At 60.5% G+C, this 56,447-nt stretch carries 54 protein-coding genes and 4 pseudogenes (1 of these 58 only partly in view); 36 read left to right on the top strand and 22 right to left on the bottom strand.

Features of this window, described 5'->3' with window-relative positions:
- Together QQL24_RS16250 and QQL24_RS16245 are read right to left on the bottom strand one after the other, a co-directional pair.
- Positions 1-944 carry the 5' portion of a peptide ABC transporter substrate-binding protein gene (locus tag QQL24_RS16250; protein ID WP_284313337.1) on the bottom strand. Its footprint begins 721 nt before the window's first position, so 944 of the gene's 1,665 nt are visible here — the first part of the coding sequence; the start codon lies at positions 942-944; its stop codon lies beyond the left edge, outside the window.
- A 24-nt stretch (positions 945-968) separates the two neighbouring features.
- Positions 969-2,645 carry an ABC transporter ATP-binding protein gene (locus tag QQL24_RS16245; RefSeq protein ID WP_284313336.1) on the bottom strand — a complete coding sequence of 559 codons (1,677 nt, stop codon included), beginning with the start codon at positions 2,643-2,645 and terminating at the stop codon, positions 969-971.
- A 932-nt stretch (positions 2,646-3,577) separates the two neighbouring features.
- Here QQL24_RS16245 and QQL24_RS16240 point away from each other — a divergent pair.
- The 3 genes from QQL24_RS16240 to QQL24_RS16230 all read left to right on the top strand — a co-directional run bounded on the left by QQL24_RS16240 (position 3,578) and on the right by QQL24_RS16230 (position 5,610).
- Positions 3,578-4,549 (top strand): ornithine cyclodeaminase family protein, encoded by a 972-nt coding sequence (locus tag QQL24_RS16240; RefSeq protein ID WP_284313335.1) that lies wholly within the window; start codon positions 3,578-3,580, stop codon positions 4,547-4,549.
- 151 nt (positions 4,550-4,700) lie between these two features.
- Positions 4,701-5,120, top strand: coding sequence for an isocitrate/isopropylmalate family dehydrogenase (locus tag QQL24_RS16235; protein ID WP_284313334.1), 420 nt, complete (start codon positions 4,701-4,703; stop codon positions 5,118-5,120).
- Positions 5,121-5,133: 13 nt separating this feature from the next.
- The gene (locus tag QQL24_RS16230) at positions 5,134-5,610 is read left to right on the top strand and encodes an Lrp/AsnC family transcriptional regulator (protein WP_284313333.1); all 477 of its coding nucleotides are present in this window, start codon (positions 5,134-5,136) and stop codon (positions 5,608-5,610) included.
- Positions 5,611-5,768: 158 nt separating this feature from the next.
- On the opposite strand, the gene QQL24_RS16225 is transcribed toward QQL24_RS16230, so the two are convergent.
- On the bottom strand, positions 5,769-7,145 hold the full coding sequence (locus QQL24_RS16225; RefSeq protein ID WP_284313332.1) for an aspartate aminotransferase family protein: 1,377 nt from the start codon (positions 7,143-7,145) through the stop codon (positions 5,769-5,771).
- A gap of 13 nt (positions 7,146-7,158) precedes the next feature.
- Positions 7,159-8,001 carry a GNAT family N-acetyltransferase gene (locus QQL24_RS16220; RefSeq protein WP_284313331.1) on the bottom strand — a complete coding sequence of 281 codons (843 nt, stop codon included), beginning with the start codon at positions 7,999-8,001 and terminating at the stop codon, positions 7,159-7,161.
- 313 nt (positions 8,002-8,314) lie between these two features.
- On the opposite strand from QQL24_RS16220, the gene QQL24_RS16215 reads away from it, so the two are divergent.
- Complete coding sequence (locus tag QQL24_RS16215; protein ID WP_284313330.1) at positions 8,315-9,004, top strand: haloacid dehalogenase type II; 690 nt, start codon at positions 8,315-8,317, stop codon at positions 9,002-9,004.
- Between the two features lie 139 nt (positions 9,005-9,143).
- Here QQL24_RS16215 and QQL24_RS16210 read toward each other — a convergent pair whose 3' ends face one another.
- The 4 genes from QQL24_RS16210 to QQL24_RS16195 form a co-directional block, all read right to left on the bottom strand.
- Positions 9,144-10,616 carry an NAD-dependent succinate-semialdehyde dehydrogenase gene (locus QQL24_RS16210; RefSeq protein WP_284313329.1) on the bottom strand — a complete coding sequence of 491 codons (1,473 nt, stop codon included), beginning with the start codon at positions 10,614-10,616 and terminating at the stop codon, positions 9,144-9,146.
- Between the two features lie 193 nt (positions 10,617-10,809).
- On the bottom strand, positions 10,810-11,166 hold the full coding sequence (locus QQL24_RS16205) for a cupin domain-containing protein (RefSeq protein ID WP_284313328.1): 357 nt from the start codon (positions 11,164-11,166) through the stop codon (positions 10,810-10,812).
- 12 nt (positions 11,167-11,178) lie between these two features.
- Positions 11,179-12,102 (bottom strand): 2-hydroxyacid dehydrogenase, encoded by a 924-nt coding sequence (locus QQL24_RS16200; RefSeq protein WP_284313327.1) that lies wholly within the window; start codon positions 12,100-12,102, stop codon positions 11,179-11,181.
- Between the two features lie 15 nt (positions 12,103-12,117).
- On the bottom strand, positions 12,118-12,336 hold the full coding sequence (locus QQL24_RS16195; protein ID WP_284313326.1) for a hypothetical protein: 219 nt from the start codon (positions 12,334-12,336) through the stop codon (positions 12,118-12,120).
- Between the two features lie 244 nt (positions 12,337-12,580).
- Between QQL24_RS16195 and QQL24_RS16190 the strand changes: the two genes are divergently transcribed.
- The 3 genes and pseudogenes from QQL24_RS16190 to QQL24_RS16180 all read left to right on the top strand — a co-directional run.
- The gene (locus QQL24_RS16190; protein WP_284313348.1) at positions 12,581-13,459 is read left to right on the top strand and encodes a GNAT family N-acetyltransferase; all 879 of its coding nucleotides are present in this window, start codon (positions 12,581-12,583) and stop codon (positions 13,457-13,459) included.
- Positions 13,460-13,735: 276 nt separating this feature from the next.
- Positions 13,736-14,914, top strand: coding sequence for a M20 aminoacylase family protein (locus tag QQL24_RS16185; protein ID WP_284313325.1), 1,179 nt, complete (start codon positions 13,736-13,738; stop codon positions 14,912-14,914).
- A gap of 58 nt (positions 14,915-14,972) precedes the next feature.
- Positions 14,973-15,224, top strand: a pseudogene (locus tag QQL24_RS16180) (IS6 family transposase); the annotation flags it as partial.
- A 206-nt stretch (positions 15,225-15,430) separates the two neighbouring features.
- On the opposite strand, the gene QQL24_RS16175 reads toward QQL24_RS16180, so the two are convergent.
- The 3 genes from QQL24_RS16175 to QQL24_RS16165 form a co-directional block, all read right to left on the bottom strand.
- Positions 15,431-15,667 carry a hypothetical protein gene (locus QQL24_RS16175; RefSeq protein WP_284313324.1) on the bottom strand — a complete coding sequence of 79 codons (237 nt, stop codon included), beginning with the start codon at positions 15,665-15,667 and terminating at the stop codon, positions 15,431-15,433.
- A gap of 120 nt (positions 15,668-15,787) precedes the next feature.
- Positions 15,788-16,120: a hypothetical protein gene (locus tag QQL24_RS16170; RefSeq protein WP_284313323.1), complete on the bottom strand. Its 333-nt coding sequence runs from the start codon at positions 16,118-16,120 to the stop codon at positions 15,788-15,790.
- A 56-nt stretch (positions 16,121-16,176) separates the two neighbouring features.
- A complete protein-coding gene (locus tag QQL24_RS16165; protein ID WP_284313322.1) occupies positions 16,177-16,434 on the bottom strand; it encodes a hypothetical protein in 258 nt (85 codons plus the stop codon).
- Between the two features lie 208 nt (positions 16,435-16,642).
- Here QQL24_RS16165 and QQL24_RS16160 point away from each other — a divergent pair, with 208 nt between their 5' ends.
- The gene (locus tag QQL24_RS16160; protein WP_284313321.1) at positions 16,643-17,032 is read left to right on the top strand and encodes a hypothetical protein; all 390 of its coding nucleotides are present in this window, start codon (positions 16,643-16,645) and stop codon (positions 17,030-17,032) included.
- Between the two features lie 70 nt (positions 17,033-17,102).
- Here QQL24_RS16160 and scpB read toward each other — a convergent pair whose 3' ends face one another.
- Both scpB and QQL24_RS16150 read right to left on the bottom strand, forming a co-directional pair.
- Positions 17,103-17,810 (bottom strand): SMC-Scp complex subunit ScpB, encoded by a 708-nt coding sequence (scpB, locus tag QQL24_RS16155; protein ID WP_284313320.1) that lies wholly within the window; start codon positions 17,808-17,810, stop codon positions 17,103-17,105.
- Positions 17,811-17,912: 102 nt separating this feature from the next.
- Positions 17,913-18,863 carry a DUF1403 family protein gene (locus tag QQL24_RS16150; protein ID WP_284313319.1) on the bottom strand — a complete coding sequence of 317 codons (951 nt, stop codon included), beginning with the start codon at positions 18,861-18,863 and terminating at the stop codon, positions 17,913-17,915.
- Between the two features lie 234 nt (positions 18,864-19,097).
- On the opposite strand from QQL24_RS16150, the gene QQL24_RS16145 reads away from it, so the two are divergent.
- The 3 genes from QQL24_RS16145 to QQL24_RS16135 all read left to right on the top strand — a co-directional run bounded on the left by QQL24_RS16145 (position 19,098) and on the right by QQL24_RS16135 (position 20,895).
- Positions 19,098-19,352 carry a type II toxin-antitoxin system Phd/YefM family antitoxin gene (locus tag QQL24_RS16145; protein ID WP_284313318.1) on the top strand — a complete coding sequence of 85 codons (255 nt, stop codon included), beginning with the start codon at positions 19,098-19,100 and terminating at the stop codon, positions 19,350-19,352.
- A complete protein-coding gene (locus tag QQL24_RS16140) occupies positions 19,352-19,753 on the top strand; it encodes a type II toxin-antitoxin system VapC family toxin (protein WP_284313317.1) in 402 nt (133 codons plus the stop codon). The genes QQL24_RS16145 and QQL24_RS16140 overlap by 1 nt, the downstream gene beginning before the upstream one ends.
- 77 nt (positions 19,754-19,830) lie before the next feature.
- Entirely contained in the window at positions 19,831-20,895 is a 1,065-nt protein-coding gene (locus QQL24_RS16135; RefSeq protein ID WP_284313347.1) for a tyrosine-type recombinase/integrase, read from the top strand.
- A 220-nt stretch (positions 20,896-21,115) separates the two neighbouring features.
- On the opposite strand, the gene QQL24_RS16130 is transcribed toward QQL24_RS16135, so the two are convergent.
- Entirely contained in the window at positions 21,116-22,279 is a 1,164-nt protein-coding gene (locus QQL24_RS16130; RefSeq protein WP_284313316.1) for an aminotransferase class V-fold PLP-dependent enzyme, read from the bottom strand.
- A gap of 278 nt (positions 22,280-22,557) precedes the next feature.
- Positions 22,558-22,863 carry a WGR domain-containing protein gene (locus tag QQL24_RS16125; protein WP_284313315.1) on the bottom strand — a complete coding sequence of 102 codons (306 nt, stop codon included), beginning with the start codon at positions 22,861-22,863 and terminating at the stop codon, positions 22,558-22,560.
- A gap of 395 nt (positions 22,864-23,258) precedes the next feature.
- Between QQL24_RS16125 and repA the strand changes: the two genes are divergently transcribed.
- From repA to repC, 3 genes are all read left to right on the top strand, one after another.
- The gene (gene repA, locus QQL24_RS16120) at positions 23,259-24,467 is read left to right on the top strand and encodes a plasmid partitioning protein RepA (protein WP_284313314.1); all 1,209 of its coding nucleotides are present in this window, start codon (positions 23,259-23,261) and stop codon (positions 24,465-24,467) included.
- Positions 24,464-25,489: a plasmid partitioning protein RepB gene (gene repB, locus QQL24_RS16115; protein ID WP_284313313.1), complete on the top strand. Its 1,026-nt coding sequence runs from the start codon at positions 24,464-24,466 to the stop codon at positions 25,487-25,489. The genes repA and repB overlap by 4 nt, the downstream gene beginning before the upstream one ends.
- Before the next feature lie 207 nt (positions 25,490-25,696).
- Entirely contained in the window at positions 25,697-27,010 is a 1,314-nt protein-coding gene (repC, locus tag QQL24_RS16110; RefSeq protein ID WP_284313312.1) for a plasmid replication protein RepC, read from the top strand.
- Positions 27,011-27,171: 161 nt separating this feature from the next.
- Here repC and QQL24_RS16105 read toward each other — a convergent pair whose 3' ends face one another.
- Positions 27,172-27,891, bottom strand: coding sequence for a haloacid dehalogenase type II (locus QQL24_RS16105; RefSeq protein ID WP_284313311.1), 720 nt, complete (start codon positions 27,889-27,891; stop codon positions 27,172-27,174).
- 911 nt (positions 27,892-28,802) lie between these two features.
- Positions 28,803-29,833 (bottom strand): annotated as a pseudogene (locus tag QQL24_RS16100) (hydroxyacid dehydrogenase).
- A gap of 138 nt (positions 29,834-29,971) precedes the next feature.
- Here QQL24_RS16100 and QQL24_RS16095 point away from each other — a divergent pair.
- The 10 genes and pseudogenes from QQL24_RS16095 (at position 29,972) to QQL24_RS16050 (ending at position 39,328) form a co-directional block, all read left to right on the top strand.
- Positions 29,972-31,042 carry a LacI family DNA-binding transcriptional regulator gene (locus QQL24_RS16095; RefSeq protein WP_284313310.1) on the top strand — a complete coding sequence of 357 codons (1,071 nt, stop codon included), beginning with the start codon at positions 29,972-29,974 and terminating at the stop codon, positions 31,040-31,042.
- On the top strand, positions 31,039-31,383 hold the full coding sequence (locus QQL24_RS16090) for a hypothetical protein (protein ID WP_284313309.1): 345 nt from the start codon (positions 31,039-31,041) through the stop codon (positions 31,381-31,383). Before QQL24_RS16095 ends, QQL24_RS16090 begins: the two co-directional genes overlap by 4 nt.
- A 129-nt stretch (positions 31,384-31,512) precedes the next feature.
- Entirely contained in the window at positions 31,513-31,710 is a 198-nt protein-coding gene (locus QQL24_RS16085; protein WP_284313308.1) for a hypothetical protein, read from the top strand.
- A gap of 24 nt (positions 31,711-31,734) precedes the next feature.
- Positions 31,735-32,499: pseudogene (locus QQL24_RS16080) on the top strand (substrate-binding domain-containing protein); the annotation flags it as partial.
- A 110-nt stretch (positions 32,500-32,609) separates the two neighbouring features.
- Entirely contained in the window at positions 32,610-33,602 is a 993-nt protein-coding gene (locus tag QQL24_RS16075) for an ABC transporter permease (protein WP_284313307.1), read from the top strand.
- The gene (locus QQL24_RS16070; RefSeq protein ID WP_284313306.1) at positions 33,599-34,375 is read left to right on the top strand and encodes an ATP-binding cassette domain-containing protein; all 777 of its coding nucleotides are present in this window, start codon (positions 33,599-33,601) and stop codon (positions 34,373-34,375) included. Before QQL24_RS16075 ends, QQL24_RS16070 begins: the two co-directional genes overlap by 4 nt.
- Positions 34,376-35,477: 1,102 nt before the next feature.
- Complete coding sequence (locus tag QQL24_RS16065) at positions 35,478-36,074, top strand: hypothetical protein (RefSeq protein WP_284313305.1); 597 nt, start codon at positions 35,478-35,480, stop codon at positions 36,072-36,074.
- Between the two features lie 1,048 nt (positions 36,075-37,122).
- Complete coding sequence (locus QQL24_RS16060; RefSeq protein ID WP_284313304.1) at positions 37,123-37,857, top strand: hypothetical protein; 735 nt, start codon at positions 37,123-37,125, stop codon at positions 37,855-37,857.
- Positions 37,858-38,127: 270 nt separating this feature from the next.
- Positions 38,128-38,472, top strand: a complete 345-nt coding sequence (locus tag QQL24_RS16055) for a hypothetical protein (RefSeq protein ID WP_284313303.1) — start codon at positions 38,128-38,130, stop codon at positions 38,470-38,472.
- Positions 38,473-38,710: 238 nt separating this feature from the next.
- Positions 38,711-39,328, top strand: coding sequence for an IS6 family transposase (locus tag QQL24_RS16050; RefSeq protein WP_431310694.1), 618 nt, complete (start codon positions 38,711-38,713; stop codon positions 39,326-39,328).
- A gap of 152 nt (positions 39,329-39,480) precedes the next feature.
- Here QQL24_RS16050 and QQL24_RS16045 read toward each other — a convergent pair whose 3' ends face one another.
- Genes QQL24_RS16045 through QQL24_RS16025 form a run of 5 tightly spaced genes read right to left on the bottom strand, consistent with a single transcriptional unit; the run spans position 39,481 to position 43,952 of the window.
- On the bottom strand, positions 39,481-40,491 hold the full coding sequence (locus QQL24_RS16045) for a LacI family DNA-binding transcriptional regulator (protein ID WP_284313301.1): 1,011 nt from the start codon (positions 40,489-40,491) through the stop codon (positions 39,481-39,483).
- Positions 40,492-40,529: 38 nt separating this feature from the next.
- Positions 40,530-41,381 (bottom strand): ABC transporter permease, encoded by an 852-nt coding sequence (locus QQL24_RS16040; protein WP_284313300.1) that lies wholly within the window; start codon positions 41,379-41,381, stop codon positions 40,530-40,532.
- Positions 41,382-41,387: 6 nt separating this feature from the next.
- Positions 41,388-42,182 carry an ABC transporter ATP-binding protein gene (locus tag QQL24_RS16035; protein ID WP_284313299.1) on the bottom strand — a complete coding sequence of 265 codons (795 nt, stop codon included), beginning with the start codon at positions 42,180-42,182 and terminating at the stop codon, positions 41,388-41,390.
- Between the two features lie 31 nt (positions 42,183-42,213).
- Positions 42,214-42,948 (bottom strand): M24 family metallopeptidase, encoded by a 735-nt coding sequence (locus QQL24_RS16030; RefSeq protein ID WP_284313298.1) that lies wholly within the window; start codon positions 42,946-42,948, stop codon positions 42,214-42,216.
- Positions 42,948-43,952 carry an ABC transporter substrate-binding protein gene (locus tag QQL24_RS16025; protein ID WP_284313297.1) on the bottom strand — a complete coding sequence of 335 codons (1,005 nt, stop codon included), beginning with the start codon at positions 43,950-43,952 and terminating at the stop codon, positions 42,948-42,950. Before QQL24_RS16025 ends, QQL24_RS16030 begins: the two co-directional genes overlap by 1 nt.
- Before the next feature lie 219 nt (positions 43,953-44,171).
- Between QQL24_RS16025 and QQL24_RS16020 the strand changes: the two genes are divergently transcribed.
- The 12 genes and pseudogenes from QQL24_RS16020 to QQL24_RS36665 form a co-directional block, all read left to right on the top strand.
- On the top strand, positions 44,172-44,945 hold the full coding sequence (locus QQL24_RS16020) for a glutamine amidotransferase (RefSeq protein WP_284313295.1): 774 nt from the start codon (positions 44,172-44,174) through the stop codon (positions 44,943-44,945).
- Between the two features lie 33 nt (positions 44,946-44,978).
- Positions 44,979-45,854 carry a nitrilase family protein gene (locus QQL24_RS16015; protein WP_284313294.1) on the top strand — a complete coding sequence of 292 codons (876 nt, stop codon included), beginning with the start codon at positions 44,979-44,981 and terminating at the stop codon, positions 45,852-45,854.
- Between the two features lie 4 nt (positions 45,855-45,858).
- The gene (locus QQL24_RS16010; protein WP_284313293.1) at positions 45,859-46,647 is read left to right on the top strand and encodes an ATP-binding cassette domain-containing protein; all 789 of its coding nucleotides are present in this window, start codon (positions 45,859-45,861) and stop codon (positions 46,645-46,647) included.
- A gap of 32 nt (positions 46,648-46,679) precedes the next feature.
- Complete coding sequence (locus QQL24_RS16005; RefSeq protein ID WP_284313292.1) at positions 46,680-47,666, top strand: autoinducer 2 ABC transporter substrate-binding protein; 987 nt, start codon at positions 46,680-46,682, stop codon at positions 47,664-47,666.
- Between the two features lie 10 nt (positions 47,667-47,676).
- The gene (locus QQL24_RS16000; protein ID WP_284313291.1) at positions 47,677-48,675 is read left to right on the top strand and encodes an ABC transporter permease; all 999 of its coding nucleotides are present in this window, start codon (positions 47,677-47,679) and stop codon (positions 48,673-48,675) included.
- The gene (locus QQL24_RS15995) at positions 48,672-49,625 is read left to right on the top strand and encodes an ABC transporter permease (RefSeq protein WP_284313289.1); all 954 of its coding nucleotides are present in this window, start codon (positions 48,672-48,674) and stop codon (positions 49,623-49,625) included. The genes QQL24_RS16000 and QQL24_RS15995 overlap by 4 nt, the downstream gene beginning before the upstream one ends.
- A gap of 2 nt (positions 49,626-49,627) precedes the next feature.
- Positions 49,628-50,944, top strand: coding sequence for a M20 family metallopeptidase (locus QQL24_RS15990; RefSeq protein WP_284313287.1), 1,317 nt, complete (start codon positions 49,628-49,630; stop codon positions 50,942-50,944).
- A gap of 169 nt (positions 50,945-51,113) precedes the next feature.
- Positions 51,114-51,263 (top strand): transposase family protein, encoded by a 150-nt coding sequence (locus QQL24_RS36800; RefSeq protein WP_488803362.1) that lies wholly within the window; start codon positions 51,114-51,116, stop codon positions 51,261-51,263.
- A gap of 454 nt (positions 51,264-51,717) precedes the next feature.
- Positions 51,718-52,431: a hypothetical protein gene (locus QQL24_RS15985; protein WP_284313285.1), complete on the top strand. Its 714-nt coding sequence runs from the start codon at positions 51,718-51,720 to the stop codon at positions 52,429-52,431.
- A complete protein-coding gene (locus QQL24_RS15980; protein WP_284313283.1) occupies positions 52,431-53,105 on the top strand; it encodes an RES family NAD+ phosphorylase in 675 nt (224 codons plus the stop codon). The genes QQL24_RS15985 and QQL24_RS15980 overlap by 1 nt, the downstream gene beginning before the upstream one ends.
- Positions 53,106-54,152: 1,047 nt before the next feature.
- Positions 54,153-55,373 (top strand): hypothetical protein, encoded by a 1,221-nt coding sequence (locus tag QQL24_RS15975; protein WP_284313281.1) that lies wholly within the window; start codon positions 54,153-54,155, stop codon positions 55,371-55,373.
- Positions 55,374-55,673: 300 nt separating this feature from the next.
- Positions 55,674-55,838, top strand: a pseudogene (locus QQL24_RS36665) (IS91 family transposase); the annotation flags it as partial.
- Positions 55,839-56,447: the final 609 nt, after the last annotated feature.

The raw sequence follows: 56,447 nt of genomic DNA, 5'->3' as shown, positions 1-56,447 counted from the left end.
TGGCGCACGGCCAGTTCCTTGAACTGTGGACGTTCGAGGTTGAGATAGATCGACTCGAGCGCCGAACCGGGCTCCAACGTCACCACTCGGCCCGGTACAGTGCGGGCCTCCTCATAGTGGTCCGCGGTCAAATAGCCTTGGTCGACCAAGTCCACGTCCCCGCTCTTGAACTGGGTATAGAGCACCGTCATGTCGGGGATGTATTTGAAGACCAATTGCTCGATGTAGGGGCCTTCTCCCACATAGTCGGGGTTGGCGGCGAGCGAGATATGGTCGCCGGCGACGCGTTCTACCCACTTGAATGCGCCAGTGCCAACGGGCGCTTGGTTGAACGCGGCTGTGTTGGGATCGGCCTCTTTTTCCAGGATGTGCTTGGGCACAATGAAGGTTTCAGCGAGGAAGGACAGATAGGGTGCGAAAGCTTTCTCCATCCGCCAAGCGATCTCGGTGGGAGAAACCACGGTGATGTCGCGGACGAGCGAATGGCCGCTAGTGCGCCAGGCGCGGAACTTCGGGTTGGTGATCAGTTCGAGGGTGAACTTCACGTCTTCGGCCGTGAAGGGTCGGCCGTCGTGCCACCGGACGTCGTCGCGCAGGCGAATGCGCCAATGGAGTCCGTCTTCGGAAATGCCGCCGTTTTTTTGGCTGGGTACTTCGGCTGCAAGATTGGGTTGCAAGACGCCCTTGGGATCCATGCGAACCAGCGCGTCGAAAAGCGAGAAGTGCACCGCATCATCGACTTCGATATGCGCCATCAGCGGATTGAATACGGTGGGCTCTTGTGAAAGACCGACAATGACGCGCCCGCTGGGGCTGGCTGAAGCCTTGGCAAAGGCAGGTTTGCCGAACAGATTGGGGGCAAGCAGGCCGGCAGCCCCGCCCACTGCCATCATGCGCAGCGCGTCCCGTCGCGAGTACCTCGAAGTCGTGGAGCAATCGCTCATGGTAGTTCCTCCCTTTTCTCGTTATCAGCTGTTGCGCTCGCCACATCCCGAAACTGAGCTCTCGCGCCGTGGCTGCTCCCCCGGAATCGCCGCTACCAGCTGGCGCGTGTAGGCTGACTGGGGATCCAGGAAGATCTGTGAAGGCGGCCCTCGCTCGACAATCCGGCCTTTCTGCATCACCGCAATTTCGTCGCAGATCTGACTGGCCACGCGTAGATCATGTGTGATGAAGATCAGCGACACGCCCGTCTCCCGCTGGATCTGGTCCAACAACTTTAGGATTTGAGCCTGGATCGATACGTCGAGCGCCGACACCGCTTCATCGGCAATCAGCAGCTTCGGTTTGAACATCAGCGCGCGAGCGATGCCGATGCGCTGGCGCTGTCCGCCGGAAAATTCGTGCGGATAGCGGCCAAAGGCACCGGCATCCAGACCGACATGAGCTAGCAGCGCCCGCGCCTCCTCGCGCGCCTGGGCATAGCTCATGCCGTGCGCGACTGGGCCGACCGTCATGATGTGACCGACTGTCGAACGGGGATTGAGCGATGCGAAGGGATCCTGGAAGATCATCTGGATCTGTGGTCGCACCCGGCGGAACCCCGCTTCGGAAAGGCCGGCAATGTCGCGCCCTTCGAACAAGATCGCGCCGCCGTCGTTTTCCAAGAGCTTGATTAGAAGCCGGCCAAGAGATGACTTTCCGGAGCCGCTTTCGCCCACAATGCCAAGTGTGCGCCCCGCTGGCAGATCGAACGAAACCCCATTTACAGCGGGCACGATCCGTTGCGTGCCAAGCAGCGCGGTCCCACTCCGATAAGTCTTCACGAGCCCTTCGACCTTCAGGATCGGCGCGCTGGCGTCGGATACCACGGGATTTCGATCCTGCCCGGTGAGATGGGGTACGGCCGCAATGAGACGCCGGGTATAGGGATGGCTGGGTGACTTAAGGACATGCTGCGCGCTGCCTTGCTCGACGATGCGGCCTTTCTCCATCACCACCACTGTGTCAGCGATTTCGGCCACAACACCAAAATCGTGGGTGATGAACAGCACGCTCATGCCCTTGCGGCGCTGAATGTCGCGGATCAGTCGAAGGATCTGGGCCTGTGTGGTCACGTCGAGCGCGGTTGTCGGCTCGTCCGCGATCAGGATCGTCGGCTCGAGCGCCAGGGCCATGGCGATCATCACGCGCTGCCGCTGTCCGCCTGAAAGCCGGAATGGATACTGATGGTACATGACCTGTGGATCGGGCAATCCCACTTCCGTCAGCAATTCCAGGGTGCGGCTTCGGCGGGTATTCCGCGTGCCGACCCCGTGCGCAGCCATAGTCTCATCGATTTGCTCGCCGACGGTCATGAGAGGATTGAGGGCCGAGAGCGGGTCTTGAAAGATCATCGATACGACCCGACCACGCAAGCTGCGCAGCTTTTCGGGTGGCAACCCGATGATGTTCATTCCATTCAGATGTATTGAACCAGACGCGACCCGGATAACTCTAGGCAAGAGACCCATAATTGCGTTGGCCGTGATCGACTTACCTGAACCGGATTCGCCGATAGTGCAGAGGATTTGGCCGCGCATCAGATCGAAGGAGATTCTCTCCACCGCATGAGCCCGTTCCATACCTTCCGGCAGACTCACGGTCAGATCGCGCACAGAAAGCGCTACGTCGTCGGAGGCTACGGCCTTCATGCTAGCGGCCATCGAGATGTCCTCCCTTTTCAACGCATCATCCTCGCTACGGTGTGTCCGCTCGTGTCTCGTGGGCGTTGCGCCTCTTGGTCTCGGTCAGTTTGACTGTTTCAGCCCTATAAAGTCGCCGAAACTTGGTATGCCGGCAGCAGGAACATCTGAATCGGCGATCGAAAACGGGATTTCCCGCTGCGCCCATCGCGCTCGATTATCCCACATCGCGCACAGAGCTGCAGGCCCAGTGAACTCGACAGTTGGGAAACCGGAGGATAGGGCCGTCACCGTTTTCGCCAGGGTCTCAGCAGTCGAGCGGCTGCAGGCTGCTCATGTCAGGCTCCAGGAAACGCTCGCAAAAAGCCACCGAAGCCTCCGACAGCTGCCCGCCGGCCGCCCTGCTGAGCGTTGAAAAGTCGCCGGCAGAGTCCGGCTTGTCGACGTTTCCGCGTTTGACGAGGACTCCAGACCTCATGCCCTTGAGACTGTCGGCCTCTGCACGAGCACTACGCCAACCAGACAGCCCGTCGGAGCGAAGAGTTCTCATCTGCTCAACGGAGACGTGCATCAATGCCGCGGACGCGGTATCGCAGCCGAAGGCAACCGCCGTGACCTTTCCGGCGAGATCGGAAACTGGTGTCCGCGGAGGAGCACCGATCCACCATCAGAGAGGGAACGCTGAACCGGATTGGTGACGATGCGAGTAAAAAGCGAATTCCATCGCTGACTGCTTCTCTGAAGCAGATGCGAACGCACGGAGTGTATGCTGATCTCCGCCCCCGTAGCACGGCACAGGCAATCTTTTTTCAAAACAATTGGCTGCCATCGGGTCTGAAAACCACAGGATATCCTGTTCCGACACAAACTCCGCGACACGCCTCTGCGAGCCCCCGGCTAGGATCCAGCTGGGTTCAAGATCGATTAGATTCGCCCGACAAAGGAGTGCCACGTTGCCGAACGATGCTCAGCTTGTTCTGCTCGACTCGGGCAATGTCGAACAACTTCTGCAGTCCGACGAGGTATTTGACGCTGTAAAACGCGCCTTCTTGCTGCACGCCCGAGGCGGGGGACGCATCTTTCCGGTCATCCGAGAGCAGCTTCCGACAGGCGGCGTATTTGGCATCAAGTCGGGGGACGTTCCAACGACAGGTCTGCTCGGTTTCAAGGCGGCGGGCTTCTGGCCGGGTAACCGCCCGGCCGGAAAGAAGCCCCATCAGGCAACGATCCTACTGTTCAATTCCTCTACCGGTAGGCCGCTGTGCGTCATTGATGGCAACGCAATAACCGCGGTTCGTACAGGCGCCGCGGGAGCTGTGGGCCTGACGCTACTTGCACGGCCGGACAGCGCATCCCTTTGCATATTTGGCACGGGCACACAGGCCCGGATTCAGCTCAGTATGGCCTTGCACTATATGCCGAGCATTCAACGGGTTCACTACCTCACACGGACCGGGCGGCCCGACCGTGCGTTCGAAACGGCCTTCGGGCATTTGTGCGAACTCAGGCACGCACATGAGGTCGATGCAGCGGTCAGCGATAGCGACGTTGTCGTGACGGCCACGCCAGGCGGTGGGCCCTTGTTTCCGCTCGCAGCGGTCCGACCCGGGACTCACATCAACTGCGTCGGCACAGATACCAAAGGCAAGCAAGAGCTTCCCGAAGGGCTCCTTCGCCGGACAAGGCTCTTTGCAGACGACTGCGACCAATCGCGTTCGATCGGTGAGTGTCAATGGGATGCGCAGTGCCCGATGATTGCAATCGGTGACATCTTGACGAACAAGGTCGCGTTCACCCGCCGGCCCGATGACATCACTGTGTTCGACATGACCGGGTTGGCACTTCAAGACCTGACGGTCGCGGAAATGCTTTGGCAGCAGGCCAAGGCCAAAGGCCATGGGACGACGGTGGCGTGGCCGTGGTAAGCCAAGGTCGGCGTTCGTCGATCATCCATAACATCCTCATTTTTGAGGCAGAAAAGGCTTCTATCCCCAGGAGGACCCAGCGGTCATTACTCAAACCAAGGCGCAGAGGCGCAGCAGGGTGATGTGGAATGGGACTAGATCGCGGGATAAGATGCTGGCCGATGCTTTGTCGGTGCGCATAAAGTTGAAGCCTGAGTGCCTCGACACGACTGTCGCGGCCAACTTTCCCGCCGATATCTTGTCCGATCTTGCAGGCGCGCCTGGAGCGGTCCTCGCTTTGGCCCCGACGGCGAATATCGATCCCGAGCAGCTATATCCTGTAACAATCGAGCCCATCCACGGATCGGCGTTCGATATTGCGGGTAAGGGAATCTCCAACACTGTTGCCACCTTCTGGGCTATCGTCCAAACCTTCGAACATCGCGGCGACCGCGAGGCAGCTGATCGATTGTTGGAGTCAGTGCAAACCGCGACAACGAGTGGAGCGATGATACGGGACCTAGGCGGAACAGTCGCTTCAAGGGAGATCACGAACGCGGTCCACGAGGCAATCCGCGAAGCGGCACGTTGAACGAGGCTCACTGATGAAGCTCGACAAGATCGACATCAAAATCCTGTCCGAATTGCAGAAGAACGGGAGAATCCCCAACGTCGAGCTCGCGGAGTTGGTCAACCTCTCGCCAACCCCTTGCCTTATGCGCATCAAAAGGTTGCAGGCGGAAGGCTACATCACCGGATATTCTGCCCAAGTCGACGTATCTAAGCTTGGGCAGACCTTGACAGTATTTACCGAAATCACGCTCAAAAACCATCATCAAAACGATTTCGCGCGGTTCCTGCAGACAGTCGCGAAAATTGATTCTGTCGTCGAATGCCATCTCGTTTCGGGTGGCTACGATTATCTGGTGAAATTTATCACGCCGGGTATCTCCGAATATCAGACGATTATGGAACGGCTTATTGAATTGGAAATCGGGATCGACAAATATTTCAGTTTTGTCGTTCTGAAGTCCCCCATCGTGAAGTCGTACCTGGCCCTCGACGACTTCGTGCACAAGTGATGAAGTCGGTTTCACGACTCACAACGGGACCTTGCGCTGAATAGTAGCCTGGTTACCAGCAGCTTCGTATTAGAGCGATGGACGACATTTTGTGTTGGCAAAAAAGCCGCTCCTAGCAACTCGTAAACCCTTCAAGCTCTGCGTCTGCTTTCGCAACCTCATTCTCTCATCACGTTTCGAACGTCCTTATCATCGAGCGTCTGGTCCAGCGTTCTCCGTGTGCGTTCGATGATCCCGTCAATTTCTTCGTCCGTGCAGCAGAGCGGCGGCGCATAGCCCAGTACGCCGTTGGCGAAGGCGCGGATGACCAGGCCGTTGTTCCAGGCACGGTCGAAAATCCGCCGCGCGAGGTCGGCTTCCGGCGGCAAGGGCGTCTTGCGTGCCTTGTCTGTGACCAACTCGACTGCGGCCAGCATTCCGCGACCGCGAACATCGCCGACCAGTGGATGGTCGGCGAGCGACCGAAGGCCCGCCATCAGGCGTTTCCCAGCGCGTCGCCCGTTGTCGAGCAGACCGTCTTCGTAAAGGCGCAGACATTCGAGCCCGACCGCGGCGCTCACAGGATGAGCAGAATAAGTATAGCCGTGGCCGACGTCAGCCTTGCCTGCACCATCCGCGATCGTATTGTAAACATTGTCAGACATGAAAACGGCGCCCAGCGGCACATAGCCCGACGTCAGCCCCTTTGCCGTGGTCATCAAGTCCGGCGTGACGTCATCCTCTTCACACGCGAAAAGCGGCCCAGTGCGACCGAAGCCGGTGATGACCTCGTCGGCAACGAACAGAATGTCGTGCTCCTTGCAAACGGCGTGCATCGCTGTCAGCCATCCCACCGGCGGGACAAGGACACCCCCCGACCCCTGGATCGGCTCGGCATAGAATGCGGCAACGCGCTCCGCACCCAGTTCGGCGATCTTTGCCCGTAACGCCCCGACCGACGCGTCGATAATCGCCTGCGAGTTGGAGCCGACCGGATTGCGGTAGACATAATGCGAAGGGATCTTGTGCTGCCAGTGAAATGGTGCGCCGAAGCCTGCATGGAAGACCGGGATCGCGGTCAGACCGGATCCCGCCGTCGACGACCCGTGGTAGCCATACTCGACTGAGATGAACTGGTCCTTCTGCGGCGTACCCTTGGAATGGTAATAATAGCGAATGAACCGAATAGTGCTGTCGACGGCATCAGAGCCGCCGAGCGTGAAGTAGATGTGGTTCAGGTCGCCCGGCGACAGTTCGGCCAACTTGGCGGCAAGACGTATTGCCGGCTCGGAGCCCAAGCCGAAATAACCTGTCGCGTAGGGCAGCTCACGCAACTGCTTGGTGGCTGCGTCGACGATGCTTTCCTGCCCGTACCCGACATTGACGCACCACAGACCTGCAAATCCGTCGAGGAGATGATGCCCGGTAGCATCCGTCACTGTCGCGCCCCTCGCGGACTTCAGCACGCGTACACCCATCCTTTCATGGCTGCGATAAGATGAGACGGGATGAACCAGGTGCGCCCGATCGAGCTCGATCAACGAGTTGCTAAACATTGTATCCTCCGATTCAACCTAATGCCTGAGCGGCAAGCGCAAATGTCCGGTATTGCGCGACACCGGCTGGTTTTACAGTGCCGAGAGAGCGCCGCATCGCGGTGCCGCTGTCGACGGAAGCGAGCCCGCGCATGCCGAGCCAATCAGCGAGATTTGCGGAACTGTGCGTGTCGATGCGGACAAACCTGCCCTGATTTTTGGAAAGCAAGTAGTCGATCAGAGCTTTTGCTTCGGCGGTGTGGCTCGCGACAACCGGGCCAATCACCAATCCGCGGCCAAATTCGCGGATTGCCGCAAACGCCCGTGCCTTGCCTGTTTGACGGATGACGGCGAATTTTGCCAGCTGCTGCAAATATTGCATCAGCAGAGAGCGATCATGGCCATACGCCGCGCGATCGAGTTCCGCGAAACGTTCGAAGTCGCAGTCGTTACCCCACACTACATGACCGGGCGTATTGACCGGCAACACATCGCCCTGATGTTGGATGACGCTACCGACAGCGACAAACCCTAGCTTCTCGTAAAGGGACAGCCCTTCCGGCGTCGCTACCAAACGGCAGTTGCGCTCACCTGCCTGGGCAAGTGCTTCCTCCAACAGTCTGCGGCCAAGCCCGCGTCCGCGTATCGAAGCGTCGACGATAACTGTGTTGATGGTGGCGCCATCCTGGCCGTAGGGCGTCATCAAGGTGGTCGCGACGACCCGCCCGTTGTCAACAGCGACGATGCCGTGGCTGAGTGACTGCATAAATTCCCAGTCTTCGCGGCGGTGCGGCCAGCCCACTTGCCGCGACAATTCAACAGCACCGCTCAGATGCTGCGGCGTCATCGTTTCGAGCGTGATCTGGTGTGCGGTCATGGGCTTTTCCGGGTCGCGTCTTCGGGATCCCAAGATAAGCCGTCGAAGACAGACGTTCTTCCTAACCGGCACCGTCGCGCTAGGCTTTTTCACTTTCGTTTGCCTATTGGGCCACATCTTATGCCGTGCGGCCCAACGAACGAAATGCTCGCACAATCTCGAAAGGAAGCTTGGCGGAGCGTCTCCTCCATAGTCACGGTGCCATACGACATTTTCTGCTAACAGCCGCAGCGAATGCGGCGACTAGTGCTCCTGGGTCCTTCTTATGATGCATGAGGCACAAGCAGACAGTGCCGATAAGAGGATGGATCCCATGGGCCAATTCAGACCGAAATACATCACCTTCGACTGCTACGGCACGCTGACCAATTTCGACATGGCCGGCGCAGCGCGGCGTGTCTATGCATCGCAATTGTCGCCATCTGCGATGGCGCAATTTGTCAAGGACTTCGCGGCATTTCGCCTGGATGAAGTCCTCGGCGCCTGGAAGCCATACGCCGACGTGGTGCATAATTCGGTGGAGCGGACGTGCAAGCGCAATGGTGTCGCGTTCCGGCCGGAGGATGCCCAGCGCATCTATGAGGAAGTCCCCACATGGGGACCGCACTCGGATGTGCCCAACGGCTTGGCCAAGGTCGCCAAGGAAATCCCGCTGGTGATTCTATCGAACGCGATGAAAAGCCAGATCAATTTCAATGTCGAAAAACTCGGCGCTCCCTTCCACATGGTCATCACGGCCGAGGAGACCGGCGCCTACAAGCCGCAGATGAAGGGCTTCGAATATATGCTGGACAAACTCGGTTGTGGGCCGGAAGACATCATGCACGTTTCGTCCTCGTTCCGCTACGACCTGATGACGGCCTACGATCTGGGCATCAAAAGCAAGGTCTGGGTAAACCGCGGCCACGAGCCCAGAAACCCTTTCTACGAGTATACCGAAGTTGACGACGTCGGCGGACTGGCTGCCGCGGTCGGCTTGGAACCCTTTCGAAAAAGCGCATGAGTGCGCCTCTCGCGGAATCGAGCTTTTTGAACCTTCGGCAGAATCAATGGACAATGAAGAAAGGGGCGGTTCAGTCGCCCCTTTTCCGTGTTTCAGATCACTCGTCCGCTGGCAGATTATTTTGCTTCGCGGCTGCCTTCTAATCGAGGCCGCCGACATGCAATGCCTTGGTTTCGAGATATTCTTCGATCCCCAGCTGTGATCCTTCACGCCCCAAACCCGACTGCTTTACACCGCCGAACGGCGCAACCTCGGTCGAGACCATGCCGGTGTTGAGGCCGATCATGCCGAATTCCAGCGCCTCGGCAACCCGCCACGACCGCTTGAGGTTCTCGGTATAGAAATAGGCTGCGAGGCCGAACGGTGTGCCGTTCGCGATCGCGATCGCCTCCTCCTCTGCTTCAAAGCGGAAGAGAGGAGCCACCGGCCCGAAAGTCTCTTCCGACGCTAGAAGCATTTCAGTGGTTGCATCGCCTAGCACGATGGGGCGGGCATATTGCCGGCCGTTTGGCACCAGGTCGCTCTGTGCGATGATTTTTGCACCTTTCTCCAGCGCGTCCGCGACGTGCCGCTCGATCTTTTCAATGGCCGCGCCGTTGATCATCGGGCCGATGGCAACGCCCTCCTCCGTGCCGGCGCCGACCTTCATCTGAGCAACTCGACTGGCCAGTTTGGCCGCAAATGCGTCGTAAATGCCGGTTTGCAAAAGTATGCGGTTGGAACAGACGCAGGTTTGGCCGCCATTGCGAAACTTCGACGCAATCGCCCCGTCGATCGCCAAGTCGATATTCGCATCGTCGAAGACGATGAAGGGGGCATTGCCGCCAAGCTCGAGACTAAGCCTTTTGATGCTGTCAGCAGCCCCCTTCATCAGAAGCGCACCGACCCGGGTCGACCCGGTGAAGGAGATCTTGCGCACCGTCTCATTGGCCATCAACTCCTTGCCGATGTCTGCCGGCATACCGGTTACAATGTTGATGACCCCCGCCGGAATGCCTGCCCGCTCCGCCAGTACGCCAAGCGCCAATGCCGAAAAAGGCGTGAATTCCGATGGCTTGATGACAACCGTGCAACCAGCCGCCAGTGCGGGTGCCACCTTGCGTGTAATCATTGCATTGGGGAAGTTCCACGGCGTGATGATGGCGCAGACGCCGACGGCCTCCTTCAGCACCAGGATGCGGCGGTCGGACGTGGGCGAGGGAATGGTCGAGCCGCCGATCCTGCGCGCCTCTTCCGCGAACCATTTGACAAAGGATGCCCCGTAACGGATTTCTCCGAGCGCTTCGGCAAGCGGCTTCCCCTGCTCCAGCGTCAGCAAGAGCGCTAGGTCCCGTTCGTGTTGCCGGATGAGATCGTGCCAGCGCTCCAGAAGAGCCGCTCGGTCGGCATGCGTCTTCTTCTTCCAGCTCTTGAACGCCTCGGCTGCAGCCTCGATGGCGGCCCTAGTCTCATCGCGCCCCATATTCGGAACTGTGCCCAGAACCCCAAGCTTGGCGGGGTTGATGACATCAACCACCGTCTTCGATTTCGCACCCAGCCAATCGCCGCCAAGCAGTGCCTGCTGGCGAAACAGGTCCGCGTCCTCCAAGATGATTTCCGTTATTGCATTCATTGTCTTTCCTCCGCCGCTCACTGCGATGGCCCAAGCAAGCTTCACTTGATTTCCGAGTCAGTAGCAGTATGAACGCCGCGTTTTGCTCCGAGTATGGGCCTTCTGACGGAGATGAATCGCGTCTGGCAGAGCTTTGAAAGTCAATTGTTCTGAAATGAGGTGCACCTGTTGCGGCGCACCTCAGGCATTGTACTCAGTCGTAGACGCTGACGTAGATTTTCCGCACCGTCTCGATCGTGCGCCACACGCCGACAAAGCCGGGCTTCATCACGAAACTGTCGCCCGCGCGATAGGTCTTGGTCTCGCCGCCCTTCTCCTCGATTTCGACCAGGCCGGAGAGGATGTGGCAAAATTCAAAGGTTGTGCCCTTAATGGAATGCGTCACGCCGGGCGTCGCTTCCCAGACTCCGGTTAGCACCTTCTCTCCCTTCGAAGCATCTTGTGCCCAGGTCTTGAAGGAGGGATTGCCGGAGATCAGACGCTCAGGGGCCGGCGTCGAGGCTTTGGGCGTGAAGTCGGGATCTGTGGCGAGGGTGACCAAAAGTGACATGTTTGGTTCCTGTTAATAGCCGAGTGTCCGATCGACGAGGCCGATCAGATTTTTGCCGGCGCGGTGACGCCGAATGTTTTCGATGACCGATTGTGCCGCCGTGTGCGGTTGGGTCACCGAGGCGATATGCGGCGTAATCATCACCTTGGGATGCGACCAAAGCGGGTGATCTTCCGGAAGGGGTTCGGGATCGGTGACGTCGAGCATCGCTGCAGCAAGGCCGCCGCTGTCGAGGGCTTCGATCAGCGCCGTCTGATCAAGCTGGGGACCGCGGCCCACATGCAATAGCCGCGCACCAGCCGGCAGTGACGAGAAGAGCTTCGCGTTGAGAATTCCGCATGTCTCGTCGGTCAATGGTAGAAGGCAGACCAGAATGTCCGTCTGCATCAGAAAATCGGCAAGCTGATGGTCGCCATGAAAGCAAGCAACACCGCCGATGTCTTTTCTGCTCCGGCTCCATCCAGACAGGGGAAAACGGAACGGCTTGAGAGGCTCAATCGCGGCCTGCGCCAGCGTGCCAAGGCCGAGAAAGCCAACCCGGCGCTGGGTGGCCTGCGGAGTGGGAAGTTCGTGCCACCTGTGGCCCTTCTGCTGCTCTCGATATGCCAGCATATCCCGGTGGAGCGCCAGTACGCCGAGGACGACATATTCCTGCATCATGCCGATGATGCCGTCCTCGACCATGCGCACCAGCTTCACATGGTCGGGCACGCTGCCCGACCTAAACTGATCCACACCGGCGCCGATGGAAAACAGCACATCAAGATTGCGGTAACGCAACAGGTCATCAGGTGCCGCCCACGTCAGCAGATAACGAACCTTATCCGGCTCCACGCTTTCGCTGGAATGCCTGAATTCCAAGTCCGGGAGCTCCCGCGCGAAGATCTCTCGAAAGATCGCGCCGCGGGCTGCGTCGGAGTTGAAGAGAAACGTCATACAGGTCCTCCCCAGTCACGTGGCAAGGAACGCCCCGAAGTTCTCAATTATTCTTTCGCGGACCCTGAGTGCGCCGATCGGGATGGACCGGTCACCTTTGAGACTCGGACGGGCCGTCACACTAACTTCAGGCGCTTGGAAGGGCTGACATATCCAGTCCAAAATAGCGTGGTTGGACGCGTCGGCGACGGCCGGAAAGGCGATCCGCTTCGCGAGGATTTCTTCGACATGCATGGGCGCCACTCTGCCTGCGCAATTCGACCGTGCCAGGACGGTAATCTCGGGCCATAGTTTTCCCTGCCGAATGTCCCGCAGCTTTAGCCGAAGATTTCGAATAACTGCCTCGAACTAGCGAAACATGCTGGGATAGGCGTGCGAAGCTGGCAAAAGAGGCTCCCAGCGGTCCCTTGCGTCAGCGGAACAAAGGTGCACTCTGCGAGCAGAAATGGGCATTTGATGAAGAAGCGGATTGGCTGAAATGCAAAGATCAGTGCGCTTGAAGTCATTCGAATTGGTAGCGCGGGATATTGCTGAAGTTGATGTGGACCGGCTTCAAGCGCTTGTTGTCTCGGTTGGCTGGCCGCATCGGCGCAAGGATTTGGATTTCCTGCGCCGGGCCGGCCATGGGATCGCCGCCGTCGACGGCATTGGGCGCGTTTTCGGAAGCGCAATGTGGTTCCAATATGGGGACGATTGGGCAACCATCGGCCTAGTGATCACAACGCCTCGCACACAATCTCTAGGAGGCGGCCGATGGCTCATGAATCAGGTTCTCGAGCGATGCGGCCATCGCAATTTGACGCTGAATTCTACTCATGCCGCCTTTAATCTTTATGTCTCGCTCGGCTTCACAAAAGAAGCGGTCGTCTATCAGCGCCAGGGAGAAGCCTCACTCAGACTTCCGACATTGCCAGCCTTGGAGGGTGAACTAAGTGAGCTGCCGAGCGACAGGCTCGAGGAGATAACGAGGCTGGATTCCCGCGCATTCGGGGCCAACCGTGAGAGGCTGCTGCGACTGCTTTCAGAAGACGCTTCCGTCTGGGTGCTGAAACGCGGCAGCGAAATCGTCGGTTACTCGATGAAACGCGAGTTTGGCAATGGCCATGTGATAGGCCCCATCGTAGCAAAAAGCGATGGTGATGCTCTCCATCTTGCTGCGGTGCATCTGAAGGATTTGGCGGGACAATTCGTCCGCGTTGATACGCGAGAAGAAACAGGGGCATTTGCCGAGTTTCTTCGAGAAAGCGGTCTCGGCGTGTACGAGACCGTTACGACGATGTCCAAGGGACGCCATTTCCTGAACCGCACCAACAACGAGCCGTGGATCTATGGACTGGCGAGTCACGCGCTGGGCTGAATGTCGCGCGGTCGATGAGAGAAGCCAAGCAAGTGCTGATCGCCGTCGGCGCCTCGCGCAAGGTCGCGCCGCCCTTCTTTCGCCGGCGGCTGGTCGCCGTCGGCTCCTTCATCATCGCCACCGAGCCTCTCGACGCTGTGCTGGCAGCCCGGATGGTACCGACGCACCGCTGGGGGACGACGACCAACAATATCGGATTATTTTCGCCTCACCGCCGACGACCGCATGGTCCTGTTGCCGCTTCCAGGAATGACGTCACTGAACGGATCTTCTGCCATGTCTCCCCTCGCGCACGATATCGACGATCTCCTGCCAGCGCTGACCGAACTGCGCCACCACCTCCACCGCCATCCCGAACTTGGCCGCGCCGAGTTTCGCACCTCGGCCCTGATCGCGGAGGAGTTGCGCGCACTCGGCCTTGATGTTGCGACAGGCGTGGGCGGCACCGGTGTTGTCGGCATTCTGAAGAACGGCGTCTCGGACCGGGCGATCGGACTACGCGCCGATATGGATGCCCTACCGATCCAGGAAGCGACCGGCGCCCCCTATTCCAGCTTGACGCCCGGTATTTTCCATGGCTGCGGCCATGACGGACACATGACCATGCTGCTCGGTGCCGCCCGGCACCTTGCTCGCACTCGGCGCTTCGACGGCACCGTCGTCTTCATCTTCCAGCCGGCCGAAGAAGGCCTCGCCGGCGCCCGCGCCATGCTGGAAGATGGCTTGTTCGAGCGTTTCCCCGTCGACGAGGTCTATGCGCTGCATAATTGGCCGGATCTGCCGGCCGGTGAGGTCGAAACCCGCGCCGGCCCGATCATGGCGGCGGCGGACCGCGTCGATATCGAAGTGACTGGCCGCGGTGGCCACGCCGCTCAGCCCCAGGCGACACCCGATGCCATTCTGGCGGCGAGCGAGCTGGTCGGCCAGCTCAATACCATCATCGCCCGCCGCATCGCCCCGACAGAGAGCGCCGTCCTCTCGGTGACGCGCATCGAAGGCGGCCATACCCACAATGTGCTGCCGGCGCGCGTCAACCTCACCGGCACGGTGCGCAGCTTCGATGCGGCCGTGCAGGACCGGATCGAGGCATCGATCCGCAAAGTTGCAGCCGGCGTGGCGCTTGGCTCGGAGACTGCCATCGACGTAAGCTATGACCGCTACTATCCCGCGACGATCAACAATGCCGCCGCGGCCCATTATGCGCTTGCCGCCGCAAGGCAGGTTGCGACGGCGATTCGCGCCGCGCCGCAGCCCTCCTTCGCCTCCGAGGATTTTGCCTTCATGCTGCAGAGGAGGCCCGGCGCCTATATCTGGCTCGGCCAGCGTCGCGGCGACGAGGAAGCCCCCCTCCACCATCCCTTCTATGATTTCAACGATGCGGTGATCGGCCTGGGCGTGGCGCTGCATACGGCACTTGCGGAAAACCGGCTCTCGGCCCCGAGGATCCACGCATGAGTGCGCAATTCGTCGTGGGGCAATGTCACAGGAATGACGACCTGAGCTATAAGAGGTGATGCAAGCAGTTTCGTACGCCCGCCATCAGTTTCCACCGGATGTGATCCGCCACGCCGTTTGGCTGTATGTGCGGTTCACATTTAGTTTGCGGGAGGTTGAGGAGTTGCTGGCAGAGCGAGGCATTGATGTAAGCTATGAAAGCATCCGTCGATGGGTTCTTAAATTTGGGCCGTTATTTGCAACAGGACTCGGGCGGCGGCGACCCAGGCCTGATGATTGTTGGCACCTCGACGAGATGGTGGTGCGGGTCGGCTAAATGGTTTCTCTTTGAATTGGCTATCCTCTGCATAATCTGGGCTAAAGATCGGACAGTAGGGCGTGTCGATTGCTAGACTGGTTATGCAGTAAGCCATAATGTCACCTAATTCGAATTGTGAGAGGTTTCGTAGGTCAGGCGAAAGGTGGCACCTTTCGAATGGTGACCTGTTTCCGCGTGCTGGAATACCTGAGACTTCTTTAAGGTCCTTCTGCGTTTCGACGATCAACAACTGCTTGCAGCTTCTCGAAATCCGAAGGCGACATGGTCAGGCCCTCGACCTTGTCGCTGCCGATTTCCTTGATGGTCTCCCGCAATTTGTCCGCGGGGACGACGCGCACCTCACCATCTTTCAGGATAATGGCAATGGTTCCGGACGGGATCAGCGCGTTGTGCGCGATGCCCAGCCCATTCAGCAGGATCAGATCTTTGCTCATGGGCGCATCCCTGCCGCGGATGGCGCGATCTTAGGCTTCGATCCTTAATTTGGTGCGACCTCGATGCAGGCGCAGCCAGCGGCATGACGAGGTGTCTGTGCGACATCGAGCCGTCGCCGGCTACTGGCCCCAGAAACGCCACCATGCCTTGGGCCTCGGCTCAATCGGAGTATCTGGAGGCAGCGGCGAGGCCATTGGCGCTTGGCTGCCGCTGGCGATATTGCTTCGAAGGCAGTCCATGAGGTAGTCCTCGGCGCTGGCAGCAACCTCGGTAAACCACGGTGGCAGCGCGCCGCCGGGCTCGATCCCAGCCAGAAAGCTCACCAGCGACTGCGCGCGCGATCGAAGTTCATCCTCCTGGAGCGGCGCCAGGGCCAGGTCGCTTTTTTGAAGCCCGACCAGGATGTCCTTGGTGGCGCTGAGGCGCAGGTTGAATTCTTCCACGCTGGTCATCGCCCCTCCAACACGCCACTCTCGCTCGTTCGCCGAAGGCGCCCTCCCGCACCGTATCAGCGCAGATACCGCAGCCGCCTCTTCCAGCGCTCGCCGGGGCTCCAACTCCAGTTCTGCCGTCCCTGAAGCTGGGCTTCAGCCGCCGGCGAGGCGGGACCCGCCTGAGTGAGCTTCGCTTCGGCGAACTTCACTTCGGGGACCTTGAGAGGCGGATTGTGCTGCGGCCACGCCGGTGCGCTAGGCGCGGCCAGCTTCCCAGCTGTCGGAACTTTCGACTTCACGACCTTGTTCACCAGCGCAGGCTCAGTTCGCACCTTCCCTGCGTGGGGGTTGCGCGGCCTGGCTGGAACCGCCTCCTCGACGGACGGGAGCTGTGTCGGGGAAGGATTGGGCGCCGGCTCAGCGTCCGACGCCTCCATCGTTACGGCCGCTTGAGCAGCCGTCCAGAACACGCTCTCCGCCACCGGGGAAGTTGGGACTTTCTCCCCGTGTGGCTCCCGCAGCTTGGCGGGAACCACCCCATTGAGCAACAGAAGCTTTGTCGCGGACGGATTTGCACCCGGCTCATGCACCGGTGCGGGTGGTGGAGCAGTCGCCCGTAAGACCTTCTCCGCCACCGACTCAGCCTCCGGCCCCTTTACCGATGGTCCCGGCGGGACGACGGCCCGAAACGCACTCTCAGCCGTCATCTTCGTCTCGGGTGCCGCGCTGGAGCTCGTCGTCAGAGTGGCAAACATCTGCTCAGCCAACTGGCGGGCGTGGGACGGCGGAATTGGGGCAGAGGCCGGCTGGGCTTCAATCAACACGGGCGGCTCGCTGCTGATCGGCTTTGCAACGGAGGTAGTGGAACGCGAGCGCTTCACCTCGACGGTGAACGGCTTCAGAGGGGGCTTCATGGCGATGCGCTTATGACTGGGGAATAACCGTCCTATATGACATTCCCAACTTCAAGACCATTGGCAAAACGATAGATCGGGACCGTTCAGTCCTTGGAAGCACCGCCATACACCGAGAAAGGCTCTTCCGCCTCTTCTCCAGTATCGCTTTCCTCCTCCCTTTCGCCTGGAACGGCCGGCAGATCCTCGGCCAGCAGCCGCGCCTTGCTCAGCAAGCCGGCATCCTCCAGCACCTCGAGGTCCGGCAGGTCGCGCAGGGTCTGGAACCCAAAATGCTCGAGGAACCCTGGCGTGGTCACATAGGTATAGGGCGCCCCCGTCTGCGGGCTGCGCGGACCGGCCCCGACAAAGCCATCGCTGCGCAGAGCGGCGATCAGGTCCCGCGAAACCTCCCGCCCGAACATTTTGGACAACTCGCCGCGCGTCACGGGCTGGAAATAGCCGATCGCCAGCAAAACAGTGGCTTCCAGCGGCGTCAGCTCCGGCCGTGGCGGCTCGGTCAGCTCGCTGGCGCGAATGACGCCGGCGAAGGCGGGCCGGGTGCGGTGCTGCCAGCCGCCGGCGACGGCGACGAGATCATAGGGCCGGTCGACCAGTTCGGCCCGGATGTCGTCAATGAGCAGATCGAGATTGGCACCCTCTCCCACCAGCTTGGCGAGGTCCGCGCGGCTCACCGGCTGGGGCGAGGCAAAGATCAACGCCTCGACCCGGCCCATCCATTGCCGCCAGCGCACGGCCGTCGGCAGGTCGGCAAGCTCGCGGTCAAGCACGGGTGGAGATCTTGGCTTGGCCATGGCTAGCGCGTCCTACCGCCAAATGGAATGACCAGGCGTCGCAACATGCCTTTCAACCCAATCGTACCTTCCTGAACCCACCCCATCCGACCGCCTTTTGCTTCAGAGACCATAGACCCGGAAGCTCGGACGGCCGCTGAGCTCGCGCACGGCGCCGAGTTCGACCAGCCGATCGAACAGACGGCGTAGCGCCCGATCGGTCATCTGGCCAGGCGCCGAAGCCGGCGTCAGGGCGTCATCGGCCAGCAGCCCTGCCACGATCGGCCCTGCCCCCTTGGCGCGCAGTTTCGGCACCGCCCTTTGCAGGCTCGCCACCCGCCGCTCGAGATCGATGGCCCGATCGACCGCCGTGGCGGCGGCCAGGGCATAGGCGGTCGCCAGGGCCGCCGGCCAACCGCCCTCCCCCGGCCGCGGCCGCCGGCGCGGCTCACCGACGCGCAGCAGCGGGTTGGCGATCTCGGTCATCAACAGCGGCACCGGAACCGGCCAGCCCAGTTTCGCCGCCAGCAGGAGATCGGCCAGAACGAGGGACAAAGGGTCCGCCTCAGGGAAGGCGCGGCTCACCGCTTCACCGAGTGCCACCACCGCGGCAAGGGGCTTTCCCGCGCTCTCAGCGTGGGCGTCGAGCAGGGCGACCAGTTCCCCTGCCCTGCGCTTCAGATCGCGGCCAAGGGCGCGGGCGGCCTCCTCGATCGCCCGCAGCGGCCAGCCGGTCGAGCGCGTCGCCAGCTGGCGCCAGAGGCGCAGGATCGGCTCGGCGGGACCGATCGCCTCGCCACCGGAGCGGAAGCACCAGGCATCGCGCAAGGCGGCCTCATCCTCACGCCGGCCGAGCAGGCGGGCCGTGGCGGCGGCGGCCGACAGCGCCAGGCGCTGGCGCCAGACCCCGGCAAACACGGGCTCGGCCCGCACGATGGCATCAAGAGCGGCCAGGGCGGCACCAGCGGCGAAGGTGGCGTCCGTCGCGCTTTGAGGCGCCGCCTTAACCCTAGCCCAGGCCGGCACGGGACGCAGGAGGGCGGTTGGTGGTAGAGTGGTTTTGGGCTCGCGCATGGCGGAACATGCTAAACTGGCGCGGCGCTTACGGCCAGCAAAAAGGCCCCAAACCGCCCCAGGTGTCGGTGCAAAACTATGTCCGATAATCTTGCATTATCGGACATTATGCTCTTTATATATGGAGGCTCGACGGGCACCGCCGCAAATGCCCTCCAGCGCTGGCAAAGGGGCCGTTGACCCGTCGAAATCTGCCATTATATAGCTAGACAGTCTAGCTAGGAGCGTGCAGTCATGACATGGCAGTTGCAGGACGCCAAGAACCAGTTCTCCCGCGTGGTCCAGAAGGCACGGACCGAAGGGCCGCAGATCGTGACCCTGCGCGGAGAACGCGCCGCCGTGGTGCTGTCGGCTGCCGATTACGATGTGCTGCGTGCCGGGCGGCCGAGCCTGGTCGACGATCTGCTCGCCGGGCCCGCCTGGGATGACGAGGTCGCCGAGGCGATCGCCAGGCGCGCGAAAATGCCGAGCCGCGACGTGGCCCTCTAATGTACCTCGTCGACACCAATGTCATCTCCGAGGCCCGACGCGGCTCGGTCCCAGCCGTATCGTGGTTGCGCTCGGTCGATCCCGTCGGCATTTACCTCAGCACGCTCACGCTCGGCGAGATCATGCGCGGGATCGCCCTCAAGCAGAAATCCGATCCCAAGACAGCAGGCCACCTCGCCGCGTGGCTTCGCAAGATCCGCCACGACCACGCTGACCGCATCCTGCCGGTGACCGACCAGATCTCCGTCGAATGGGGGCGGGTTGCCGCAATCCGGCCGCGCGGCGACGTCGACGGGTTGATCGCCGCGACAGCAATCGTTCACGACCTGATTCTCGTCACCCGCAATGTAGCCGACTTTGCGGATACCGGCGCGTCGGTTATCAATCCGTGGGAGGCATAGAGGTGAGGGAGAGCAATCCTCAACGTCTCGAGGATATCGATCGTGAGGAAACAACCTCGCACACCAACCTTCCGGCTCTGGTCGGCACTTCTGCGGCGAAGAGCCCCGACGCCGTAGCTTTCCAGCCCCTGGAAGAGCCCTCCCCTCCCCTGCCCGCCCATCTCGAGGCCCTCGCTGGCCGAGCCCGCGACTATGCCGACGCCGCGAGCTCGGCGAACACGCGCAAGGCCTATGCGAGCGACTGGCGGCATTTCTCCAGTTGGTGCCGGCGGCAGGACTTCGAAGTCGCCGTGCCTTCGCCTCAAACAGTGGGCCTCTACATCACCGCCTGCGCCTCGGGCACTGCGATGGGGGCTGACCACCACGCTAACTCCGTCGCCACGATCGAGCGCCGGCTCTCGGCCGTCGCCTGGAATTACGCGCAGCGCGGCACGCCGCTCGATCGCAAGGATCGGCACATCGCCACCGTGCTGGCCGGGATCCGGAATACCCATGCCGCTCCTCCCCGACAGAAGGAAGCGGTCCTGCCGGAAGACATCATCGCCATGCTGGAGACGCTCGAGCGCGGCACGCTGCGCGGCCTGCGCGATCGCGCCATGCTGCTGGTCGGTTTCGCCGGCGGTCTGCGGCGCTCAGAGATCGTTGGCCTCGATGTCGGCCGCAACCAGACCGAAGACGGCGGTGGCTGGATCGAGATCCTCGACAATGGCATGGTCGTGTCCCTGCGTGGCAAGACCGGTTGGCGCGAGCTCGAGATCGGCCGCGGTTCGTCCGACGCCACCTGCCCTGTCGCCGCCCTGCAGGCCTGGCTGACCTTGGCTCGGGTCGGCCGCGGCCCGCTGTTCCGGCGCGTGACCGGCAAGGGCAAGGAGGTCGGCCCTGATCGTTTAGCCGACAAACATGTGGTTCGTCTGGTGAAGCGGGCGGCCCTGGCGGCTGGCGTGCGGGCCGACCTTCCCGAGGGCGAGCGCTTGGCTAAGTTTGCAGGGCATTCGCTGCGCGCAGGCCTCGCCTCTTCGGCCGAGGTGGACGAGCGCTACGTGCAAAAGCAGTTGGGCCATGCCTCGGCGGAAATGACCCGGCGCTATCAGCGGCGGCGCGACCGGTTTCGGGTAAACCTGACCAAGGCGGCCGGCTTATAGCCTAGCTCTGACTTGAAAACCGCGGCGCCATCCCTACATCTGCTTGAGTGGTTTCGCCTACGATCGCTCCCCTCCCCGCGACTCGGACCGAACCATTGAAAGGCGCTCCCCGAAAGGGTCGAGCGCCTTTCGTTTTGTCGAGCTTCTCGCCGGAGGCCGCGTTGGCTCCCAGTCGATGGTTCAAGGCGAACGCAGCTTTGCGGGCTTTGGCATTCCGCCGCTACCGCACGTTTGCGCTGCCCAAGACCTCATCCAAAGCCCGTTCAAGGTTGCCCACTGTGCGGTCAATGTCAGCGAGCTTGTCGAGGCCGAAAAGCCCAACACGAAAGGTCTGGAAGTCAGCAGGTTCGTCGCACATGAGGGGAACGCCGGCCGCTGCCTGCACGCCGACGGCAATAAACTTGGCCCCGGACTTGATGGCGGGATCGTCGGTGTAGCAAACGACGACACCAGGTGCGCCGAATCCCTGCGCGGCAACACTTGCAAAGCCGCGTTGGGCGAAGAGTTTGCGCACGCGAGTGCCGAGTTCGAGCTGCGCCGCCTTCACCTTCTCGAAACCTCTCGCCTCGGTTTCCAGCATGGCGCCGTGGAACCCGCGCAGGGCATCGGTTGGCAGGGTGGCATGGTAGGCATGACCGCCCTTCTCATACGCCTCCATAATTTCAAGCCACTTCTTCAGGTCACAGGCGAAGGAGGAGCTGATGCTCGCCTTCACATCAGCCTTCGCAGCTTCGCTCAGCATAACGAGGCCGCTGCAGGGAGAGGCGCTCCACCCTTTCTGCGGCGCCGAGATCAGCACGTCAACGCCGACTTCTTTCATGTCGACCCAAACACAGCCCGAGGCGATGCAGTCGAGTACAAACAGCGCCCCTACCCTGTGAGCGGCGTCAGCAATGGCCTTCATGTACCCCTCTGGCAGCATGATGCCGGAGGCGGTCTCCACATGCGGCGCGAATACGAGATTCGGACGCTCTGCCTCGATCACGGCCACGGCCTCGTCGATCGGCACCGGCTCGAATGGCTGCTGGCGCGCATCCGACCCTGATTGGGTCTGACGCGCCTTCAACACAATGCTCTCGGCAGGGATGGCCGCCATGTCAAAAATCTGTGTCCAGCGATAGGAGAACCAGCCGTTGCGGATTACCAGCACCTTCTTGCCGTGAGCGAGTTGGCGCGCCACCGCCTCCATGGCGTAGGTGCCGCCACCGGGCACCAATGCGACGCCGGCGCCTTCTTCCGCGTTGTAAACCCGGCGCAGCGTTTGCGAGATGTCACGCATGACGCCCTGGAAGACCAGCGACATATGATTGAGTGCGCGATCGGTAAAGACGACTGAATATTCGAGCAGACCTTCGGGATCCACGTTCGGTAGTAAGGCAGTCATCATCAATTTCCTTGTGGCGCGACTTGCATCCTATTGCCGAGACACTACAGCCAGGCATGCTCGAATTGCCAGTTTTCTGACTTCTGCCAAGCTCAACGGGGGCTCCTTTGGCATTCCAATCTCCGCCCGACTAGGCCTTCTTAATTGAATGTATCCAGAGCCGGCCGTGACGCGGCGTAGTCCCCAATTTGTTGATGAGAGATTGTCAATTTGCCACGGTTGGCCATCAACTTTGGCCGCGATGGGTCAATCGGGTCGCCGGTACGGATGGAGCCGGTCTACGGTCGCACAGAGTACTTACGCCGCTTCTTCCTGGCGAGCCACCTGTCCAGCGCCTCTGCTGCGAGCTGCGTTGTCCCGTGCAGTTCGATAAGCCGACGGCCCCTGCTCCCGATCCGGCCCCACTCCCGAACCAGGCTTGCATCGCCGAACAATGAGGGTTCGACGGAGAGGACGTAATAGCGAGCAATGTTGCAGGCCTCCTCGCGTCGTTCGAGCACGAGGAAACTCAGGTTCTCTTCGAGGGTTGCGGTAGCGTCCATTTTGGCAATATCGCGCCGCTGGCCGTCGCGCGTCCAACGCATTTCGTGAATCGATCGGGCGAGACTGATTCAAGAAATTGATTAGTCCAGGCAGTTACTGTCCCCCCGATGACGCTGGTGGTTGATGGCTGGATCTGAAAGCGGATAGGACGCTGAATGGCGATCCTCCCTTGGAGCCTCCTCATTTGGAAATTCGTTTGTCGGATTGTCCAATCGCGAGTTTCGAACGGGCGGTCGATGCGCGTCTAGCCTCCATTATTGGGCCTCGCGCCACGGTTGAGTTTGCAGTTGCCAATTGGCAACTGGAGAAAATCCAAGCCGAATCTGAGTGAAATTGGTAAGTACGCGTTAACCCTTTAGCGCTTGCCAGAATCTTAAGAATCGGCGCTTATATCTACGCTTCAAGGGCATAACTTTCTTGAAAAGCGTAGGAACGGATGGCTACCGGAGATAAAGCACGATTGGAGCGGGCCAAGCCCAAGGTGACTGACGTCATTGCCGGCGATGGGAATTCTTTATCTCATGAGTTGCTGGCGCTTCGTCAGTCTCTCTTCCCGCCGATTTCGCAGAAATCCCTGCGGACCTTCTCTTCCGGTGAAGCGGCCAAGCTGATTGGCGTCGCCGACGGCTATTTGCGGCAGTTGTCGCTAGGAGGGAAAGGCCCACAGCCCGACACCGGCATCGGTGGTCGGCGCTCCTATACGCTTGAGCAGATCAACGAACTTCGCCGATTGTTGGATGAAGGCGGCAAAGGCAAACGCTATCTGCCGAAGCGCGGAATAGGAGAGCACTGCCAGGTCTTGGCGACTGTGAATTTCAAGGGGGGGTCCGGCAAGACGACAACATCCGCGCATCTCGCGCAGTACCTTGCGTTGCGCGGTTATCGCGTTCTTGCTGTTGACCTTGATCCGCAGGCCTCCCTGACAGCTCTGCACGGCTATCAGCCGGAGTTCGATATTGAGGCCAATTCGACCCTCTATGGCGCCATCCGTTACGACGCAGAGAGGCGACCGACCGAGGAGGTCGTGCGCAAGACCTATTTTCCTGGTCTTGACCTTATCCCCGGCAATCTTGAGCTCATGGAATTCGAGCATGACACACCGCGCGCCCTGGCTGATGCAGCTGGCGAGGCGTTCTTTGGCCGAATTGCTACGGCGCTTGGTGCTGTCGCTGATCGCTACGACATAATCGTCTTGGATTGCCCTCCCCAGCTTGGCTTTTTGACATTGGGCGCCCTGTGTGCGGCCACCGCTATGCTTGTGACCGTGCATCCCCAAATGCTCGACGTGATGTCGATGTGTCAGTTTCTCCTAATGGCTGCTGATCTTCTCTCAGTGGTTCAAGGAGCGGGTGGTGAACTTGATTACGATTTCCTGCGTTACGTCGTGACTCGTTATGAGCCATCAGACGGGCCTCAGACGCAGATGCTGGCTTTCATGCGCTCGCTGTTTCGCGAGCGGGTATTGACCAACACGATGTTGAAATCGACTGCGATCTCCGATGCAGGGCTGACCAAGCAGACTCTTTACGAGATCGGGCGGGAGAACTTCACGCGATCAACCTATGACCGGGCAATCGAGTCGCTCGATGCCGTAAATGGCGAGATCGAGACCCTGATCGAGCACGCTTGGGGGCGTACATCATGAGCCGTAAGGGGATGCTGCAGACTTTACTCGCTGGGCGAGATCGTGAGTTGCCAATTGGCAACTCCTCCGAAGAGGAGGGGCAGGGGCTAGCAGTGCCGAATGCCAGGCTGGATGTGGCTGTTCCCGTTCGGGCGGGGGCGGTGGGCGCCATGGGTCGGGCCCTTGGTAAGATAGCAGACGCTGCTCAGGAAGCCCGATCGTTGATTGCGGCGGGGGAGGCCGTTGTCAGCCTTGACCCTACCCTGGTCGAGGCCTCTTTCATCACTGATCGGATTGCCTTCTCGCCCGACGAGCAAAGTGCCTTGGTGGCTTCGATCGCAGAGCATGGCCAACAGGTCCCAATTCTTGTTCGTCCCCACCCGGTAAGGGTCGGACATTATCAGGCCGCATACGGACATCGCCGGCTCCAGGCAGCTGCGGAGCTGAGGAAACCGGTGCGCGCTGTCGTACGCGAGATGAGCGACGCCGAACTGCTGATTGCCCAAGGCCAAGAGAACTCGGCGCGTCTAGATTTAAGTTATATCGAGCGGGCTTTGTTCGCTGTTGCGATAGAAAATCATGGTTTTGATCGCGCCGCGATAATGGCGGCCTTGAGTGTCGAGAAGACCCAGTTGTCCCGTCTGATCGCCATAGGCCGCGGAATTCCGCCTGAGGTCGCGCAACTGATCGGGCCCGCTGCTAAGACCGGAAGGCCTCGGTGGTCCGCATTGGCAGAGCTGCTTCTTAACAGGAGTTATAAGGAACAGGTCGAACAGCTTTCGCGCGATAAGGCTTTCATGGCCGCCGACAGCGACGCGCGTTTTGGCCTATTCTTCGCGGCTTTGAGCGGGGGGCGTGAAGCCAGCATACCTTTCCAGATTTGGCATAATGAGGAGGGCAGGGAGGTTGTGCGATACAAGCAAACCGACGGAAAGGTTACGCTCGTCATGGACGAGAAGATCGCGCCGGATTTTGGGACATTCCTTATCAAGCATCTTGATCAACTGTACGAACGATATCTCACTGAGACCGTGCAAAATTAGATGGCACAGGTGGCACGGCGACATTCGCAATTAACTCGACCAACGAAGAGGTGAAATCGCAAAAGAAAAAGGCCCCCGAAACGTGGTTCCGGAAGCCCTTCTCATTCCTAAGCAAAATGAGAATCCCATTTCCGTGATTCACAGTCAAGTTCTTTGGCGTCGTTTTGGCGAGCAGATTTCTTTTGCCTGATTGAAGGCAAGGAAGTGATGAACGAGACCCTAACGACGACGCCCTTTGGGCGGCGATCGCTGTCGCTCGGCATGTTGGCTGCCAATATGGTAGCCCGCGAATGCCCGACCGAAGCCGTCGTTCACAAGTGGAAGATCTTTAACGCCATATGCGAGGCCAAGGCGGCGCTGGGTGCGAGCGACCGCGCGCTGGCCGTCCTCAACGCGCTGCTGAGCTTTCACCCAGAGACTGTGCTGACAGGGGAGGGGGACCTCATCGTCTTTCCCTCCAACGTGCAGCTCGCCCTTCGGGCGCACGGCATGCCGCCGGCGACACTCCGCCGTCACCTCGCTGTGCTCGTCAATTGCGGCCTGGTGATCCGGCGGGACAGTCCCAACGGTAAGCGCTACGCTCGAAAAGGGCAGGGGGGCGAGATCGAGACCGCCTTCGGTTTCGATCTTACTCCGCTCGTCGCGCGCGCCCAGGAGATTGAGCAGTTGGCCGACACAGCGAGGCAGGAGCGCCGTGCTCTCTTGCTCCTTCGCGAGCGCGTGACCCTCTATCGGCGGGAGATCGCTAAGATGATTGCCGTGGGCTTGGAGGAGGGCGTCCCAGGCGATTGGAACGGTTTGCACGCGACCTATCGAGGTCTGGTGCAGCGTATCCCCCGTCTCCCGACGAAGTCCGAACTCGAGCCGGTGGCCTTGGAACTGACGTTTCTGATGGACGAGATCCGTAATGCCCTGGAATTTCATCTGAATTCCAGGAATCCGGGCGCCAATGAGTCTCAGTTTGAGCGTCACATACAGAATTCAAATCCAGAATCCCTTACTGAATCTGAACTTGCTTTCGAAGAAGCAAAGGGGAAGGTCCAGTCCGCGAGAGAACCCCAGGGACCGGTATATTCGATGGGGCCACAACGCGCAGCCACAGACGCGCCTCCGCCCTTAGGCGCAGAACGCCGCGTGACGCTGCGCGAGCAGGACCCCACCGACCAGGTGGTCCCGATGAAGGGGTATCCGCTCGGCATGGTCCTCGATGCATGCCCCGACATCATCGACTACGCCAAAGGTGGGATTGCGTCCTGGCGGGACCTCATAGCTGCCGCTGAGCTCGTGCGAAAGATACTTGGCATCAGCCCGAGCGCCTGGGAGGACGCCCAAGTGGCAATGGGACCAGAGGCCGCTGGCGTGGTGATTGCCGCAATGCTGCAAAAGGCCGCGACGATCAATAGCGCAGGAGGCTATCTGCGAAATCTCACGGAGAAGGCGAGGGGAGGGCAATTTTCGATTGGCCCAATGTTGATGGCTCTCCTACGAACAAAGCGCAGAGTCGGGAAAGTGAGAGCGTGATGGCGTTTTTTGGCGGATCGCAGATAAAGCGACAACCATCGACGGGCATTGTGCAACTGATCATCGATCGGGTAGGGCAATCGAGTGGGACTGTTTCGCTCGACTTCCTTGCTTATATCAAGCTTGATGCGAGAGGCCCGCGCATCTGATGCGTTTCGGATTCAGGTTTCTCTCACGGCTTCCAGCTTGTCCGCAAGATCATCGACGTTTGCGGCAATGACATCCCATGGTTCGTCAGCAGCGAAGTCCTTGGTCTGGTGGGGTCCATACTCCGTCGGACGAGCGATGAAGGCAGTTTGCAGACCGAGGGACCGCGCCATTTTGAGGTCGTCATTGTGGGCGGCGCACAACATCACCTCTTTTGGCTGCAGATCAAGGAGCTGGCAGGCGCCGAGATAGTTTTCGCGGTCCGGCTTGAAGTGATGAAACAAATCCGAAGCAAACACCATGTCCCAAGGAAGTCCAACGTGCTTGGCCATGTTGACGAGCAATGCGACATTGCCATTCGACAGCGGCCCGATGATGAAGTTCTTCTTCAATCGCGTTAGGCCCTTCACGGAGTCGGGCCAAGGGCGCAGGCGATGCCACCCCTTGTTGAGATAAGCCAGGTCTTCTTGCGCAAGGCCTTTGATCCCGAACTCCATGACTAGCCGATCGAGAGTTGCGCGATGGAGTTTATCCAGCGTGGTCCAGAGCAGCTCGCCCTTCCGCACCCTGTCCATCGATGGAGCGTAAGCGCTGCGCCAAGCATCGATCAGGCTGGTCCAGTCGCCGACAATATTCCGCTCGCGTCCGAACGCAGTCAGTTCTTCTATTAAGCTGGAGCGCCAGTCGACGATCGTTCCAAACGTATCGAATAAGATTGCCTGCGGGGAACTCATGTGGGCGTCTCCATCGGCCATAAACTGCTGATTCTAATGCGGCTTATGTGCACGCGATAGAGGGCCTGCGAGCTCGTTTCGAATGCGTAGCCGGCATAACAACCGCGACGATAGACACTTGCCGTTCGTATGAAAATCACATGAGACCATATTTTTGTGATTGGAGCCGGAAATGAATCTCAGATGAAGGCGTTCCATATCGAAGCGACAACGGCATTCGTCCCGGTCGCAGAAGGGAGAAGCTCGGCATGCCGCCGACGTGTACGAAGTGGGCGCAAGCGAACGGTATCCTGAGGTTCAAACCGCTGGAGGAAAGGATCCGTAAGCGCTTGCTCAGTCGGATGCCCAGGAGGGATCGGTGCTCGGCCAGGGATGTGCGTTCCTTGCGCCGGGCAATGTTCTCGTCGCTGCACCGAAACATTGGGCTAAATACGTCTGTTGTATCGTCCGTTGTGATACATAACCTTGTTAGTTTCCTTGCGACTGCAAGGATTTGTATCAAACAAGTCCCATGCAAACGAAGCCTCGGCGTCAAGAAGATCGCGTAGTCTCGCTCTTGCAGGAACGGGGCATGATGCGGCTGTCCGAATTTCTCAAGGAGGGTGTCACATCGGCGACTATTTCCCGTATGGAACAAAAAGGCGCCCTCAACCTGGACGGCCTTCATTCAAGACGTTGCCATTGATCCCGGCACGCTTTCCGACGTTGTCGATGCACTAGCAGCCTTTCTGTTGCCCCGCGCCGAAGAGGCCAGAAATCTGGAAGACGACTGAACGGTAGTGGAGCCGCCAAACTCAGGCGCGTGGCTCTTCGCTCGGTGGTGATCGGGCTTCGAAATTTGGCCTAAGCGATACGTCGAGGACCGCCATCGTCACACCGTCGTCGCGTTCTTAGATCTTCTGCTTTCGCGTCTAGTTCCGTGCAACCGGCATGGAGCGCATGCGCGACACCGTCTCGCGCTCGGCGCGCTTTGAGCGCAGCGGCGGCAAGCCGCGGTCGATCAGGTCCATGTCCTCCAGCACCATGTCGCCCATGCGCTTGAAGGCAATGTCGAGCGCGCCGGCTCGGTGGGCCGAGCGCAGGAAGCCGGGCAGAGCGCGAACAGCGTGGTCCTTGGCCAGGGGCTCCTCGGGAAAAACGTCGCTGGCGGCGACGATGTGGCCGCTCCTCACCGCAGCCATCAAAGCCGGGAAATCGACGACGCCGGCCCGGCTGAGCAGGATGAAGGCTGCGCCCTTGCGCATTTTGGCAAATGAGTCTGCGCCAAGAAAACCCTGGTTCTCGCTGGTAACGGAAGCGACGACGAAGACGAAATCGCTTTGTGACAGCACCTGGTCGAGCAAGGCCGGCTCGACGCTGTTGTCGATTAGGATCGACGGCGGCAGCCACGGATCATAGACTTTTGTGTGGGTGCGGAAGCCAGTCAGCAGGCGGTTGAGCGCGCGGCCGAGGTCACCGAAGCCGATGATGCCGACATCGGCGCCGGAGAGGAGCCGCGCCGTCTGGTTGCCGTCGCCACCCCAAAGCTCATTGCCCTGCCGGAAGGCGAGGTCGGCGTCGACGATGTTGCGCGCGAGATTCAGCGCCATGGCAAGGCCGAGCTCGGCCACGGGCTCGGCAAAGACCTGGCCGGTGGTGACGACATGGATGCCGCGCGCGAATAGCGTCTCGTAGGGCATGTTGTTGACGAGGTTGGCTCCACGTTGAAAACGCAACGCAGCGCCTTCAGTTTGTCGAGCGTCTCAGGAGCGATGGCTGGCTGCCCGATTATATAGCGTGCCTCGGCCAGCGTTTCGGCGGGCAGGGCGGAGAGCTTCTGCGGCTTCGTCTCGACGATGCGATAATCCTTTCGCAAACGCGCCAGTTGCGGCGGCATGAAGATCAGCTCGAGTGTGCGTGGTTCGGGCACGCTGATCACCAGCGGCAAGGTTTTGTCGGTCATATCTTCCTCCTCCGATGCCAACCAAAGAGCATCGCGATGATTTTCACTATTGGATGCAAAAACGTTTTACAACGAGAATAAAACGATTTATCAACGTCAAAAGTGCTCGATAACGCGGTTGTCGGCGGGAGGGAAGGCATGGCATTGGAGGCCGGTCATGGCAAACGGGCGTCGATTGCCGACGTCGCGAGACTGGCCGGCGTTTCCTTGGCAACTGTCTCGAATGTCGTGAACGGCATTGGGAGAGTGGCTCCCGAAACTCGCGAAAAAGTTTCGGCCGCCGTCGAAGCGCTCGGCTACCGGCCCAACGGTATTGCGGCAAGCCTGCGCAACAGGCGCAGCCGCCTGATTGGCATGGTGGTTCCAGCTGTCACCAATGCGCTCTTTGCCGAGATGGTGCACGAATTCGAGACATTGGCGACGGCGGATGGCTATGGCATCACCTTGGTCACCAGCGACGAGGATCCGGAGCACGAACGCGAGCGGATCCTTGCCTTGCTCTCGCGCCAGATCGACGGCCTGATCATCTTGCCGGCGGCTGACGATTCTCTCGGAGCTGGCCTTGATCCGATCGCATTGCCTCCAACAGTCGTGCTGGACCGTGGACTCGGGCTTTCCGCCTTCGACACGGTCGGCCTCGACAATGTCGCCGGAGGCTATGCCGCGGCGCGACATCTCATCGAACTTGGCCACACTGCGATTGCAGTGGTCGCTCCGGCCTTGCGGCTTGCCAGTATGCGCGACCGCATCGCCGGGGTCGAGCAGGCAATGGCGGAAGCGGGTCGACAAGGGCGTGCGCGGGTTCTTCTAGGCGGCGAAACCATGGAGGGACTGCGCCGCGCGACTGAGCAGGAATTGCGTCGGCCTGACCGCGCAACCGCGGTCTTCACCACCAGCAACGTCGCGACCCTTGGCGCCATCAAAGCGATACATGCCCTTGAACTGTCGATGCCGCGCGATGTCTCCCTGGTGGGCTTCGACGATTACGACTGGATGACAGCGCTTCGACCCTATGTAAGCGCGGTTGGCCAACCTATCGGGTCGATGGCGGCGAAAGCCTGGAATATTCTGCTGCGCCGGCTCGATGCTGGAAATGATACGACGCCGGCTGAGCGCGAGCATACTCAAATGGAAGGCCTGCTGCGGGTCCGCGAATCGACCGGCCGGCCGACGAACCGCATAGCGCGCAAACCTGTGGTGTCGAGATGACTACGTATCCGGCGCGAAGATTGAAGCTTGGCATGGTGGGCGGCGGCACCGGCTCGCCGCCTGGAGAGGCGCCCCGGGTCGTCACCCGGGCCAGCCCTGAAGTTCGAGTTGACGGCGCCTATGCGACGGGCGTTCCGCCCGGCCACCCGGAGGCGTGGATAGAAGGCTTTGCCCAGATCTACCGGGACACCGCAGAGCAGATACGTGTCAGGCAGCAGGGGCGAAGGCCCGATCCGCGAGCCTGCCTGGTACCGACGGTCGAAGATCGCGAACAGGGGTTGCGCTTCGTCGAAGCGGCTGTCGCTTCACATCAAGAAGGTGGCCTGTGGGAAAGTCTTTAGCTCGCGCCAGGGAGGGGTGATCACTCAAACAGGAGGACGGACGTTCTGGAAACACCGCATACGCATTTGGAGTGAATTGTCACAGCGATGGTTATCGTCTGCTGGGGCGAAAAAAAACAGGAGGAAAACATGCAGTTTACCGGAAGAACCAATCGCTTGGCGCAAGCGCTCGGCGTTGCTATCGTCTTTTGCGCCGTCAGTGCCGCCAAGGCCGAGGACGGCGAATATGGCGTGCTGATGAAGACTCTGGCCAACCCGTTCTGGGGTGCGATGGCGCAGGGCGTCGAGGACGGCGCGAAGGAAGCCGGCGTCAAATACTTCCAGTAGGCGGCCGAGAGCGACCAGGCGGCCGAGCCGCAGCTCAACCTTTGCAACACCATGCTCGAGCGCAAGCCGACGGCGATGATCACCGCCGCCATCAACTCGACCAACCTCCTGCCTTGCCTGAAGTCGGCGCAGGATGCCGGTATCAAGATCGTCGACCTCGACAACAATCTCGATCAGGCGGTGCTCGACAAGGAAGGCGTCAAGGTCACCTTCCATATCGGCTCCGACAACATCGCCGCCGGTGCGCAAGGCGCCGAATACCTCGTTTCCAAGCTCGGCAAGGACGCCAAGGGTCCGGTGCTGGTGATCGAAGGCCTCTCCGGCAACATCACCGGCGAGAAGCGCGCCAAGGGCTTCGCCGACAAGCTGAAGGAGCTGGCACCGGGGCTAGGAATCGTCGCCTCGCTGCCCGGCGACTGGGACCGCGGCAAGGCCGCCACGATCGCCACCGACACGCTGACCGCGCATCCCGATCTCGTCGCCATCTTCTGCGCCAATGACGGCATGGCGCTGGGTGCGGTGGAATCGGTTTACGCCACCGGCAAAGGTTCGCAGGTGACGATCATCGGCGTCGACGGCAATTCGGATGCGGTGAAGTCGATCAAGGAAGGGCGGCTCAACGCTTCCGTGGCGCAGTTGCCTTATCTCGTCGGCAAGCAGGCGGTCGAGAACGTCAAGAAGGCTTTGGCCGGCGACAAGGTCGAGGACAGCATCGCCGTGCCGACGCTGGTGCTGACCAAGGACGTGATCGACGCCGGCAAGGAGCCGATGCTGCAATATGTGAAATAATTTAGGGAAAGGAGTAGGGGAGTAGGAGGAGCGATGGTTTGCGCTTCTTCGACTTGACCCCAGCGGTCTTGCTTCCCTACTCCCTTATTCCCCTACCCGAAGAGTGGAAAATGGCCTCCGAAACGACGCAGCCCAGCTTCTGGGCTCGGGTGCAGCGCGCATCCGTCGAAAGGTTCCACATCAGGCTGGAGTCGCTGGTGGTGCTTCTGGCGCTGAGCACGGCGATGGCGCTCTTGTCGCCCTACTTCCTGTCGCTCAGCAATTTCCTCAATATCCTTTTGGCAACATCGACGATTGGCGTGCTGGCGATCGCCGCCACCTTCGTCATCGGCTCGGGCGGGCTCGACCTGTCGCTCGGCTCGGTGATGGGCCTGGCCGGCGTGGCCGGCGCCTTCGTCGCCGTCAATCTCGGCTGGCCTTCTATCCTTGCCGTGATCGCCTGCATTCTTGCCGGCGCGATTGCCGGCAACATCAACGGGCAGCTCGTCACCCGCGCCTTCGTGCCGGCCTTCATCGTCACGCTCGGCATGCTTGGCCTTGCACGCGGGCTCGCACTCGTCATCTCGCAGGGCAGGGCGATCTATGGGCTGCCGCCCGAGATCGTCTTTGTCGGGCAGGGCAGGCCGTTCGGCATCCCGATGCCGGTGATCATCCTCGTGCTGACGGCGATCGCCGCTCATGTGGTGCTTGCCTATACGCGCTTCGGCCGCCACACGCTGGCGCTCGGCGACAGCGAGGGCGCCGCGCGCGCCGCCGGCATCCGCGTCGAGCATCACCGCCGCATCATCTACACGCTGTCGGGCGCGCTGGCCGGCCTCGCCGGGCTGCTATTCACCGCCCGCGTGAACGCCGGCGACCCGACCGCCGGCATCAACTACGAGCTCACCGCGATCACCGCGGCGATCATCGGGGGCACCAACCTATTCGGAGGCCGCGCCTCGGTCCTCGGCACCATGATTGGCGCGCTGATCATGGGCGTCTTGCAGAATGGGCTGACGCTGCTCGCGGTGCAATCCTACTACCAGCAGATGGCAATTGGTGCGGTGCTGATCCTCGCAGTTTTCATCGACCAGTACCAGGTGCGGAAGGAGTCGCGCGTATGACCCTGCTTTCGCTGCGTAGCATCCGCAAGAGTTTCGGCGCGGTCGATGTGCTGCATGGCGTCGATCTGTCCGTCGAGGCCGGCGAGGTGGTCGGCCTGGTCGGCGACAACGGCGCCGGCAAGTCGACTCTGATGAAGACCATCACCGGGATCTACCGCGCCGACAGCGGCTCGATCGAATTCGACGGCAAGGATATCCTTGCGCTCGACCCCGGTCTGCGCCGCCAACTCGGCATCGAGATGATCTACCAGGACCTGTCTTTGGCCAAGCAGCAGGATGTCGCCTCGAACATCTTTCTTGGACGCGAGCCGACGAAAAGACTGTTCGGCCTGTTCCCCGGCTTCGTCGACAAGGGCGAAATGGACCGCCAAGCCGCCAGGATGATCGAGCGGCTCGGCGCACATCTGCCGTCGATCAACCGCTCCGTCGGCTCTTTTTCTGGCGGCCAGCAGCAGACGGTGGCGATCGCGCGCGCGCTGACCTTCAACCCGAAGCTCGTCATCATGGACGAGCCAACGGCGGCCCTTGCCGTGCGCGAAGTGCAAAGTGTGCTCGATCTGATCCGGCGGCTGCGTTCCGAAGGCATCGCCGTTATCCTGATCTCGCACCGGCTGAACGACGTGCTGTCGGTGACCGACCGCATCGTCGTGCTGCGCCACGGCAGGGCCGATGCCGATCTCGTCACCGCCAAAACCAACATGAACGAAGTCGTCAGCCGCATCGTCGGCAGTGGCGATATGGCCACAGCCGCGGCGCATGAACAGCGTGGCTGAGCCTATTGACTTTGGAAGACGGATTACCCGGTGCAATGCAAGATGGGGTCAGAACAAGAACTGCTCGAAATCATACGCTAAGAAAATATGTGAGACTTTTCAAAGAGCCGGACGAGCGACATCATGTTTTGTTTGGGATCTTCCGGGTGACTTTTTGCGGGCTTCGGGCCGCCGAAGTGACTCTTGTTCTTAGTCTGTCCGCTTAGCATATGATTTCGAGCGGATCTTGTTCTGACCCCTAGTGGGGAGGGGAGGGCATTTTGACAGCGATCCGATAACGGTTCGAATCCTCTCGGGCGCGCCGTCTCAGGTGAAGATGAGAACTATGTCTACTCCATAGCCCTCCCATAGAAGAGTTCGAATCCCTGCACGAGATCCATGCCAGTCATTTTACCCGCTATCCATCCGGCCAGAAGCTTGTCGCCTACGACCTGTCAACCATAACAAACGATGTCGTCGACTGGCTGATTGAAGCTGTTACGCCTTTAATCCATCGTCGCTGAAGAGCACAAAAGGCCGAAAGTTGAGCGACATGTTGGGGTAAAAGTTGGGGCGATGCCATTATTCGTCTGATAACCAGCTGAGTTATCTGAGTTATTGGTTGCCTTATTGCGGAGTACTACTCCTCCATACTAGCCCAACACCCCAAATCACAGCTCTCTCCGCTCGATCGAACGCGGACAAGCAAGGCCGAGTCATGGGAACCAATCAGGGGTTACAGGTCGGAGCTGAAGCGCTCTCCGGTATTGTCGCGGGTGCGCTGGCCTCAGCTGCCGTTCAGCTCCCATTGATCGTTTGCGGCCTCCTGGCCCTTACTGCTTCGGCGCTGATTGCAGCCTTGCTCAGGCCCGCAACCACTCAATGGTAGATTTTCGGCCACCGCTAATCCTCATCCTCTTTTCTGGGGATTAGCCGCGCCAAGAGAAGGGCTAAGGTTGGTCACTCGAACATCGTCCTTCTAGTTGGTCTTGGTCGGTTTCAGCCGCGCTAGAAGTACATGAGTGCAAACTCGAGAAGGCCACGACCAAATAACGCGGCATGTGGCCAGTATGACAGCTTTTACAGGAGAGAGCGATGGTCGAGCTAACGGAAGGAGCTTGAAATGGGAAGAAAATACTATGAACTGCTCAGCATCGATAGCGTTGACACCCTTCGCAGCCGAATGTTTTTCAAACGGGAATCATCCGACGACAGTTACAGCATGCACCTGGAAGACGGCTTGATCGAGATGAAGAGGAGAATGCGAGAGCTGATCCAGGATGGCGTCACTTTCCGCAATTGTATCGTCACGGGGCACGGCAGCTCAGGCCATATCAAGGTTTGTTCCGACTCGATTACCCGCCGGGTGTGGTACGACCACTTTTATCGCCAGGGCTTTGACCGGCTTTTCCCCAAAAGCGATGGCCGTCTCTATTTCGGGGGCTGCAATGTGGCGGAGGACCCGCATGGATGGGCGTTTCTGGCGGCCGCGGCGCGCTCGCTGATGAGCAACGGCGGTGGCAGCGCGTTTGGCTGGACTTCTGTAGGATTCGGCTCCCCGTTTTCGGGTCATGAGAGGCATTTGTGGGGCGACACCAAGGCCGTCATGGTCAGTGCAGGCGGCGACACGCTGCGCTACTATCGAAACTGGAACCTGATCACAGACGCCGAAGGCAATCCCACCCTTCCCGAAGAAGGGGTGGATGAGAGTGATTATTAAATTCCCGTAGCGGGGGTACGTGGGAATTTGTCACGCCAGTCGCAATTAATTCGAGCGAGTCGCATCTATTTCGAGAAATAACAAATCAACATGAAGGTGGGTATGAAATCTGTTGGGGCAATTGTCGTACTCGTGACACAACTCGGCGCCTGTCAGGTGCCACCCTCCCAAGCGATCGAAGGCGCCAATGAATGCCGAGCTGAGGGAGGAGTACCGACGGGACATGGCTGCCACATGTCGCCTGAGGTCTTAGATGCACCTCATAAGCCTGTAACCCGCTGACAAACGCCCGCAGTCGTCAGAGTGGGCCCAATCCATCGCAGGGCGCCGAATCATGACTTGAGGGGATGGTACAGCCTTGCGCTGGGATACGGCCTTCCCGCCAATTCTGAAGTCGCAGAAGGCATCGAAATCTTGCACGAGATCCATGCAAGCCATTTCACCCGCTATCCAGCCGGCCAGAAGCTTGTCGCTGTCGACCTCTCAAGCATTACGAACGATGTTGTCGACTGGCTGATTGCGGAGGTTTCGCTCTTGGTTCACCGGCGTTAAGCGCAAGCTTCTGGTCGGCGATGGCGGTTGAGTGGACCAGCGGTAATAGATAAATTCGTGACATCCTCGTGACTCGTTATCTGAAGACGAGTTCTGTCGACTTGCTTGTTCAAAGAAAGAGAGCAAATTCTTTCGAGCTCCGGCTTCCGCGGCCTTTTCGATTGGGCGGCTGCGTTGCAGATGCGTTGATTTGGGAGCGGTCCGTTCAAACCGCTCCTCCAGTTCCGCGAGAGGCTGTCACTCCACCGTCACGTAGATCTCGCAACAAGTTGCTTGCAAGCGACTCCCCCAAGCGCCAGCGCACCGCGCCGTCCTTCGATGAGCTCCAACTTAAATCAGGCCTGGTGAAGAATTAGGATGACAGCATGACGGTGACCATGCATTTAATTTAGATCTCGACGTTTCTGGTAGTCGCTTAAGTGAAAGCGACATGTTGGATTGAGTGCTCCAGCAGCGTAATTTTATTTAAAATATGGTGCGATAAGGATGATTTCGCATGCCGTTAGAAGTATCTTCGTTTCCGGATCGAACACCCATTTTTTTTGGCAAGTTTATTTGGAAAATCTCCGTTAGTTTGGGTAAGTGGAATCCATTTGCATTGATTTTGCCCGCAGCATTCGGCCTGGCCTTTTTCGGCGCTTGTCTAACCGCCTATATAATGTTCGTGCCGGGACATCCTTACATACTTCAGACCATATCCTCAATAATAAAGCTTCCGCTAATATTTTTCCTTAGTACCATCGTTGCCGCTACTATAACATTTTTGTTCGCAAGAATTACCCGAAAATCTCTGAATGGCAGAGCAATTGGGCGAGGATCTTTGGTAGCACTATTTGTGACTTCGACATTTTTATTTGTACTTTCTCCCGTAATAGCAATTTTGAGTTCACAGGGAAATTATTCTGAAGTCATACTGGCATCATATGCAGCGTTTTTGATTAGCACATTCGTTGGCGCCCTGTTTTTTTACCTCCATACGATGCAACTGGCCGAGGGTGGTTTTTTAGCTTCATCCCTTGTCTGGTGTGTGTTGTTTGCAACCAGTACCGCAAACATAGGATGGGAGTTGCGTCCGCTTGTCGGATGGACGGGTCAACCTTTTCAACTCGTGCGGACTGACAATGGCCACATGTGGAGCCAGGTCGTGTGCGAAATGAAGAATATGAGGTTTGGCGGCATTCATTTTCCGTCTGCCGGTCAGGATTCTATGACAAAAGCGTGGCCTTGCTAGATACACCGAAGCTGAGAGACGCCCCGAGGTTCTATGGCCGGGATAAGGTATTTGGTCGCGCCGCCAGGATCCATTGGGTGATTCACCTAGCCGCTTCGGCGCGGGGGATGAGCGTGATCGATTGGCGAAGGCATCGCTCATTGGCTTATCCTGTTGATTTTGAAGATGTTTATGGCGAGGTCACGCTGGCGTCACGCGGACTGCTGCGACTGAAGCGAACAAACGTCGCTGGGAGGGAATAGTTAGGCACCTGATGAAGTGAGACCTAAGATGACCGACCAGATCCTTGTCGACGCTGAGTATGACCTAGACATCCCGTCCGATCTTTTGCTTCAGTCCATTGAGGTCGGGGTAGAGGTTCAGCCTCCAGATGCGACGGTCGCTATTCTCGGCTGGGGGCGCGATGGAACCCTGAGCCAGGTTGGAGCTTTTGGTAGCCGGGAGGCTCTGTCGCTACCATTCATTCATCGTCATATCGCCATCAGGGCATTGTCGGCGGTTCATTCGATCATCGTGTCACTGCGAACCTACACCATGAAGCCAGGAGAGGCGTTCACGCCGCCTGGCAGACTGATCGGAAAATTTCCGCATAGCGCCGCACCTGCATCGCTTTAGGTCAAGCTAAGTGCCGCGCCCTTCGCCCAAATCGCATCAGAACCTGGAACCGATGGCCTCGAGGCCGGGCGGCAGATCCGGCCAGCTCACATCCAGGCGGTGTCAGAGTAAATTGCCCGAGGCTGGCCCGGAAGGGTAGGGAGCGAGGATGGCGCGCCCCAAACCCAATCTGTTTCGCTATTTCAATTCGTCGCCGGAGGTGATCCGCCTGGCCGTGATGATGTAGGTGCGTTACCCCTTGTCTTTGAGGAATGTTGAGGACCTGCTGCATGAGCGCGGCATCGACATCTGCCATGAGACGGTGAGATTTTGGTGGAACCGCTTCGGTCCGCTGTTCGCCGGTGCCATCCGCAAGAGGCGGATGAGGGATGGCAACTTCAGCTGTGAACGCTGGCATATCGATGAGGTTTTCGTGAAGGTCAACGGCGAGCTCCACTATCTTTGGCGGGCCGTCGATCACGAGGGCGAGGTGTTGGAGTTCTTCGTCAGCAAGACCCGGGACAAGACTCAAGCGTTGAAATTCCTTAAGAAAGCCATGAAGCGCTATGGTCGTCCTGAGGTCATCGTCACCGACGGGTTGCGCTCCCATGGCGCTGCCATGCGGGAAATCGGCAACCTCAAGCGCCGGGAAGTCGGCCGCTGGAAGAACAACCGGGCCGAGAATTCTCACCAACCATTTCGACGGCGAGAGGCGGCGATGCTCCAATTCCGGAAGACAAAGAGTCTCCAGAAATTTGTCGCGGTCCATAGCCAGATCCACAACCACTTCAATTCGGAGCGCCACCTCGTCAGCCGAGAAACCTACAAGCAGAGACGCTCAGCCGCCTTGGCAGAGTGGCGAGCCATCGCAGCCTGAACCAAGGTTCGGTTTGGCCTTCTGGCACTTGCTGGAACCAGCCTGCAGTTGCGCTGACAGCGCCCATCCGGTCTCTCCCTGGAAAACTGAAGCTTCAACAACCTCAGCTTCCTCGGTTCAGACCGGATGGATAACCTCCTGAAAGCTCACATCTAAATGTTCGCGACCGAGCCGCGGAGATTGACGGCTGTGGCGAATTCGATCTGCGCGGGTCCGGCCTTGGCCAGGCCCACGGCCTGCATGAGCAATTGCGCGGCGGCCTCGCCCATCTGGCGGCCGGGCTGTGTGACCGTGGTGAGCGGCGGATCCAGAAATTCGGACGAGGGGATATCGTCGAATCCTGTGATGCTGATGTCGGCGGGGATGCGCAGCTTCAGTTCGCGGCAGCGCCGGATCGCGCCCATGGCCATGAGATCATTAGCGCAAAGCAAGGCCGTTGGGCGAGTAGCGGGATCGAGCGCCAGGAAGCGCGAGGCGATCTCGTAGCCCGACCGCTCGCTGTAGTCTCCGGCCACGCATTCGACCGCGTCGGGATCGAGCCCGGCGCTTGCGATGGCCTCCCGATAGCCCGCTAGGCGCTGTTCGCTGGTCCACAGTCGTGGAGGCCCACCCGCGATAGCCAACCGCCGGTGCCCGACGGCGAGCACGCTCTTGGCCAAGGTCCGGGCGCCGGCGAGGTTCTGGGCCGTCACGAAGGGAGCATCGACCCCCGGCAGGCGCTCGTCGACGAAAACAACAGCGCCGCGGCGTGCCAGCTGCAGCAGCGAGGCGCTGGGCATGCCGGAGCCCGAGAGGTAGACGACACCGTCCAGGCGCTTGCTGCGCAGGATCTGCGCATAATAATCCTCGCGCTCCGCCGACGAGCCCGTGATGCACAGCACCATCAGGACGTCTTCCCCGGCAGCAGCCTGCTGCACGCCTTCGGCAACCGCGGCGAAGAAGGGATTGTCGAGGTCGGGCACGATCAGGCCGATCGAGGAAATCCGCCCGCGTTTCAGGGTGCGCGCCGCGTTGTTGGGTTCGAAGCCGAGTTCGGCGATGCAGCTCAGCACATGGCGGCGTGTATCCGGTGCCACGGCCCCGCTGCCATTGATGACAGCGCTGATCGTGCCGATGGAGACGCCGGCGACCCGGGCGACGTCGCGTATGGTGGGGGGCCCCACGCGCTTGGCTCGCGCAGCTGGCCTGTCATCCGGTTGGGTCATATGCGGCGCGGCGACGTTGTGGGGGCCGCGGCGGCGGTGACGCGCCAATAGCTCGGTGACCAACGCCGGGCCTTTGACGAGGACCGCCAGGGCGTCAGTACATATTCGGTGAGAACGACGAGAAGGAAAGCCATGACGCCCAATATTGCCAGAAAGCCGATCGCAGCAAAGGTCGCTGCCGTATTCAGACGCGAGTTTGCCTGCAGGAGATACGCGCCCAGGCCCCCACTTGTCGATGCCGTCCACTCGCCGATCACTGCGCCGGTAACGCTGAAGGTGGCCGAGAGCTTGAGGGCCGAGAACAAAGGCGTGTAGGTCGCGGGCAATTTGACATGGCGGAAGATGCTCGCGCGCGTGCCGCCCATCGACTTGACGAGGTTGAGCATGTCGTGATCGACGGAGGCTAGGCCATCGAGCACGTTTACCACCACCGGGAAGAACACGGTCAGGGCTACGATCACCAGCTTGGGTGCTAGGCCGAAGCCCAGCCAGATGGTCAGGGCGGCTGAGATAGCGATGATCGGCACCGCCTGGCTGGCGATCAGGATCGGATAGAGTACCCGGCGTACCCAGGCCGAGGCATCCATGATCACGGCAAAGCAGAAGCCGGCCCCGGCGCCGAGAACGAAGCCGAGCAGAAACTCGACAAAGGTGATGCGCAATCCCTTGAGCAGGGTCGGCAGGTCGTCCATCGCCGCGGTCCAGGTCCGTGCTGGCGACGGCATGACATAGGGCGGGATGTCGAAGGCCCAGACCGCCAAGCCCCAACCCAGGATCACCAGGATCACGGCGAGGATCGGGCCCCCAATCGAGAGTAACAGGCGTCGGCAGGAATTGGTTTCACTCAACACGGCTCAGCCCACCTCTTGTTTCGCGTTGTCGTGCCGACTTTCCTCCTCCGTATAGATCAGGTCGAGGATCCGGCGCTTGAGCGCCATGAAATCGAGGCTGGTCAGGCAGGAGAGCGGGCGAGGGCGCTCGATCGGGATCTCGAACATGTCGCGAATGCGTCCGGGGCGCGGCGTCATCACCACCACGCGATCAGCCAGGAAGATGGCTTCGTCGATGTCATGGGTAACGAAGATCACCGTGCGCCTCTGCTCCTCCCACACACTGAGCAGCCATTGCTGCATGGACAGCCGTGTCTGACTGTCGAGGGCACCGAAGGGTTCGTCCAGCAGCATCAGGTCATGATGCATGGCGAGCGTGCGCATCAGGGCGACACGCTGGCGCATGCCACCGGAGAGGGCAGAGGGGTAGTGGTTGATGAAATCGCCCAGCCCGTAACGCTGCGCCAGGGCCACGCCCTCCGCGCGCTGGCGGGCGCTGGCGCCGCCCTTGAGGATGGCGCCCAGCACGATGTTGTCGATCACAGTTCGCCACGGCAGCAGCAAATCCTTTTGCAGCATGTAGCCCACATGCCCCGGCTTACCGGTAACATCGGCATTGTCGATGCGGATACGACCGGCGCTTGGCTCCAGCACGCCGGCGACGAGGTTGAACAGCGTGCTCTTGCCACAGCCGGACGGACCGACGATCGAGACGAACTCGCCTTCGCGCACCGTGAAATCGGTAGGCGCCAGGGCGAGCGTTTCGCCGAAGCGCCGGGTCAGCTTTTCGAGGGCCAGCTTAGGCTGCGAGGCTTTCATGCGCGGTCCGCTTCCATGCTGCGGGGCCTCGTCAAAGAATCTGGCAGGTGTCTCGCCCGAACCAGACGAGGTCCTCGACCTTGACGGCGATACCGTCGCGGGCGGCAAAGGGCTCGACGGCCCACGCTCCCCACATTGGCGTCTCATTGCCGGCATCGATGAAATTGTGAAGATAGGCGGCACCCGGGGTGAGCGAATGGCCGATATTAGCGAGCAGGTCGAGCAGTTCGAAGCCCTCCGGCATCAGCCTTTGCGCCGACAGGCCGAAAAGCTCGTTCGCCGGCATGCCGGGTCGGCATTTTTCCAATGTCTCGTAATGCAGCGCTTCGAGGTCACGAAGGGCGGAGACCGCTTCGGGATAGTCGCCGATGACCCGGCAGCGCGTGCAATCGCCCCAGAAACCGGCCGGGGTGATCGGATGGATGTCGACCATGACGACATCGCGCTTGGCGATGGCAAGGTCCGTGGGTGGATGAGTCGGAAAGCAGATATGGGTGTTGGATCCGACCCCGACATTGGTGATGGTCCAGACATGCTCCACCCCCGCAGCGCTCAGGTGGTCGCTGCCTGCCAACTCGACCTCGCGTTCGGTGACGCCCGGCGCCGCGAACGCCAGGGCCGCCATTGCGGCGGCTTTGGCGAGGCTCTGCGCCTCCACCAGCCCGGGTGGAGGACTATGCGCGACATCCGGTCCCGGCCGATAGGTCCAGGCCGGGGTGAGGCGCGGAGCGTGAGGGACGCAAGCCGTTCCTGTCATGGCCGACATCAGTTGCCGCCCTTGGTGATGAAGTCATTGGTGTAATATTGGGCCGCCGGCAGCGTTTCCTTGACCAGCCCCAAATCCTTCACGGCCGCCAGCAGCGCCGCCCAATCGGCATCGTCGAGTACGAGGAGATCGTAGCCCGCCTTGCCGAATTGCGGAATGGTGTCCTTCCACTGCTGGTTGATGAAGACGGGATCATAGGCCTTGCTGTAGGCGGCGGCGAAGGCGGCCGGGCCCTCATCGGGATGGGCAATGGCATATTCCATGCTCTTCTGCGTCGCCTTGAGGAAACGCTTGGCCAGGTCCGGGTTCTTGGCGAGCCAGGCTTCATTGCCCGCGAGCATGAAGATCGGCGTGTTCGGCACGCCGTGCTCGATGGCCGGCATGAAGGAGGGGGTCTGCTTGCCCGCCGTCACCATTTCCGTGCCTTCCGCATTGGTGATGCCGGTGATGACATCGACCTTGCCTTGCAGGAGCAGCGGGACCGTATCGTCGGCCGCCGCGACCATGGTGACGTCATCAGTGGTCAGCTTGGCACTTTTCAGCATCAGCGAGAGCTGGGCCTTGGTCCAGGCATCGTTGTAGATGCCGACCGTCTTGCCCTTGAGACCCTCGACCGTGAGGGCGGTGCCTTCCTTGCCAATGATTCCCCAATTATTGCCGCGCCCGTAACGGCCGATCGCCTTGACCGGGGCGCCCTGGTCCTTGGCGAAGACGATATCCATCACCGTGGTGAAGGCGACGTCGGCGGCGCCGGTACCCAGGAACTTCATGGTGTCAGCGACCGTCGGCGGGGCGACGATGTCGAGATCGATACCCTCGGCGGCATAGAAGCCCTTTTGCTTGCCCAGAATCCAGGGGATCCAGAAACCGTCGGCAACAGGCCATTCCTGCACGAAGGTGACTTTTGTCTGCGCTGGGGCATCTTCCGCCCGCGCTCCGGAAAACAACGACCCTACCGCGATGGCCGCGAGCATCAAACCCAGTCCAAGACCGCGAAATTTCATGACCCTCTCCCTCGCTGATCGGGCTCTGCCGTCCTTCGGATACAGCGTGGCATCAACCCTGAACCGGTTCAATATGGACGTCAAGCTTATTTATGCAGCAACATCTGCAAAATAGATGGGCGAGTCGATCAGAAAAATCACTTGATACTGAACCGGTTCAATACTAGCGTCCGGTGATTGCGACAGCTCGTTTGGCTCCGGAATGTGGAGGAGGGCAGGGTGAGTAAGAAGAAAGTGCTCCTGGTCGGCGAGACCTGGGTGAGTGCGGCGACGCACTACAAGGGCTTCGACCAGTTTGGCAGCGTCACGTTTCATTCCGGCGCGGAGCCTTTGCTTGCCGCCCTCGCCGACAGCGAGTTCGAACTCAGGCATATGCCCGCCCACGAGGCCGTCGAAGCCCTCCCCTTCACGCTGGAGGGGCTCGATGCCTATGACGCGATCATCCTGTCCGACGTGGGCGCAAATTCACTCCTCCTGCATCCCGATGTCTGGCTCCACGGCAAACCCGTGCCGAACCGACTCAAATTGCTGCATGACTGGACGCAGGCGGGCGGCGCCCTGATCATGATCGGCGGCTATCTCAGCTTCCAGGGCATCGATGGCAGGGCGCGCTGGTATCGCACGCCGGTCGAGCGGGCTCTTCCCGTAAACTGCCTGCCGTATGACGACAGGATCGAGGCGCCGGAAGGCTTCTCGGCCGAAATCCTGCTGCCCGGGCATCCCGCCGTGGCGGGTCTGGCGACGCCATGGCCCTTGCTGCTGGGTGCCAACGAGGTGACCCTGAAGGACGCCGCCGATATCGATGTCGTCGCCCGCCTTCCCGAGGAGCAGGGCGGCCACCCCCTGCTGGTAACCGGGCGTTACGGCAAGGGCCGCACCCTGGTGTGGACCTCCGACATCGGGCCGCACTGGCTGCCGCCGGCCTTCGTCGCCTGGCACGGCTACGCCACCTTGTGGCGCAACATTCTGGGCTGGGCCACCACCAAGGATTGACATCGGCGACCGTCATCCATCGGGGAGACCTCCATGTCGAAGATCACCGAAGCCGCCATAACTGTTGCGGCGATCCAGATGGAGCCGAAGATCGGCGAGACGCGGGCCAACGTCACCCGTTCCGTCGAGCTTCTTGAGGAAGCCGCGGAGAAAGGCGCCAGTCTCGCCGTGCTGCCGGAGCTCTGCAACACGGGCTATGTCTTCCAATCCCGCGCCGAGGCCCGTGCGCTGGCGGAGCCGATCCCGGACGGGGAGACGGTGAGGGCTTGGGCGGCGGCGGCCCACCGCCGCCAGCTCCATCTGGTGGCCGGCATCACCGAACGCGACGGCGAGAAATTGTTCAACTCGGCGGTGATCATCGGGCCCGAGGGCCTGATCGGGCGCTATCGCAAAGTTCATCTCTGGGCCGACGAGGCTCTCTATTTCACACCGGGAGACCTCGGTTTTCCGGTCTTCGATACGCCGCTCGGCAGGATCGGCTGTCATATCTGCTACGATTGCTGGTTCCCCGAAAGTTTCCGCCTCGCCGCCTTACAGGGCGCGGAAATCCTGTGCGTGCCCACCAATTGGGTGCCGATCCCTGGCCAGGACCCCAAGCGGGAGGCGATGGCCAATATCATCGTCATGGGCGCCGCCCATTCCAACTCCGTCTTCGTCGCCGCCGCCGATCGTGTCGGCACCGAGCGTGGCCAGCCCTTCATTGGCCAGAGCCTGATCGTCAGCCATACCGGCTGGCCGGTGGCGGGCCCGGCGAGCCAGGACAAGGAGGAGATCCTCTACGCCACCATCAACCTGGCCGATGCTCGGCGAAAGCGGAACTGGAACGCCTTCAACCAGGTGCTGCGTGACCGCCGGACCGATGTCTATGGCGAGATGCTCGGCTCCGACCATATGCCGGGCTGGTACTGAGAACATGACCGCAACAGCCGCCCCATCTCTTCCCCTCGTGATTGCCCGAGGCATCTCCAAACGCTTCGGCGCACTGACGGCGCTTGCTAATGTCGACCTCGAGATCCACCAGGGCGAAGTGCTGGCGCTGCTCGGCGACAATGGCGCCGGCAAATCCACCTTCATCAAGATCCTGGCCGGCGCGCATGCGCAGACCGACGGCACGCTTTCGATCGACGGCGCGCCTGTAACCTTCTCCTCGCCGCAGGATGCCGCCGATGCCGGCATCGCCACCATCTTCCAGGAACTGGCGCTGTCGGAGAACCTGTCGATCTCCGAGAATGTGTTCCTTGGGCGTGAGATCGTGCGGCGCGTCGCGGGCATCCCCTTCCTGTGCCGGGGGGCGATGAAGGACCGTGTCGGAGCCCTGCTTAAAGAGCTCGACGCCCATATTTCGGATCCCGAGGCGCCGGTCGGCAGCCTGTCGGGCGGACAGCGTCAGGCGGTGGCGATCTGCCGGGCGCTCAATCTCAATGCCCGCCTCGTCATCATGGACGAGCCGACGGCGGCGCTCGCCGTGGCCGAGACGCGCAAGGTGCTATCCCTGGTGCGGCGTCTCGCCGAGCGCGGCTGCGCCGTCGTCCTGATCAGCCACAACATGGCCGACGTCTTCGAGGTCGCCGATCGCATCGTGGTGTTCCGCCGCGGCCGCAAGGTCGCCGAGCGCCGCCGCGAGGCCAGCGATCCGGAAGAGGTCGTTTCCCTGATTACGGGCGCACATCCCGACGTGCGGGCGCTCGAGAAAGCAAGCTGAATGAAGCACGTCGCATCTAGAGAGAACCGATCATGCTGAGATCCCTTAGACTCTCCTTCGTCGCGGCGGCCATGGCGTCTGCCTTCGTCGGGCCGGCCTTCGCACAGGACGCCAAGAGCGTGGCCTTTGTGCCGCAAATCATCGGCATTCCCTATTTCAACGCCATGGAGGCGGGCGGCAAGAAGGCCGCGACCGATCTCGGCGTGAAGTTCATCTATTCCGGGCCGGTCGATACCAATCCGGTCGACCAGCTGCAGATCGTGCAGAACCTGATCGACCAGGGCGTTGGAGCCGTCTCGGTGAGCGTGCTCGATGCTTCCAGCATCGCGCCGGTGGTCGCCGCCGCCAAGGCCAAGGGCGTCAAGCTCTTCACCTCGGACAGCGACGCACCGGATTCGGGCCGCGCCGTCTATGTGGCGCAGGCTACCGATGAGGGTCTGGGCGATGCCATCATCGACGAACTGGTCAAGCGCACCGGTGAGGACGCCAAGATCGGCATCGTCTCGGGCGAGGCGACCGCTTCGAACCTGAATGCCTGGATCGCCTTCATGCAGAAGCGGGTGAAGGAGAAATATCCGAAGGTGACCCTGCTCGACCCGCAATTTGCCGGCGGCGCTGCTGACCGGGCCAACCAGATCGCCACCGACATGATGGCCGCCAATCCCGACCTCAAGGGTATTATCGGCGTGGCCTCCACCACCTGTCCCGGCGTGGCCCAGGCGATCGAAACCGCGGGCAAGATCGGCAAGGTCATCGGAACAGGCTATTGCAGCCCCAATACCGCGCGTTCCTATCTCAAGAGTGGTGCCTTCGGTTTCACCGTGCTGTGGGATCCTTCCGAGCTCGGCTATCTCACCGTCTGGGCCGGCAAGCAGCTGATCGACGGAAAGTCATTCGACGCAAATGTCACCATACCCGCCTTCAGCCATCCCGTGACCTATGATGCGAAGACGGGGGTGCTGCTTCTCGGCCCGCCGGCCATCTTCACCGCCGCCAATGTCGACCAGTTCAACTTCTGAGTAAGAGCGGATGCGGACCTTCTTCGGCAGGATCGGCTTCAACGGCACCCGCGAGATCCTTCTCGCTGGTGCCTGCATCGTGGCGATTCTGGCCTTTTCGGCCGCATCCCCCTATTTCCTTACTTTCGATAATGGCGCGACGGTGCTGCGCAACAGCGTGGAGCTGCTGCTGGTGAGCCTGGGCATGACGCTTTTGCTGGCCATGGGCAGCATCGATGTCTCGGTCGGCATGGTGCTGGGCCTGTGCGCAATCGTGGTCGGCCGCTTGCTGCAGGCCGGCGTCGATCCCGTTCTCGCGGGCGCCGCCGGCCCGGTCGCCGGGGCGCTGTTGGGCGCGATCACGGCCAGCGCCGTCGTGCTCGGGCGCATTCCCGCCATCGTCGGCACGCTCGGGCTGCTCGGCATCTATCGCGCCGGTATCTTCCTCCTGCTCGGCGGCGCCTGGCTCTCTGGCCTGCCGAGTTCGCTCACGGACCTGCTCGGCGCTCGGATCTTCGGCGTGCCTGTCTCGCTTCTCCTCATTGCCCTGGCCTATCTGCTGGTCTGGCTGGCCCTGCGCCGCACGCCTTTCGGCCCGCATATCCTGGCCATCGGAAATGCCGAGGAAAAAGCCCGCCTTTCCGGCGTCGCCGTGACCCGCACGCGCTTTGCGACTTTCATCGTCAGTGGCCTGCTCTGCGGCGTGGCGGCCTCTTTCTACATCTCGAACTATCGCAATGTGGAAATGACCATCGGCAGCGCCCTGCCGCTGGAGGCGGTGGCGGCGGTGGTGCTTGGTGGCACCAGTGTGATGGGCGGGCGCTGCAGCTTGCTCGGCACCGTGCTCGGCGTGGTGCTGCTGCGCCTGCTGCAGAACGGGTTGCTGCTCATCGGTGTCCCCTCCTTGTGGCAAACGGTGGTAACCGGCGCGCTCCTTCTGGCGGTCCTTGGCGCCGAGGCAGCGGCGGGCCGTCTGCCCAAGAGCTTTGTGCTCGGGGCTTCGGGTCCTATGTCCAGGGCCTCGCGATGATCACAGCCAAAGCTCTCGGCCGTTCGCCGATCCTCACCATTCTCGCCCTTCTCTGGGTCGTGGTCGTCGCCGGACTGGCCATCCTCAAGCCGGGCGCCTTCAACCTCGTCACCATCACCACCATCCTGCAATTCTCGACGATTCTCGCGCTGGTCGCGCTTGGGCAGGCGCTAGTGGTCCTGTGCGGCGGCGCGGGTATCGATCTTTCCGTCGGCGGAACGATGTCGCTGTCGGCCGTGCTGGCCATGCTGGCCGTCAAGGCTGGCCTGCCGGCGGCGAGCATCCCGATCGTCTGCCTGCTTGCGAGCGTGGCTCTGGGCGCCTTCAACGGCTGGCTGGTGACACGCCTCGGCATTCTGCCGCTGATCGCGACGCTGGGTACTTTCTATGTCTATTCGGGTCTGGCGCTCGCCTTGACCAAGGGGGCGGCGCAATCGGGCGTGCCGGATTGGCTCACCGCCTGGGGGCGGGCCGTGATCGCAGGCGTGCCCCTGCCCTTCCTCAGCGCCGCCCTTCCTGCCTTTCTGATCACCCTCGTCCTGCTTCACACCACGTCCTGGGGTCGCTGGATCTATGCCATGGGCTTCAACGAGCGTTCGGCGCGCCTGGTCGGTATTCCGGTCGATCGCATCCGTTTGATGGCCTATGCGATCTGCGGGCTCTGTGCCGGCCTGGCCGCGCTGGTCTCCCTCGCATGGCTCGGCAGCGGCCGGCCCAATATCGGCCAGAACCTCGAGCTCAATTCGCTGACCGCTGCCATGCTCGGAGGCATCGCCATTTTCGGCGGGCGCGGGGGCGTGGGCGGCGTGCTGGCCGCGGTCTTGCTGCTGGTCACGCTGCAGACCGGCCTGTTGCAGCTCAATGTGAACTCGGTCTGGCAGGTTGGCATTGTCGGTGCGCTGCTGGTGCTGGTTCTTTTCGTCGATCGCTTTTCCACCCGCTGGAGATAGGAATGACCACCCTTCAAGCCCGCATTGCCGAGGCCGTTGAGAACAGGGCCGATCGGATCACCCAGACGCTTTGCGACCTGGTGAGCTTCGACTCGATCGTGAAGTCCAATCCCAGGGAGGCTGGACCGGGCGAGCGACTCTGCCAGGAATATCTGCAGATGCGGCTGGAAAAGATCGGCTTCACCACCGACCTGTGGGATCCGGACGGTCCGGCCCTCTATGAGAAATACAAGGGTCGCCCCGGCGCCAACAAGGGCCGCACCTTCGAGGGCCGTCCCAATCTCGGAGGCACTTTGGTGGGCAAGGGCGGCGGACGCTCGCTGATGCTGACTGGGCATATCGACGTTGTGCCGCCCGGTGCGCCCGAGCACTGGACCAGCGATCCCTTCGTGCCCGTCGTCAAGGACGGCTATATCCAGGGACGAGGCACGGTCGACATGAAGGGCGGCGTGGCCTCGATGCTGATGGCGATCGAAATCCTCAGAGAGATTGGGGTCGAGCTTTCGGGCGACGTCGTCTTCACCACGGTGGTCGACGAGGAGATCGGCGGCATGGGCTCCCTCGCCATGGTCGATCGCGGCTTTCGCGCCGATGCCGGCATCATGACCGAGCCGACCGCCAACCGCATCGCTCCGCTCTGCCACGGCATCCTGTGGGGCAAGATCATCATTGACGGCATCGGCGGCCATGCCGAACTGACGCCGAATGCCTGGTATTCGAGCGGGCCGGTCGATGCGGTCCAGCTCGCGCGGCAGATGCTCGACGGTATCGACATCTTGAATCGGCGCTGGATGTTCGATCCCAAGAAGAACCACCCGCTCATGGACCTGCCGAATCAGATCATCATCACGCAGATCAAGGCCGGGGAGCACCCTTCCTCGATGGCCGGCAGGGCCGAGATCATCATCGACGTCCAATATCTCCCGAGCGAGAAGGACGCGTTCGGTCTGGGCGGGCATGTGAAGCGCGAGGTGGAAGCCCATGTCGGGGCGGTCTGCCAGGCCGATCCTTATCTGCGCGAACATCCAGCTCGGGTCGAGTGGATCCTCGATGCCGATTGCGCGGAGGTTTCGGCCGAGCACCCCTTCGTTACGGCCTTCCAGGGCGCGGTGGCGCAGGCCGGTCTTTCACCGGATCTGTCCGGCTTCGGCGCGCATAGCGATATCGGACTTCCGACCGGGCTGGGCGAAACCCCGACAGTCAATTTCGGCCCGGGCAATCCGGCGCAATCGCATCAGCCTAACGAGAAGGTCTCCATTCGAGATCTCATCGACTGCACCAAGTCGATTGCCCTCGCCATCGAAAACTGGTGCCGGTAACCCGTAGGGCGGGCCTGATTGTCGCACCGCACGCGTCTTCCTCAAGGTCTGTGGTGTTTGGCTTGAGCGCCTGGCTCGGAGGCGATATCTGCGTGCATACGAGCAAAATCTGATTGGGCCCCCGGCCATGTAGCGTGTTTTGGGCGTCGAATCGGCCAACGGCTGTTGGGTGGTGTCAGCCGTTGCAGACGCCAATGGCACTTGTCCCGGATGTGGTGACCGGTCAACGTGCCGGTTTGGCTGGCATCGGCGGGACCTCAAGGATTTGGCGGTCCAAGGGTTTATCGTGACCGTGAAGCTTCTGATGACCCGATGGTGATTTCGCAACGCGGAGTGCGGGCGCCAAACATTTGTCGATCTATTACCGGCAGTTGGGCGTCCTCAGCGCGTCGGACCCGGCGGGTGTCGGACATTGTTCAGCTTCTTGGCCATGCAGTGGGCGGGTTACCGGGAGAGTGGTTGAGGAACCGCCTTGGAGTGCCGGTCAGCGACAATACCATTCTGCGACTGCTGAAGATGCGAGCCTCCGCACGTGCCACGACGACGGTTCGCGTAAGCGCGACGCACTGCGCTCGGACAGCCGACATTCAATGAGCGACTTCAATTTTGATCGCACGATTTGGGCGATCAGACTGGCAATTTGGTAATATGTTCGCTATGTAAGTAAAAGATCATATCGAAACTAGGGGTCTGGAATGGTTGCGACGCCACTAGCCCACGCGAAGACTCGCCGGAAACCTCATGGGTCCCGCCCAGATCCTCGTGCCGCGCACATGCTCTACGCGTCCGACGACATCGCCGTATCAGCATTAACCGCAGGTTCGGTTCATGTCGACGTCTCCATAGATGCCGATCCAGTCGACGTGGACAAATGGCGCGCGATCATGCAGACCCTCGCCGCGTCGACAACAGAGTCCAGCGAAGCCAAGACCGTAGCCGGCAACGCGCCTACTGGCGTTCGGGAAGCTATAACCGCGGCTTTTGTCGCTGTGTTCAGCGGTCGCTTCTCGAGTGAGATCGACAAGGTTGTCGACGCCTATCGGGTCATGCTTCGCGAGAGTCTGGCGAAGGGCAACGACTCCGAATTGCAAACGGCACTCAACCGTGCGCGGCTCCAGGAGAAGATCCTAGCTGGTACATCGATGGTCGATCAGGCGCAGGCATGTGAGTTGCTGGGGCTGTCGAGCGCGAATCCGTCCGCGACAATGAAGCGCAAGGAGGAAAAGCGAGAAATCTTGCGCTTCACGGCTGACGGCCGCGCCATGTATCCGCTGTTCCAGTTCGACGTCGAGGGACGCCGCATTTTTCCTGCTGTGGCGGAGCTGATCGCGCTGAAGCCCGAGACATGGAGCGCCTTTCGGCTGCTCCACTGGCTGACGCGGCCGCATCTCGATTTCGGCGCCGCGCCTGCCGAGCGGCTTGGTTCGAAGGAAGTAGAGGTCGTTGCCGCGTTCAAGCGGGAGATTGTGCCAGCGGAGCATGGCTGATGCGCTTCGAACTTGCGATTCCCGACCCGTCTACAATGCGGGTCGGGAGGGAGGCCCATGTCGTAGTCACCAAGGGTACCGAGCTGCATCGTATTCATCCCGCCGCCTATAAGGCTGAGCAATTCAATCCCACGGCCGCCGGCGATGCGCGTTTCTCCCCCTTCCGCAATGCAGCTGGAGTGATCATTCCAACCATCTATGCAGCGCAGACATTTCCCTGCGCCACCTGCGAGATCATCCTGCGTTGTCCCGATACACCGCTCATCGACCCAAAGACCGGCTTGCCGACTTTGCAGATCGTCTATCCCGCCGACTTTAGGGGCTACAGTCACAGCATAGTCAAATCTACGGCGGACCTGAACCTCGTGGACCTCACCAATGCCGGGCAGCGTAAGGTCGGCGTCAGCCGGAATGCCCTCTTGGCCGGGCCGCGAAGCACCTATCCAGCGACGCGCGCCTGGGCAGAGCGCGTCCATGCAGGCTGTCCAAAAGCGCACGGCCTATACTACAGTTCGGTCCAGTTCGGTCCCGAATTCGCAGTCATGTTGTTTGGCGATCGTGTAGCAGACGACCTTCTAGAGCCGGTAGCGACTCGGTCTGTGGCAGACGTCGCTTGCCACGCGGAGATCCGTGCCATCGCTGAAAGCCTGTCGATTGACTATGCGGATGTATAACTCTCGCAACTGTGGCGATGACTGCGCCGTTGACTGCGGGGCACTAAAGTGGCTCGTTTCGCGCGTTTCCTACCGGCAGAGCGGACCACTATCGCTAATTGCACGCTGTCTGAAGCCCATTTGAAGCCTGTTACCCCATAAACGATGCAGATAGTTAAAGTCGGCCCTGAGCATTAGCGATGCGGCGATATTCGACGCAATGCACCGGGAAAAGACATTGGCTCACTGGACGATAGGGGACGTGCTGCTCCGCGCCCCAAAGCGGACATCAAATTGGTACCATGAAGCAGACATTCACCGACCGCGCGTCGTCAGTATCGCCCGATGCTCAAGGCGTCAGCGCCATAGAGGTGCGCGGTTAATCGGTGCTTGGCAAAGGACCATTTCCGGATCAGCGTGTTGCAGCTTGCCGAGGTCCAATCGAATTCAGGAATGGCTTGGCCGGACGGCCAGTCTTCCCCCTTGACAGGGCACGACTGATAGGACCAGCGGCGCAACTCGCCACCATTCCTGCGCATCGCCTAGATGACGGTTTCCTGAAATTGGGCACCGTGCCCTGCGGGCTCGAGCCCACGCGGCTCGGCGGTTTCCGGCGCGTGGCCTGCGTATGGCGCCCGACTCGGAAGTTCGGGGGTCCGATCAAAGAGGCACGAGAATCCCTTTGCCTGCCTGCTGCCTGCTTTGCTGCCACGCCAACATTGGTCAGCTTCCGATCAACAACAGTTCGCCATCGAGGCAAGTGTTGACTACGAGTTAGGATATATCCGGCAGTTGTTCGATAAAGATGCTCCAAATGTCGATGTACATATTAAATTTTCGCGGAACGATAGGCATCGATAACTCTTCAGGAAATCCTCCACTATTAATACAAGTAGGTTTACAAATTAAAATTGAGTAAGATAACACTTTTGTGATATATATCTAAATTCATGAAAAAAAATAGTTCGCGCACCTTGAAGTCACAACTGTGTCACGACGTTAAGCTGGATATGCCACACCACTCATTTTACTCACGATGTGGCTTTATAATTTGAATGAGGAACGCTTATGGCCAACATGACAGCACTGGATCGTTGCAAGCAATTCGGCGTCGCCAATATTCGGGGCATGGCCTATATGCCAGGCCCCAGCGATTACACCAAGACATCCCAAGGCCTCTATGAGAATTCCGATTTTTATAACAATATCTTCTTTGAATTATGGTCCGAAAGAAGCCCTAATCAGGGAGAAGAGTACGGCCGGAGGGACCTCGGCCGTTTCAGCCAACAGTTGGGCGTCAACTTCATTCATTGCTACGATTGGGCGGCGCCTATCACCCAAAAAGATCAGAACGGCGTCCCGCAGACATTTCTGGAACACCTGACGTTCCTGAAGTTGTGCAACCACTACAATATGAAGGCGACCATCCCGATCAGCAATTACACCTTGCAGCTCCTCATTAAGGGAGCCACCGACGCGGCGCGAACGAACGTCGAGCGAATCATTCCCGAAATCTATCAATCTGGTTCACTGGTCCCCGGCGTGGGAATGTGGAAGATCTTCAACGAGTTTGAACTTTCGGAAGAGGGGGGCGGTAACCCGATGCATGTCGTGACGGCGATCCGATGGCTCGTCGAATGGGAACAAAGAAACAACATCGCGGATCAAAACAAGCCTCCAATCATGATCTGCACCTCCTTCGGCGTTTACGACGGCATCGAGGGCGCCGGCTATTTCCTGCAAGTGCGCAACGCCATGTTCGGCCAATCCGGCAATATCGGTCCGTACACGCCCGAACAGCTCTGGAACGAGCGGATCGTATTCGCGACGAACCCGCAGCGCGAGGGCTCGGCGATTGGTGATTATCTTTCCAATCGCCTGCCCGCCTATTGGCGCAAGTATAATATCGCCCCCTCACCCGTCATGTTTACCGAGCTCGGTTCATCCATCGAACAAGCTGGAAATAGCGAGGCCGGACAGGCCGAATGGCTGACTGCACAGATTGCAGCGTCCAAACCCGGCGGCAGCAACGGGATGATGCTCGGCGCCTGCATCTTCCTGAACGAGGAACGGCGATGGGAGGCAGGTTGGGAGAAAACGTTTGGCATCATGCGCATCGAATCCGACACCGGTTGGGGTTGGCCCAAACAGAATTACCAAGCGAGGACCAAATTTCCGGTGTGGGATCCCAATGGCTGGTATTGGCAGCAGGAGGCCACCTATCCCGTCGAGCAACAGGCGCCGAAGCTGAATTACCGCTCGGTTGCCAAGGCCTGGAAACAAGGCTGAGTCGTCTCTACCAGCGAAGCGGTGCCTCACCGGTGCCGCTCCAGTCTGCTCATACGCGGGCATTCTTCCAGCCAGCGGTTTCTTTCCCGCCATGGGGGGTGATATCGCGCGAGGACGGGCGTTCGCGCGCTCAAGGCGCCGGGTGGCGAGTGGTTACCGGCAGTGGCAATGTCATCTCACCTCCACCAGCGCGACACTGTCAGCGCGAAGATAGTCGCCGGAATTCCTTCAAAGAGAGGAACTCGCCATGGCTACCTTGTCGGCCAATGCATCGATCACGCCGCTGCGCCAGCGCATGCGGTGGCGCCGCCGCCCGATGACAATATTCCGAAAGAACCGGCTGACGTCCGCCCGCCATGCTCATGCTGCGGCGGACGCATGATCGTCATCGAGGTGTTCGAACGGTGGAGGCAGCCGCGCGGACCGCCACACGATTCCCCATCGACCGGGAGCAGCGCACCATGACCCGGCATGGCATAGTCCAGCCTTCAGCCTTCAGCCTCCGGTAACAGACTCACGCGTGTCTATGGTGACAACCGACGCCGAAGGGGCCGCGTCTGGTCGCGCGACGGGCCGACAACACCGCGTCCCCGCCCAACGAAGCGGTCTGTCCGCGTCCATCGCGGCGCTTCCCTGCCGCGGTCGCGCCATCGCCGACATCAGCCGCAAATTGAAATCCCCATAGCCTTCGACTGTGGTCCGCGGGTTCCTGCATGAGAGGCTTTCATACGCCTCACGGCACCCGAAACCCTTCGCCGTTGTAGTCATCCAACCGCCTCGGTCGTTGGCTCCGAAGGGGACATGCTCGCTGACTGAGGCACTCTTGGCTATCACATTCAACGAATGGCGCATGTCCGCCCCGCCTAGGAAGAGGGCCTGTCGAGTTGGCGGGCAAGGAGGATCAGGAGGACGCAGATTGCAACATCAACTATGACGAGGCGTTCGACGAATAGGGCAGGGCGGTTTCTCTCCGCCGGCCTCTCTCTGCCCGCTCTGTCTCGTGTCAGAACGCAGCCGCCGGCGCATTCATCCTTCCAGCCTTCGAATTCAATATTGATCATTCAATCAATAACG

This window comes from Labrys miyagiensis (assembly GCF_030160835.1).
Lineage (GTDB): Bacteria > Pseudomonadota > Alphaproteobacteria > Rhizobiales > Labraceae > Labrys > Labrys miyagiensis.
The sequence above is the reverse complement of the archived record's forward strand: the minus strand, read 5'-3'. Positions and strand labels throughout refer to the sequence as shown.

Excerpts from the sequence above, each read along its gene's own strand:
- QQL24_RS16025 (WP_284313297.1), bottom strand. The coding sequence starts at position 43,952 with ATGAAATTTCGCGGTCTTGGACTGGGTTTGATGCTCGCGGCCATCGCG.
- repB (WP_284313313.1), top strand. The coding sequence starts at position 24,464 with ATGAGCCGTAAGGGGATGCTGCAGACTTTACTCGCTGGGCGAGATCGT.
- QQL24_RS16150 (WP_284313319.1), bottom strand. The coding sequence starts at position 18,863 with ATGCGCGAGCCCAAAACCACTCTACCACCAACCGCCCTCCTGCGTCCC.
- QQL24_RS16030 (WP_284313298.1), bottom strand. The coding sequence starts at position 42,948 with ATGTCGGCCATGACAGGAACGGCTTGCGTCCCTCACGCTCCGCGCCTC.
- QQL24_RS16060 (WP_284313304.1), top strand. The coding sequence starts at position 37,123 with ATGCCGTTAGAAGTATCTTCGTTTCCGGATCGAACACCCATTTTTTTT.
- QQL24_RS16070 (WP_284313306.1), top strand. The coding sequence starts at position 33,599 with ATGACCCTGCTTTCGCTGCGTAGCATCCGCAAGAGTTTCGGCGCGGTC.
- QQL24_RS16035 (WP_284313299.1), bottom strand. The coding sequence starts at position 42,182 with ATGAAAGCCTCGCAGCCTAAGCTGGCCCTCGAAAAGCTGACCCGGCGC.
- QQL24_RS16235 (WP_284313334.1), top strand. The coding sequence starts at position 4,701 with ATGCTGGCCGATGCTTTGTCGGTGCGCATAAAGTTGAAGCCTGAGTGC.
- QQL24_RS16195 (WP_284313326.1), bottom strand. The coding sequence starts at position 12,336 with ATGCATGTCGAAGAAATCCTCGCGAAGCGGATCGCCTTTCCGGCCGTC.
- QQL24_RS16220 (WP_284313331.1), bottom strand. The coding sequence starts at position 8,001 with ATGACCGCACACCAGATCACGCTCGAAACGATGACGCCGCAGCATCTG.
- QQL24_RS15990 (WP_284313287.1), top strand. The coding sequence starts at position 49,628 with ATGACCACCCTTCAAGCCCGCATTGCCGAGGCCGTTGAGAACAGGGCC.
- QQL24_RS16085 (WP_284313308.1), top strand. The coding sequence starts at position 31,513 with ATGCAGTTTACCGGAAGAACCAATCGCTTGGCGCAAGCGCTCGGCGTT.
- QQL24_RS16175 (WP_284313324.1), bottom strand. The coding sequence starts at position 15,667 with ATGAGCAAAGATCTGATCCTGCTGAATGGGCTGGGCATCGCGCACAAC.
- QQL24_RS16095 (WP_284313310.1), top strand. The coding sequence starts at position 29,972 with ATGGCATTGGAGGCCGGTCATGGCAAACGGGCGTCGATTGCCGACGTC.
- scpB (WP_284313320.1), bottom strand. The coding sequence starts at position 17,810 with ATGGCCAAGCCAAGATCTCCACCCGTGCTTGACCGCGAGCTTGCCGAC.
- QQL24_RS16190 (WP_284313348.1), top strand. The coding sequence starts at position 12,581 with ATGCAAAGATCAGTGCGCTTGAAGTCATTCGAATTGGTAGCGCGGGAT.
- repA (WP_284313314.1), top strand. The coding sequence starts at position 23,259 with ATGGCTACCGGAGATAAAGCACGATTGGAGCGGGCCAAGCCCAAGGTG.
- QQL24_RS16010 (WP_284313293.1), top strand. The coding sequence starts at position 45,859 with ATGACCGCAACAGCCGCCCCATCTCTTCCCCTCGTGATTGCCCGAGGC.
- QQL24_RS16055 (WP_284313303.1), top strand. The coding sequence starts at position 38,128 with ATGACCGACCAGATCCTTGTCGACGCTGAGTATGACCTAGACATCCCG.
- QQL24_RS16225 (WP_284313332.1), bottom strand. The coding sequence starts at position 7,145 with ATGTTTAGCAACTCGTTGATCGAGCTCGATCGGGCGCACCTGGTTCAT.
- QQL24_RS15995 (WP_284313289.1), top strand. The coding sequence starts at position 48,672 with ATGATCACAGCCAAAGCTCTCGGCCGTTCGCCGATCCTCACCATTCTC.
- QQL24_RS16230 (WP_284313333.1), top strand. The coding sequence starts at position 5,134 with ATGAAGCTCGACAAGATCGACATCAAAATCCTGTCCGAATTGCAGAAG.
- QQL24_RS16205 (WP_284313328.1), bottom strand. The coding sequence starts at position 11,166 with ATGTCACTTTTGGTCACCCTCGCCACAGATCCCGACTTCACGCCCAAA.
- QQL24_RS16125 (WP_284313315.1), bottom strand. The coding sequence starts at position 22,863 with ATGCGTTGGACGCGCGACGGCCAGCGGCGCGATATTGCCAAAATGGAC.
- QQL24_RS16015 (WP_284313294.1), top strand. The coding sequence starts at position 44,979 with ATGTCGAAGATCACCGAAGCCGCCATAACTGTTGCGGCGATCCAGATG.
- QQL24_RS16140 (WP_284313317.1), top strand. The coding sequence starts at position 19,352 with ATGTACCTCGTCGACACCAATGTCATCTCCGAGGCCCGACGCGGCTCG.
- QQL24_RS16245 (WP_284313336.1), bottom strand. The coding sequence starts at position 2,645 with ATGGCCGCTAGCATGAAGGCCGTAGCCTCCGACGACGTAGCGCTTTCT.
- QQL24_RS16105 (WP_284313311.1), bottom strand. The coding sequence starts at position 27,891 with ATGAGTTCCCCGCAGGCAATCTTATTCGATACGTTTGGAACGATCGTC.
- QQL24_RS15980 (WP_284313283.1), top strand. The coding sequence starts at position 52,431 with ATGCGCTTCGAACTTGCGATTCCCGACCCGTCTACAATGCGGGTCGGG.
- QQL24_RS16000 (WP_284313291.1), top strand. The coding sequence starts at position 47,677 with ATGCGGACCTTCTTCGGCAGGATCGGCTTCAACGGCACCCGCGAGATC.
- QQL24_RS15985 (WP_284313285.1), top strand. The coding sequence starts at position 51,718 with ATGCTCTACGCGTCCGACGACATCGCCGTATCAGCATTAACCGCAGGT.
- QQL24_RS16170 (WP_284313323.1), bottom strand. The coding sequence starts at position 16,120 with ATGACCAGCGTGGAAGAATTCAACCTGCGCCTCAGCGCCACCAAGGAC.
- QQL24_RS16185 (WP_284313325.1), top strand. The coding sequence starts at position 13,736 with ATGTCTCCCCTCGCGCACGATATCGACGATCTCCTGCCAGCGCTGACC.
- QQL24_RS16130 (WP_284313316.1), bottom strand. The coding sequence starts at position 22,279 with ATGACTGCCTTACTACCGAACGTGGATCCCGAAGGTCTGCTCGAATAT.
- QQL24_RS16075 (WP_284313307.1), top strand. The coding sequence starts at position 32,610 with ATGGCCTCCGAAACGACGCAGCCCAGCTTCTGGGCTCGGGTGCAGCGC.
- QQL24_RS16090 (WP_284313309.1), top strand. The coding sequence starts at position 31,039 with ATGACTACGTATCCGGCGCGAAGATTGAAGCTTGGCATGGTGGGCGGC.
- QQL24_RS16200 (WP_284313327.1), bottom strand. The coding sequence starts at position 12,102 with ATGACGTTTCTCTTCAACTCCGACGCAGCCCGCGGCGCGATCTTTCGA.
- QQL24_RS16145 (WP_284313318.1), top strand. The coding sequence starts at position 19,098 with ATGACATGGCAGTTGCAGGACGCCAAGAACCAGTTCTCCCGCGTGGTC.
- QQL24_RS16005 (WP_284313292.1), top strand. The coding sequence starts at position 46,680 with ATGCTGAGATCCCTTAGACTCTCCTTCGTCGCGGCGGCCATGGCGTCT.
- QQL24_RS16215 (WP_284313330.1), top strand. The coding sequence starts at position 8,315 with ATGGGCCAATTCAGACCGAAATACATCACCTTCGACTGCTACGGCACG.
- repC (WP_284313312.1), top strand. The coding sequence starts at position 25,697 with ATGAACGAGACCCTAACGACGACGCCCTTTGGGCGGCGATCGCTGTCG.
- QQL24_RS15975 (WP_284313281.1), top strand. The coding sequence starts at position 54,153 with ATGGCCAACATGACAGCACTGGATCGTTGCAAGCAATTCGGCGTCGCC.
- QQL24_RS16065 (WP_284313305.1), top strand. The coding sequence starts at position 35,478 with ATGGGAAGAAAATACTATGAACTGCTCAGCATCGATAGCGTTGACACC.
- QQL24_RS16210 (WP_284313329.1), bottom strand. The coding sequence starts at position 10,616 with ATGAATGCAATAACGGAAATCATCTTGGAGGACGCGGACCTGTTTCGC.